This is a genomic window from Micropruina sp. (genome assembly GCF_047606365.1).
Classification (GTDB): domain Bacteria; phylum Actinomycetota; class Actinomycetes; order Propionibacteriales; family Propionibacteriaceae; genus Micropruina.
Genome location: NZ_JASGEN010000090.1, coordinates 1 through 45,977 on the forward strand (window position 1 = coordinate 1; position 45,977 = coordinate 45,977).

Here is a 45,977-nt window from a genome sequence, read left to right on the forward strand (position 1 = left end):
ACACTCCGCCATCGGCTACATCAGCCCGCTACAGTACGAGCACCACCTGGCCCGACAGGTCACCCAGACGGCCCCGAAAGCCGCCTGACCAAACAACCACCTGTCCGGATTCCGGGGTCAACCTCACGACCGACGGGGGTGAGCTTCTCTCGCGCCCGCGGTTGATCGTTCAGATGGCGGAGCGGTTGCGGGAGGCGGCACTCAGCACCGCCCAGAGACCGGTGGCGAGCAGGGCGGTGCCGATGACTTCGACGCCCATTCGGACGAACCGGTCGAGGTCGACCGCGAAGCTGACGGCGACGGCGTCCGTGGCGGCGATCAACATGGTCACGGTCAGATAGCCGACGATCAGCAGCACCCGGGCCGGACGCGGGAAGCCGGGCGAGTCACCGTTGGCCTCCTCGGCGCCGGTGAGCAGGTTCCAGACCAGGCCGAAGACCAGCAGGGCTCCCCCGGACGCCCCGAGCAGCCAGCCGATCGGGTCCGCCACCAGATCACGGCCCAGCACGGCGGCGCTGAGCAGCAGCGCCACCCCGATCGCCAGCCCGCGGGGCACCGTCAAGCGGCCGCGCACCAGCCAGAAAGCGCCGGCCGCGGTGCTGATCAGCACCATCGCCGCGCCGAGGGTGTCAAGGCCGAGCCCGGGCAGCGGCACGCCGGCCCGGTGCGCCGCCGCGAACAGGCAGAACAGGGCCGTGATGAGCGCCAGTTGCGCCGCGGCGGGCTGCGCCTGCCGGTAGGCGCGGACCATCGCGACCACGCAGATCAGTACCGCGGCCAACTCACCGGCCAGCAGCAACCAGCGTCCGGCATCCACGCCGCTACTCAGCCGGGAGGCCAGATCGCCCGGCACGTAACGCACGCCGAGGGAGCGCAGCGGCAGCCACAGGCCACGTTCCAGATTGCCCCAGATGATGTTGGCCATCTGCGGCGCCGCCAGCGCCACCCCCACCCACAACGCCAGCCGGCCGAACGCCTCGGAAAGGTCCACGACATCCGGGACGTCGGGCGGCAACCCGAATCGTTGCCGTCGACGCTGCAATGCGCCCGCCAGCAGCACCCAGCAGCCGGCGGTCAACCCGACCAGAACGGACGCCACCAGCACCTCGACGCCGGCCAGCCACCAGGGCAACGGCGAACGCACCAGCCGCCACAGTTGCGCCGTCCAGGCGACCACCAGGATGAGGCCGACCACCCCCACCTGGACCGGGCGCGGGAAGCGGCGTCCGACGTACTCGACCAGCCACACCGAGGAGGTGAAGGCGACCTCGGCGGTCGCCGCACCCGAGGTCACCACGTAACCCAGGCCGAGGACGCCCACCGACATCACCACCAGCACCACCAGGAAACTGGGGTCGTTGCGTCCGCTGGCCAGCACCGGCCGGACGAAGGTGATCAGGTTCGTCGCGGTCACTGCCCCGATCACACCGAGGTTGACCACGAACTCCCACCAGGCGAAGGCCCGACCCAGCCGCAGCAGATGGAAGCCGAGCAGCGCCAGCAAGCCCAGACCGCACCAGAACAGCTGGTCGACGCTGAGCGCCAGCTGCGCCATCGCCGACCACAGCAGCACCGGCGCGGCCAGTCCGGCCAGCTTCACGCCGGCCGGCGCATGCATCGCCGCGGTCGTCAGCGCCGCGGCGAGCAGAACGGTGATCGCCAGTGCCACACCGAGCAGCTCGGACGCGATGCCGAAGGCGGCGCTGCCGGCCGGCAATGCCTGCCGCACCCACGGTCCCGAGACGGTGACCACCGCGAGTCCGACATAGCAGGCCAGGCAGCTGGTGACGATCGCGGTCAGTCCCGGCGGCCAGCCGTCGCCACGCAGCCGTCCGCTACGGACCGGGTCGACGAGCACCCGGTGGACCACCTGCACCACGACGTCGACGGCGCGATGGGCGAGACCCGGACGGCCGGACGAGCGGGCCGTCATGTGTACTCCAGCCAACGGAAGTTGTCGCCGACCAGCTGCATCGCGATCACACCACGCCCACCGCGCACCGGGGCGATCTCCGGACGCCGCGCACCGTCGGGATAGCGCCAGCGGACGTCCGGCGCACCCGGGCCGGCGAGCAGCAGCCCGGCGTCCGTCACCCCGATCAGCTGGCCGCTGGCCGCCACCGGCACCACCACGGGAGCCTCGGTGGAGCGCCACGACGCGGCACCGGAGGGGTCCAGCACGATGGCCGCGCGCGGTTCCGACAGCAGCAGCGAGGCGTCGAGCGAGTAGAGCAGCGAATCGTTCGCCACCGAACGTTGCCAACGGACGGCTCCGGTGGCCCGATCCCGCACCACCAGCCAATTGCCGGTCAGCATGGCGACCGCGTCGCCGAACGGGGCGGCCTGCGGCTGCGACGAGCCGGCCTGCACACTCCACAACTCCTCGCCGGTGCCCAGGTCGAGAACCGCCACCTCGTCGTCGCGGGCCACGGTGACCGTTGCCGGATCGCCACCGACACCGAGCAGGTCACTCACCCCGTCGCTCTCCCACCGGGTCTCGCCGCCGGTCACGCTCAGTGCGCGCAGCAGCCCGCCGGCATCCAGCGCCAGCACGATCCCGTTCCGCGCGGTCAGCTGGCTGACCGCGTCCGGCAAGGGGTGTCGCCACTGTTCCCAGCCGTCGGCGTCGTAGCCGACCACCTCACGCTCGGTGGTGCCGGCGACGATACGGCCGTCCGAGGCGGCCAGGCCGCGGATCGAGCCGCCGGGCTGGGAACGCCAGCGCTGGGTGTAGAGCGATTCGGGTTCGGCCCGCTGCGCCGGGGAGGGCAGCCAGGCGGTCAGCCGTCCGGCGGTGTCGGCGGTCACCAGCCGATCGCCGGCCCAGATCGCCCGCGAGCCGGACGGCGCCAGCTGCGGCTGGTAGACCCCGCTGCCGTTGCGGAGGAACAACATCGGACGCGGCGCCTCACCCCGCAACGTTGCCGGTGCCGGCGTTCCCGTCGGTATCGCGGCCGGTCGTGCAGCGACCGCCTCGGTGAATCCGGTTCCGGTCGACAGACTCGCCCAGGCGACCAGCCCGGCACCGGGACAGAAGCCGAACACCTCGGTGTCGGTGCCGATCGTCACGCTGCTCTGCACACACCCCGTCCGTGGCGTGTCGGACGCGGTGGACACCCGGGCGTCGGCGGCGACCGCGGCGTCCCGGTCGCGGGCGAGCCGGCCCGTCCAACCCAGCTGGTTGCCGCCTGGCTGATCCGCGGAGAGCACCGGCACGCCCGGATCGAACACCAGCGACCGTGCGGACGAGGTGAGCGCCCGCAGCAGCACCCGGCCCTGGCTCACCTCGAAATCGATGCTGGTGTTCGGCTGCGGCTGGCCGTGCTGCAGCAGATCCACCGTCCACCAGTCGGCGTCCGGTGCGGTAGCCAGCAGCCGGCGCGCCGGCGCGCTCAACTCGGCCCAGCCGTCCGCCCCGCCCAAGGGGCCCTGGGTGACCTGCCAGCTGCCGCGTCCCTGCCGATCGAGATGGAGGGAGGTCCCGGCCCTGGCGGGCAGGAAGCCGGCGACCGGACCGGTCTGGGCGGCCGGACGTCCGGCCCAGACGATCACGCCGCTGACCAGCAGAACAGCGGCCAGCACCACCGCGATCGGCCCCACCGCGCGACGTGGCGCGGGCGCCCCGGTCGGCACGAAACCGACCGGCGGGAATGGTGGCGCGGTCAGCGTGAACTCCTTCGTCGGGGCTGGCGGAGTCAGGTCATCGTAGGCGCCCGCGGTGCCTCGGGAGGCGCCGATCAATGCGGCGTTTCGTTGGTTGAGCTCGTCGAAACCCGTTGCCAGAGGGGTCTCGACAAGCTCGACCAACGGTGATCGGGCTTCTCAGCGCGAAGCTCGACCAACGATCGGGCCCCTCACCGGTGGCCGACGGACTCCTCATCGTCGTCGGAATCCAGGTCGTCCCAGCCGTGCCAGACGTGGTCCGGCAGGGTGACTTCGCCCGGGAGCCATGGCTGGGCGAGCACCGGCCAGCCCTCGTGGTTGGCCAGTGCCGCCGTGACCGCTTGGCCGAACTGGTGGGTTTCGGTGAAGTCATCGCTCCAGAACGCGAAGCCCAGCACGATGTTGTGGAAGAACTCCTCGCGGGTCGCGAAGATCGTCCGCGCCCAGGCCGACGCCCGGGACATGTCACGCCAGGCCTCCTCCTCGTCGATCAGGCCGGCGCCGTAGGCACCCCGGGCGATGATCGCGATGCGGCCCAGATCCCAGCCCCACAGCCGTGGCGGTGGGCGCAGGCCACGATCCCGCACCGAACCGTGGATGCAGTATTCGACGTAGTCGAGCGGCAGGTCGGAGACCCCGGCGAGGTGATCCAGGAAGGACCGAGCGTCGGGGTTGCCGAGGTAGGCCGCGTCCAGGTTGCGGGAGTGCAGCCCGTCGAAGAGCCGCGTCACCATCTCGCGGTAGGACGCGGTGGTGCCGATCGCCCACCACTCCATCAGCGCGGCCCGATGGTCGGCCACCGTGCCCGGGTCGATCATCGCGAACCGCTGCCGCCAGTCAGGCAGGTGCCCGACCTCGCGTTCGCACGGGAATTTGGCCAGTGAATGACCCCACGACTTGTCCCGGAAGTCCCAGGCCGTGCCCAGCTGCAGCGCCTGGAGCTGCTCCGCGGTGGGTGCTTGGCGTCCGACCGCCCGGTTGTAGTCCTGCTGGGCACGCCACAGGCCGGACCGGGCTGCGTCCCAACGCCGCCAGCTCCAGATACCGAGCAACAACCCGACCGCGGCAACCACAGCGATGAAGGTGAGCAACCCCGTGCGGCCGCGTTCGGGCGTGCCGCCGAGATTCGCCAAGCACATCGCGACCACGAGTGCACAGAGCGTGGTGCCGAACACCACCCAGGTGGTCACCGCCTTCGTTCGCGGATTGATCCGCTGCTGCGCCCAGGTCGGGTTGAAGTGCTTGTCACCGGGGAATTGCAGGTCACCGATGTGGTTCTGCAGGAAAGTCATTGCGGCTTGGTCCGTTCACTGGGGGTGCGGCCGAGGAGTTCGTCGAGGGTATCCATCCGTTCGGTCATGCCGGCCTCGTTGCCGTGATCGGTGGGCACGTAATAGCGCGCACCCTGCAGTTCATCGGGCAGGTACTGCTGGGCCGCCACGCCGTGCGGATGGTCGTGGGCGTACTTGTAACCCCTGCCGTGGCCGAGCGCCTTCGCCCCGGCGTAGTGCGCGTCGCGCAGATGCGGCGGCACCTGCCCGATCCGTCCGGCCCGGACGTCGGCCAGCGCCCCGTCGATGCCCAGGGTGACCGCATTCGACTTGGGTGCCAGCGCGCAGGCCACCACCGCATGGGCCAGGTTGAGTCGTGCCTCCGGCATGCCGATCAGCTGGACGGCCTGGGCGGCCGCAACGCAGGTCTGCAGCACCGACGGCGCGGCCATCCCGATGTCCTCGCTGGCGAGGATCACCAGCCGCCGGGCGATGAACCGGGGGTCCTCGCCTGCCTCGATCATCCGAGCCAGATAGTGCAACGCCGCCTGCACGTCCGAGCCGCGCAGCGACTTGATGAAGGCGCTGATCACGTCGTAGTGCTGATCGCCGTCCTTGTCGTAGCGGACGGCGGCGCGGTCGACGGCGCGGCTGATCGCGTCCGGAGTGATGGTGTCGAGACCGGACGACTGGGTTCCGGCCGCGGATTCCTCCAGGTAGGTGAGCGCGCGGCGGGCGTCGCCGCCGGCCAGCCGCAGCAGGTCGGCGCGGGCCTCGTCGGTGAGGGTGAACGCGCCACCCAAACCGCGTTCGTCGGCCAGCGCCCGGTCGATCAGCACGCCGAGGTCGGCGTCGGTGAGCGGTTTCAGGGTGAGCAGCAGCGAGCGGGACAGCAGCGGCGCGATCACCGAGAACGACGGATTCTCGGTGGTGGCGGCGATCAGGGTGACCAGCCGGTTCTCCACCGCCGGTAGCAGCACATCCTGCTGGGCCTTGGAGAACCGGTGCACCTCGTCGACGAACAGCACCGTCGAGCGCGCCCGGGCCAGCTCGCGGCGGGCGGTGTCCAGTTCGGCACGCACCTCGCGGACGCCGGCGGTCACCGCCGACAGCTCCACGAACCGGCGCTTGGCCGACTGCGACACCACCGACGCGATGGTGGTCTTGCCGACCCCGGGCGGACCCCAGAGGAACACGGACATAGCGGCGTCGCCTTCGGCCAACCGGCGCAGCGGCGACCCGGGGCCGAGCAGATGTTGTTGACCGACGATCTCGTCGACGGTGCGGGGTCGCATCCGGACCGCGAGCGGCGCCCCCGCGGACGGCATGCTCAGCGACCCTCCCGAGGGTGCCGTGACGGGGTCGGTGTTTCCGAAGAGGTCCTCCACTGCGCCGAGTCTACGAGTGGACGCCGACAGTCTGCGCGCCCGCCCGCGCCGACGTGCCCGCCCACGTCCGGCCGACGTCCCGCTCCACGACGTTGCACCCCTTTGCGGTGATTGCCCCTGTTCAAACCGGTGCGATGACGCCGAGAGGGGGCAACGTCCGAGCCAGGCGCCCAGCCGCCACTGATTGAGCCTGTCGAAATCAAGGGTTTCGACAGGCTCGACCGACGAGGTCGGCACCTCTTGCACATCGCGACTTGCATTGCGAACACTCTCGATATATCTTTGACACAACGAGACACACACGAAAGGAGTCCACCCATGTGGAACCAGGAATTTGAGCCGCGGGACTTCCGCGGCAGGAACGATGATCGTCGGCCCCGTCGCGGACCCCGCGGCGAAGGTCATGCCCGAGGCGGCCAGCCGTTCGGCGGCGACCCCCTCTTCGGCCCGCACGGTCCCTTCGGGCCGACCGGTCCGTTCGGTCCCCGTGGCCCGTTCGGCCCCGGAGGTCCGTTCGGCGCACGCGGCCCGATGGGCCCTCGTGGTCGCGGACGGGCACGGCGCGGCGACGTCCGGCAGGCCGTCCTCGCGCTGCTCGCCGAGGAGCCGATGAACGGCTACCAGATGATCCAGGCCATGGCCGAGCGCACCGGCGGCGGTTGGAAGCCGTCCCCGGGAGCGATCTACCCGGCACTGGCCCAACTGGAGGACGAGCAGCTGATCGAACCCTTCGACAACAACGGCGCCAAGGCCTACCGGCTGACCGAGGCCGGCCAGAACGTGGCGGCGGGCATCGACCCGAAGCCGTGGGAGGCGTTCAACGCCGAGAACGCTCCGGAGCACCCCGAGGTGCTGCGCAGCATGTGGAAGGAATTCAGCTCGCTGGCGATGGCGGCCCAGGAACTCACCCGTTCGGGCAGCCGCGCCCACCAACAGCAAGCCGCACAGATCCTCGCCGAGACCCGGCGCAATCTGTACGGACTGCTCGCCAGCGACGCCGACGACGAGGATGACCAGGACCTGGCCAACCCCGACGATCTGCGCTGATGCCACCGAAGCCCGGTAAGCGGATAAGGCCCGCACACTCACACCAGGCCGAGGGGCCGTCCGAAGTGATCGGACGGCCCCTCGTGGCATGTTCGGACGGCGACGGAACCCGTTGATCGAGCTTGTCGAGATCTTCCGATGGGTCTCGACAAGCTCGACCAGCGGCGTCCCAAGCTCGACCAGCGGTGGCTCGGTCAGGCCTGCGGCTCAGCTGCCTTGGGTGCCGGCGGCTTGGCGTCCACTCCGGCCTCCTTGCGCTGCTGCGCCGAGATCGGGGCGGGGGCACCGGTGAGCGGGTCGTAGCCGCCACCGCTCTTCGGGAAGGCGATCACGTCGCGGATCGACTCCGAGCCGGACAGCAGGGCCACGATCCGGTCCCAGCCGAAGGCGATGCCGCCGTGCGGCGGGGCGCCGAACTTGAAGGCGTCCAGCAGGAAGCCGAACTTCTCCTGCGCCTCCTCCTCGGCGAGCCCCATCACGGCGAACACCCGCTCCTGGATGTCGCGGCGGTGGATACGGATCGAGCCGCCGCCGATCTCGTTGCCGTTGCAGATCATGTCGTAGGCCCACGCCAGCGCATTGCCGGGGTCGCTGTCGAAGGTGTCCAGGTCCTTCGGTGAGGTGAAGGCGTGGTGCACGGCCGTCCAGGCGCCGGCACCCACCGCCACGTCGCCCTCGGCGACGGCGTCGCCGGTGGGCTTGAACAGCGGCGCGTCCACCACCCACAGGAACGACCAGCTGCCTTCCTCGATCAGGTCGCAGCGCTTGGCGATCTCATTGCGCGCCGCACCCAGCAGCGCCTGCGAGGACGATTTGGCGCCGGCGGCGAAGAAGATGCAGTCACCCGGGTTGGCGCCGACAGCCTCGGCGAGGCCGGCGCGTTCGGCGTCCGAGATGTTCTTGCTGACCGGACCGCCCAGGGTGCCGTCCTCGGCGATCGTCACGTAGGCCAGGCCGCGGGCGCCGCGCTGCTTGGCCCATTCCTGCCAGGCGTCGAAGGTGCGCCGCGGCTGGGACGCCCCACCGGGCATCACGACGGCACCGACGTAGGGCGCCTGGAAGACCCGGAACGGGGTGTCGGCGAAGTACGAGGTCAGCTCGGTGAGTTTCACCTCGAAGCGCAGATCGGGCTTGTCGGAGCCGTAGGAGTCCATCGCCTCGGCGTAGGTGAGCCGCGGGAACGGGGTGGCGAGCTCGACGCCGATCAGTGACCAGATCTCCGTGGCGAGCGCCTCGCCGAGGGCGATCACGTCCTCCTGGTTGACGAAGCTCATCTCGATGTCGAGCTGGGTGAACTCGGGCTGCCGGTCGGCGCGGAAGTCCTCATCCCGGTAGCAACGGGCGATCTGGTAGTAGCGCTCCATGCCGGCCACCATCAGCAGCTGCTTGAACAGCTGCGGCGACTGCGGCAGGGCGTACCACGAGCCGGGCGCGAGCCGGGCCGGCACGATGAAGTCGCGGGCACCTTCGGGCGTGGAGCGGGTCATCGTCGGGGTTTCGATCTCGACGAAGTCGCGGGCCTCGAGCACCCGGCGGGCGGCGGCGTTCACCTGGGAGCGCAGCCGGATGGCACGGGCCGGGGCCGGACGGCGCAGGTCGAGATAGCGGTACTTGAGCCGGGCCTCCTCGCCGACGCTGACCCGCTCGTCGATCTGGAACGGCAGCGGCGCGGACGGGTTGAGCACCTCGAGTTCGCGGATCGCGACCTCGATCTCACCGGTCGGCAGGTCGGGGTTGGCGTTGCCCTCGGGGCGCGCCTCGACCTCGCCGATCACCTGGATGCAGTACTCGTTGCGCAGTTCGTGGGCGCCGGACGCGGCCAGCACCTCGTCCCGGACGACGACCTGGACAACGCCCGAGGCGTCCCTGAGATCGATGAAGGCGACACCGCCATGATCGCGACGCCGGCCCACCCAGCCGGCGAGAGTGACGGTCGCTCCGATGTCGGAGGCGCGCAGGGTTCCAGCGGTATGGGTCCGCAGCATGACGATGTTCCTTTCTCTGCCCCGCATAGACGGTGCGGGTGCGTCCGTTCGATCCTATGACGGCAGCCGCGGGCGAGTCGAAACGAGCGCATCGCGGCCCTCGGGCAGCCGGGCGAGCGCGCAGGAGATCCCGGATCAAGTCCGGGATGACGGCGTGTGGGTCCGGGACGGCGGTGTCGAACTCGTCATCCCGGCGAACGCCGGGATCTCCGTCACACGAGCGTCGACTCTCGTCGGTCGAGCTTGTCCCCTGGACGCTGAGTGCCGCTGGAGGTTTCGACAAGCTCAACCATCGGTGCTGACGTGCGCCGGGAGCGCAAACTGCAATGCCTTCGCAGTGCACTATGCTGCACCGATGGACGAGTCGACGGGCGCCCTCGCTGCGGCGATCGGGACACGCATCAAGCAGGAGCGCGCTGCCCTGCACTGGACCCTCGACCGGCTAGCCGAGGCGGCCGGGGTGAGCCGGCGAATGCTGGTCAACGTTGAGCAGGGAGCGGCCAATCCCAGCGTCGGCACCCTGCTGCGGATCAGCGACGCGCTCGGGCTGGGGTTGCCCGCGTTAGTGGAGCCTCCGACCCGGTCGGCGGTGCGAGTGACCCGCGCGGGCGCCGGTTCCGCCCTGTGGCGGGGCGAGCACGGCGGCATAGGCATCCTGGTGGCCGGGACGCAACCGCCGAACGTCGTCGAACTGTGGGACTGGACGCTGTGTGCCGGCGACATCCACACCAGCGAGGCCCACGCGACCGGCACCAGGGAACTGCTGCAGGTGCGCGCAGGGACGGTCGAGATGACCATCGACGGCGACCTGCACGCCCTCGGCGAGGGCGACGCGATCACCTTCGCCGGCGACACCCCGCATGCGTACCGCAACCCCGGACCCGCTGAGGCCCGCTTCGTGCTGGCCGTGTATGAGCCGAACGTCGGATCGAGATAGGAACACATCCATGCCCCAGAGCACCGACCTCGAAGCGTTCCTCGCCGCCGCGACAGTGGCCGACGAGGTGTTCGCGCTGCGTCCCGACTATCGCGCCTTGTTGATCGCCGTGGACGGCATCGAACCCGGCGCCGGAGACACCGAGAGCGAGGCGCTGCTGACCCGCGCCGAGGAGTGGGCGGCTGAGGCGACCGCCACCACCCGGGTGGAGGATCTGCCGCACATCGCGTCCTGGCGGGACGCCTTTCGCGGCTTCGGCGCCAAGCCGCAACGCACCCGGACCAGTGTCGAGGCACTGACTCGCCGGGCAACAGCCGGCCTGCCCCGGATCAACCGACTCACCGACATCTACAACGCGATCTCGGTGCTCCGCCAGTTGCCGATCGGCGGCGAGGATCTACACCGCTACTCCGGCTCACCTCGGCTGATCCGCGCCGACGGCACCGAGCCGTTCGACACCGTCGCCGACGGCACCACCACCATCGAGCATCCGGAGGCCGGTGAGGTGGTCTGGACCGATGACGCGGGCGTCACCTGCCGCCGCTGGAACTGGCGTCAGGGCCGCCGCACCCAGCTGACCGATGCCACCTCGGCGGCACTGTTCATTCTCGACGTGCTCGACCCGATGACCAGCGACGAGCTGACCACGGCTGCCGATGAGTTGACTGCCCAGCTGGCCCGGCTGGGCCCGGACGTCACGATCGCCCGCCGACTGATCTCTCGCTCGTCCACCCAGGAGCCCCGATGACCCACTCCCCCAACAAACACGACCCGGCGTCCGTCGCCTTCGGCACCTGGGCGGTGCACGGCGGCAACAGCATCGACGCCGGCACCGGCGCGATCCGCACCCCGCTGGTGATGGCGAACTCGTACCGGCTACCCGAGGATCCGGCGTCGATGGACTGGTCGGCCACCGATCAGCTCACCTACACCCGCAACGGCGGGGTGAACCAGCAGGCGCTGGAACGCAAGCTGGCCGCGATGGACGGCGGCGAGGCCTCGGTGTGCTTCGCGTCCGGGGTCGCGGCGCTGCACGGGGTGTTCTTCACCCTGTTGAAGTCCGGCGATCACGTGGTCGTCTCGGACGTCACCTACGAGGCGGTGTGGCGGTTGTTCGCCGAGTTGCTGCCGCAGCGCTACGGCATCGAGACCACCTTCGTCGACGTCGCCGACCTGGACGTCGTCCGCGCGGCAATCCGCCCCAACACGAAACTCGTGCACGTCGAAACCATCGCCAACCCGACCACGAAGGTGGCCGACATCCGCGCCGTCGCCGACGTCGCCCATCGGGCCGGCGCGATCCTGACGGTCGACGGCACCTTCACGCCCCCGCCGCTGTACCGTCCGATCGCCGACGGCGCGGATCTGGTGATCCACTCGCTGACCAAGTACATCAACGGCCACGGCGACGCCATGGGTGGCGTGGTGACCGGACGCGCCGACCTGGTCGACCGGATCCGGCACGACGCCCTGGTGGACGTCGGCGGCGCGATCTCTCCGTTCAACGCCTGGATGATCACCCGCGGGTCTGTCACGCTCGGTCTGCGGTTGCGGCAGCAACTCGCCTCGGCCGAAAGGATCGCGGCGTTCCTGGACGCCGATCCGCGGATCGCCTACGTGGAGTACCCGGGGCTTCCCGGCCACCCGCAGCACGAGCTGGCCACCCGGCAGTTCGGCGGACGCGGCTACGGCGGCATGCTCGCCTTCGCGATCGACGGCGACCCGGACACCCAGAACCGGTTCGTCGCCCAACTGCGGGTGATCACCTCGGCCTTCTCGCTGGGCCACGACGAGAGCCTGATCGTGCACGTCGGCCCCGACACCCGGGGCGGCAGCGAGGGCTACCCGCCCGGCTTCCAGGCCTACGGGCATCTGCGCTTGTCGGTCGGCCTGGAGGACACGGACGACCTGCTCGCCGACCTCGCCGGGGCACTGGACCGCACCGAGATCACCGGCTCACGAAACGCTGATCAAAGCCCCCCATCGTCGTCCCGGACTTGATCCGGGATCTCTCCCACCTTGAGATCCCGGGATGACGTGAATGATCAACCCTTCCCGCACGAAAGCCACACGATGAACCTGTTCACCGGATTGAGCGCCTTCCCGCTCACCCCACTGCGCGACGACACCGTCGACGAGACCGCGTATGCCGGACTGATCCGGCGGCTGGCCGACGCCGGCGTCGACTCGATCACCGCGCTGGGTTCGACCGGTTCGTACGCCTACCTGTCCCGCGAGGAACGCCGGACGGCGCTGCGGATCGCGACCGAGAACGCCGGCGACGTCCCGGTCTTCGCCGGAATCGGCGCGCTGCGCACCAGCCACGTCCGGGCGCTCGCCGAGGACGCCCAGAACGCCGGCGTCGCCGGAGTGCTGCTGGCGCCGATGACCTACCAGACCCATACCGCCGAGGATGTGTACGGACTGTATGCCGACGTCACCCGCGACCTGTCGGTGCCGCTGATCGTCTACGACAACCCGGGCACGACACATTTCACCTTCACCGACGACCTCTATCAGCGGATCACCGCGCTGCCGAACGTGGCGTCCATCAAGATCCCCGGACTGCCCGACGATCCGGACGCGGCCGCCGCGCGGGTGGCGCAGATCAGGTCCCACCTGCCCGCCCATGTCACGATCGGGATCTCCGGCGATCCGGCCGCAGCGACCGGCCTGATCGCGGGCTGTGAGGCCTGGTATTCGGTGATCGGCGGCACCCTGCCGCAACCGGCGCTGACCATCACCCGAGCCGTCCAGCGCGGCGACGCGGCAGCCGCGATCGCCGAATCAGAACGGTTGCGCCCGTTGTGGGAACTGTTCGGCAGGGCCGGCAGCCTGCGGGTGATGGCGGCCGTCGCCGAGCACTATGGGCTGGCCAGCCACTCCTGCCTGCCGCTGCCGATTCGTGGGTTGGGCGACGCGGCACGCGCCGAGGCGATCGCCCTCATCGAGAGGCTCGGCCTGCAGCCGACGCCATGAGCGTGCCTGGCCGGGCCGTCCGCTGGGGGCTGGCGCGGTACGTGATCGCGGCCACCCTGGCCCGCACCGCCGACGGAGGTGGCGTGGTGGCCGTCGTGCTGCTGGTCACCACCTCGGGCGGATCGGGCTGGACGGCGGGGCTGCTCGGCGCCTGCCTCACCCTGCCGCACATGGCCGGGCCGTTCGTCGCCCGCAGCCTCGATGTGGCCCGCGACGGCCGGACGGTGCTCGCCGCGGCCTGCGTGCTGCACGGCGGCCTGTTGGCCGCGGCCGTGCTGAGCTACCCGTTCACCTGGGTGGGTGTTCCGGCGCTGTTGCTGATCGCGTCCGGGGTGATCGGCCCGCTGCTGACCGGCGGGATCAGTTCCCGGCTGCCGGCGATCGCCGGACCGGACCTGGTTGCGCAGCGCCGTGCCCAGGGCTGGGACGTCGCCACCTACGGCATCGGCGGCACCATCGGCCCGAGCGTGGTCGCCCTCGTCGCGGCCTGGACGAACGCAACCGTCGCGGCGCTGGTGCTGGCCGGCGGCACCCTGCTGGCCGCGTTCGTCGTCCGGCTGTTGCCGTACGTCGCGCCGCACGGCACGGACGCCGACGTGCCGCACCCCGTCCGGACCCTGCAGATCATCGCCCGCACCGGGGCGCTGCGCCGGACGCTGTACCTCACCATGATCGTCGCCCTGTCGGTCGGCGTGCTGCCGGTGACGGCGGTAGCCAGCGCAGGGTTGTTCGGCGTCGAGCCGGCCACCGCGGGCGCGCTCGCCGCCTGCTACGGGCTCGGCGGACTGGCCGGATCGGTGCTGGTGATGATCCGCCCACTGCGCAACGATCCGGACGCCGCCATGCCACTGCTCGCGAGCCTCGTCGCCCTCGCACTGATCGGGGTGCTGCTCGCCCCAGGCATCTGGATCGCGGCCGCCGCCTACGCCACCGCCGGCGTCCTCAACTCGTTCTTCTTCGCCGCCACCCTGGCGGCGCGCAGCGAATACTCACCGCTGGCCGTCCGGGGCCAGGTGTTCGTCTGGGTCGGGGCGTTGAAGATCACCGCCGGCTCGGCCGGCACCGCCGCGGCGGGTGCCCTGGTCGCGCACGCCGTCCAGCTACCGGTAGCGCTCGGTGCCATGTTCACCGCGCTCGGGGTCGGCCTTGCTCTGCTCGACCGGCGGGTCGCCGGTACGTCGGTCCGGTGATCACACCGGGCGTCCGTCCGGGGTGCCGGCTTGGCACAATGAGGCGGTGACGAAGATCGGTGCGGCGGCCGTCGCTGTGCTGCTGGCACTCGGCGCGACCGGGTGCGGCACACCCGCGCCGTCACCGACGCCGGTGACCGCGAGCGAGCACAGTCATGACAGCGAGACGGGTGAGCACATCACCCCGCTGGTCGGCGACGGCACCCGCGCCACTGAGTTCGGCTACACGATGGAGAAGGTCTCGCTGCCCCGCAGCGCGGGCGTGGCTGGCCGGGTGAGTTTCCGGATCCGCTTCGAGGACGGCCATGTCGTCACTGACTACATCAAAGAGCAGACCAAGCTGCTGCACCTGTACGTGGTGAGCAAAGATCTCACGGTGTTCCGGCACCTGCACCCCACCCTGGGCAAGGACGGCACTTGGTCGGCGCGGCTCACCCTGCCCGAGCCGGGCAGCTACCGGGTGATCGCCGAGTTCGTCGCCCGTGCGGACGCCGACAGCGGCGACTACACGATGATCGCCGGCACCGCCACGGTCAGCGGCCGAGCCCAGCCTGCGCCCGCCGCCGACCAACCGGGCCCGAGCGATCAGGGCGTCACGGTCGCCTTCGACCGTCCGCTGGCCACCGGGCCGGACGGCGAGATGGTCCTGGTGGTGCGCGGGCCGGGCGGCGTCCCGGTCGAGTTGGGCAGCTATCTGGGCGCCTACGCGCACGTCACCGGTTTCCGCCGGGCCACCGGCGCGGTCGCCCACCTGCATCCGCTGGACGCTCCGCAGCCCTCTGCCGATGGAACCCGGCTGACCTTCCACACCCAGTTCAGCGACGCCGGCGACTACTTGTTCTATGTCCAGGTGCGGGTGGCCGGCTTCCTGTACACGGTGCCGGTGGCGGCCACCGTCAACTGAGGACTTGCCGACTTCCGCTGATCCACCGTCATCCCGGACTTGATCCGGGATCCCGCCCCGCCGGAGATCCCGGGTCGGAGCCCGGGATGACGTGAATGATTCGTGCTTCCTCAACTGACCGCGAGCACCAACTCGGTGACCGGGTTGTCGAACTCGTCCAGCCGCAGGCTGACCTGGACCCGCCACTGCCCCGGATGCGGCAGCACCACAACGCCCCGATAGGTGCCGGACGCCTGCGCCCGCACTGGCACCGCACCCAGATCGACGCTGTCCGAGCGGACCCGGACGGTGGGCGGGTAGGCCGTCTCGACCGGATCTCCGCTCGCGTCCTGGATCTGCACCAGCAGCAGGTTGCGACCCACGGCGCCGGGCGCCACTGTGGCCAGTGCGGTCAGTGAATCGCCCAGCGGTGCCGCGGCCACCACCGGTGCGCCGGTGCGGACGGCCGCTGCCGCCGGGTGTGGTGATTGGTCGACCAGGACGCCGGTGACGCCCAGGACGAGCACCAGGATCGACGCCTCCACCGCGACCAGCCGGCCGATCCGGAACAGCCCCTGCCCGGTGGCCACTTGGGCGTCGCGCCGCTGCCGCCGGCTGACGCCGTCCGCGGTGACGGCACGAAGTCGGGGCAGCAGCACGAACCGGTTCCAGCCGGCGACCGCGGCGGCCACGCCGACCAGGGCGATCTTGGCCAGCAGCAGCTGGCCGTAGCCGGTGCCGAACAGATCCTGCCAGCTGCCCAGGATCCGCCAGGCCAGCACGGTGCCGCTGGCCAGCAGCAGACCCAGCACGGCGGCCGCCAGCGCCGAGAACCGGACCAGCGCGATCGCCGCCAGAGCCGGACGGCGTCGCCGGGCCATCGCCAGCACGATCACCAGGCCGACCAGGCTGCCGAACCAGATGCTGCCGGCCAGCACGTGCAGGACGTCGGTGGCGATCACCAGCCAGGCCGGCCCGAACGCCCGCGAATGCCCGGTGACCGACGGCGCGACGACAGCGATAGCCGCACCGGCACCGACCATCGTCCGGCGAAGCAGCGCGGTGCGCAGACTCGCGCCGACACCGACCAGCACCAGCCCGGCGACCAGCAGCGCCAGCGCGATCAGCTGATCGGGGGTCGCGCCGGTCCAGGCGCGGAGGGTGAGCAGCCCGTCGGGGTCGAGGCCCTGCTGGTCCGCCACGGTCAGACCGACCAACGCCACCGAAGCCGCAATCGCGACGCCGCTGGCATACCGCCCGACCGTGCGCAGCACCGGCCGCAGCCGCTCGACCCCGCCTGCCCCGGACGGCAGCACAAAGGCAGCGAACACTCCCAGCCCGACGGCGAGGAACAGGCCGAGGTAGGCCACCACCTGCACCACGGCGAGCGGTACAGCGACCCAACTCGGGGCGTCCGAGACGACGGGTTGGACGCGGTGCGGACTGGGTGCACCGACGGCGAAGCTCAGCGAGCCGGCGACCGGGTGGCCGTCCGCCGAAATCACCCGCCAGGCGAGCAGATAGCTGCCGGACAGCTCGTCCGGAACGGTCACGGTGACCGTGGTGTCGCTGGCCGCCGCGCTCGCCGGCACCGAGGTGCCGGCCGCGTCGAAGAGCTGAATCGCCTTGTCGGGCAGGCTGATCGGCTCGTCGAAGCGGAGCGTGATCCGGCCCGGCGAGCTGGCCAGCACCGCGCCCTCGGCCGGATCGGCGCTGAGCAGCGAGGCATGCGCTTGGGCCGGTACGGCCAGCCCGAACGCCAGGATCAGGGCGGCGAACGCCGTGACGAGGATCCGCGGGATCCAGCGCCACGACGTCCGCCGGGTCAAGAGGGGCACGTCAGGACCTGCGACGTACCTGCACCAGCGCGGTCACCCCGGCCACCAGGCCGAGCAGACCGGCGCCGAGCCCCCACACCCCTAGATCCGCACCCGGACTGGCAGCCGCCGGCGGCGTCTGCCCGGTGGGCGGGGCGCCCGGTGCGGTGGGACCGTGGTCGCCGTCCTGGCCGGTCCCGGACGCCGCGGTCAGGGTGACCGTCGGGGCCGGATGCTCGAGGCTGTCGGCGTCCTGGCCGTTGGCGGCGACCTCAGTCCACCCGGTCTGCCCCTTCTGGCAGGTCTGGACGACCGGGAAGGCGAGCGTCTGGCCGGCCTTGTCGGGCAGCTTCAGGGAGAGCTCGAAAGCGTCCCGCTGGTGATCGGGCAACGGGGTACGCGCGGTATAGGTGATGGTGTCGTCGCGTTCGGTGATCGTGCTGCCGTGTTCGTCGGTAACCGGCTGGGCCAGCTTCTTCTTGGTCACCGCGACGGTCCAGAGCGGGTTGCGGGTCGGGGTGACAGTGACGATGTCGTCGGGCAGTTTGATCGCGATCTTGGTGGTGGCCGATCCGTCGCAGCCGTGCGGGACGGAGACGGTCAGCACGGCGTAGGCGTCGGCCTGGCCGGTCGACGGCGAGATGGTGACGTGGGCGCTGGCGACCGCGGCGGAGGCGGTCAGCAGCACGCCGGCGAGTGCCGGCACGGCGAGCGCACGCGCGCTCAGTTTGTGGATGTTCATGAACGGTGTCTGCTTTCGTGCAGTGATTCGGGAGAGTTGGGCAGGCTGCCGCCCCCGGTCGCCGCCGGGATTCTCCGATCAGCGACTCAGCAGGCGGGCAGCGGCACGGCCGGCGGTCCGCGGCGGGGGCCACCCTGGACCCAAAGCAGGTCGTCGACGACGGGCCTGGCCGGCATGGCGGTGACCCGGGCCACGATCGGTAGCGGCCGGATCGTCGCGGGACCGCTCCTCAGCATTCGCCAGAGCCGGCGTCGCAGTGACCAGATCAGTGCGGTCACACCGGCGCTGAGCAGGTGCGCCGTCAACATCGGCCAGGTCAGCACCGGCTGGCCGCCGTGGGCATGCAGGTGGCCGGCATGTCCGGACGCCGGTGCGGCGGAGGTCGCCAGGTGCAGCCAGAGCTGAGCGATGGTCAGCGCCGGAACCATCCAGCGCATCGAGAATCGCCGGCGGATCACCAGCCAGGACGCCGGGAACACCGCGGCGGCGGCGAGCAGCAGCCAGTGCAGATCGGGCAGTTGGCCACCCGCGGCGACATGCGCGGCGCAGAAGGCGCCGACCACTTCGATCGTGGCCAGCGACGAGCGCCGCAACGCCATGCTCTCCAGGCCGGACACGCGGGCAGTATCCCACGACCAACTAGCACTAGGAGCCTGCGGCCGTCCGTAGCGACGCCTCGCCCGGGACGGATCAAAACACGTTGTAGGGACGGAACTGGACGCTGATTCTCGGACCCACCGCACGCGCCGTCTTGAGGATGGCGTGCTCCCAGGTGCGTTGGCAGGAGCCACCCATCACGATCAGGTCGCCGTGACCGAGTGGATAGGAGCCGTGCAGCCGTCCGCCGACCGGGCGCAGCGACAGTTGGCGCGGTGAGCCGAACGACACGATCGCCACCATGGTGTCCTCGGTGCGACTGCGGCCGATCCGGTCACCGTGCCAGGCGACCGAGTCGCGGCCGTCGCGGTAGTAGCAGCAGCCGGCGGTGACGAACTCCTCGCCCAGTTCGGCGGCGTAGTAGCGGTTGAGTTCGTCGCGGGCCCGGGTCAACACCGGATCGGGCAACTGCTGCCCCACGCCGTACATGCACAACAGCCGCGGCACCTCCACGGTGCGGTCGTACATCTCGCGCCGCTCGGCATGCCACGGGATCGACTCGACCAGCCGCGGAAAGACCTCGTCAGCACCCTGGACCCAGCCGGGCACCAGGTCGACCCATGCGCCCTTGCTCAGTGCGACACGCCGGACGCGTCCGGCGAGCGGCGGAACCTCGACCGCCCCGGCACCGAACAGACCCGCCTGAAAGTCCACCGACATGCCCCGACCCTAGCACGTTATCAAACATCTGTATGAATAGTGTTCTGGCCGCGTAAGCCTATTCACCGAGGAATACCCGCACTGGCGGCCACCGCATCCCCATCGAAGCGACCGTAAGATTTCCCGTGCCGGCAGGGCGGGTCCCGGCCCCGTCGGGCGCACAGAATCCCGGCGACGACAACTGCCGCCAGGCACGCGCAGATATTCCGGAATCGCGCATGGCCACGCGAAATCCTCACGCGGCACCACACCATTAGGTCACGTGATCCGCATTTTTTCGGCGAGCACCGACACTCGAACATGCCTCTGACGGCCGACGATTCCGCGCTCGCCCCGCTCGCCGGGCAGGGTCGGATCGGTGCCGGTCGACACGCGCTTCACCCCTCAAGGTTGTGACATCGAGCGCGTTGTGGCCTAGGTTGGCGACAACCTTGACGGAGGTGACGATGAATTCGAATCCTGGCGAGGTCTGTTCAACGGGGATGAATCGACGACGATTTCTGCAGTTGGGGGCCGCTTCAGTAGCCGGTGCGACTCTTGGTCTGAGCGGCTGCGCAGCGCCCTCATCCGATGCGGTCAATCTGCAATTGGTGCACGCCACCACAGGCGGCGGGCTGAAGGACACCCTCGACCCGCACTTCCCGGTGAGCTACCCCGACATCGCCCGCGTACGGCAGCTCTTCGAGCCGTTGATGCGGTTCAACTCGGCCTTCGAGATCGAGAATGGGCTCGCCGAGGAGGTGGAGCACAACGCCGACGCGACCGAGTGGACGTTCCGGCTGCGGAAGGATCTCCGCTTCCACGACGGTCGTCCGGTGCGCGCGGCAGACCTCAAGGCGAGCATGGAGCGAATGCTCAATCCGAAGAATCCGGCCACCCAGGCCTCGGACATCGCCGCGATCGCCGACCTCGCCGGCAGCAAGGTGCTCGACAACCGCACCTACCGGCTCAAGCTGACGTCGCCGTACGCGATCCTGGACGCGGTGATGGCCGGCTATGCGCTGGGCATCGTGCCGGAGGACTTCGACCTCAAGCATCCGATCGGCACCGGCCCGTTCAAGTACGACATCTTCGTGCCGGGGCAACGCAGCCGGTTCCTGAAGTTCGACGACTACTGGGACATCAAGGCGACCTTCGAAGAGCTGGTGATCCTCAACTTCAGCGACGACGCCGCCAAGGTGAACGCGCTGCTCGCCGGTCAGGTGCAGTCGCTGGACAACCTGCCCACCTATTTGGCCGGAGCGATCGAGAGCCAGGGCGCCAACACCCTGGTCTCCGAGACCGGCGGCTGGGTGCCGTTCACCATGAGGGTGGACACCAAACCGTTCAGCGACAACCGGGTCCGGCAGGCCATGCGGCTGATCGTCGACCGGCAGCAGATCATCGACCAGGCGTTCAACGGTTTCGGACGCGTCGCGAACGACCTGTACGGACCGTTCGACCCCGACTACATCGGCAACGACCTGCCGCAGCGCAAGCCCGACATCGAGAAGGCCCGGTCGCTGCTCAAGTCCGCCGGCTATGAAGACCTGCAGGTCGAACTGGTCACCTCGACCGGTGTCGGCTCGGGCGCGGTCGAGGCCGCCAGCCTGTTCGTCCAGCAGGCCAAGGCGGCCGGTGTCGACGTCCGGCTGAACAAGGTCGACGGCGGAATCTTCTTCGGCGACCAGTACCTCTCCTGGGTCTTCGCCCAGGACTTCTGGAGTACCCGGCTCTATCTGCCGCAGGCAGCCAGCTGTGCGCTGAAGTCGTCGCCCTACAACGAGACCCACTTCGACAACGAGAAGTTCACCGGCCTGATCAAGGCCGCACAGCGCGAGGTCGACCCCGCCCGCCGGCGCCAGCTCGTCCAGGACGCCCAGCGGATCGAGTACGAAGAGGGTGGTTACATCGTGTGGGGCTTCCAGAATCAGGTGGACGCCTACAGCAGCTTCGTCACCGGACTCGAGCCCGCCCGTGAGCAACCCGTCTCCGCGTTCCGGTTCAACCGGGTCAGGCCGGTGATGCCATGAGCGCCGTCGAACAGGAGGCCCTGGTCGAAGAGCTGCCCGCGTTGCCGAGCCGCCGGGTGGGTAGCCCGGCGCGCGCCTGGACGCAGTGGTTGCTGCGCCGCGTCGGCCTGGCGATCCTCACCCTGCTCGCGGTGTCGATCATCGTGTTCTTCGCCACCAACGCGCTCGGCGACCCCGTCCGGGCCATCCTCGGCAAGGACTACGACGTCAGTCCCGACCGGGTGGCGGCGCTGGAGCAGCTGCTGCACCTCGACCTGCCGGCCTGGCAGCGCTACCTGATGTGGCTGGGCGACCTGCTGCGCGGCGACCTCGGCGTCTCGGCGGCCAACGGCCTGCCGGTCTCGGAACTGATCGGCGACCGGGTGATCAACAGCGCCTTCCTGGTGCTGGTCACCGCCGTGATCATGATCCCGGCCTCGATCGGCCTGGCCATGCTGGCCGCACGCTGGCGGGGCGGGGCACTGGACAACAGCCTGCAGTTCGTCACCCTGGCGCTGGCCGGACTACCCGAGTTCGTCACCGGCATCCTGCTCGTCGCCCTGTTCTCGACCAGTGTCTTCCACTGGCTGCCCGCGGTCACGGTGATGCCGGTGGGTGGCGCGCCCTGGGATCGTCCGGCATCGATGATCCTGCCGGTGGCCACCCTGCTCATCGCGGTGGTGCCCTATCTGGCCCGGATCCTGCGCTCGACGATGATCGAGGCGATGGATTCGGACTACGTCGAACTCGCCCGGCTCAAGGGCGTTCCCGAGGGCCTGGTGCTGCGCCGGCACGTGTTGCCGAACACCGTGGTGCCGACGATCCAGGTGACCGCGCTGCAGCTGGCCTGGCTGGTCGGCGGCGTGGTGCTGGTCGAGTACCTGTTCAACTATCCGGGCATCGGTGCCACCCTGGTCGACTCGGTGCGCAACTCCGACTTCCCGATGGTGCAGGCCCTGGCGATGATCATCGCCGCCGTCTACATCGTGGTGAACCTGATCGCCGACGTGTTGTCGATCCTGTTCACTCCGCGGGCCCGAACGGGGATGGTCAAGTGAAAGGCATGCTGCGCGACCCGCGCATTCTGACCGGGTCGGTCATCGCCCTGGTGGTCGTGGTGCTGGCCGTCCTCGGGCCGCTGTTCGCGCCCTACGGCGAGAACGAGATCGTGGGCAAGCCGTTCACCATGGAGGGCGGTCCGCTGGGCACCGATTACCTGGGCCAGGACGTGCTCAGCCGGGTGCTGTACGGCGGCCAGTCGGTGCTGATGATCGCGGTGCTGGCCACCGTGCTCGGGGTGGCGCTCGGCCTGGTCGTCGGCGTCACCGCCGCCTACGTGGGCGGCTGGCTGGACGAACTGCTGATGCGCGGCAACGACGTGTTGTTGGCCTTTCCGCAGATCCTGATCGCCCTGGTGGTGCTCAGCGCCGTCGAGCAGCCCACCTGGTGGATGATCGTGCTGCTGGTCGGTATTGCGCACGCCCCGCGGGTGGCCCGGGTCGCCCGCGGCGTCGCGCTCTCGTACGTGAACAACGACTTCGTCACCGCCGCCGAAGCGATCGGCGAGCCGCGCTGGCGGATCGCCACGTTCGAGTTGGGACCGAACCTGGTGGTGCCGCTGCTGGCCGAGACCGGCCTGCGGCTCACCTACTCGATCGGCACCGTCGCCGCGATCGGCTTCCTGGGTTTCGCCAGCAACCCGAACGCGGCCGACTGGGGCCAGATGACCAACGAGAACCGGCTGGCGCTGCTGGTGCAACCGTGGGGCGTCCTGGCGCCGGTCATCCTGATCGGCCTGTTCACCATCGGGACCAACCTGATCGCCGACGGCATCGGCCAGCGGGCCGCGAAGGGGGCATGATGAGCCAGACCGTCACCGAAGAGCTGCGCTGCCGGGTCGAGGACCTGCGGATCAGCCTGCCGGCCCGCGGCGTGGACGTCGTCGACCACGTCGACCTCTCCCTGAAGGCGGGCGAGATCCTCGGTCTGGTGGGCGAGTCCGGCTCGGGCAAGACCACCACGGGCACGGCCCTGCTCGGCTATGCCCGCACTGGAGCCGCCATCTCCGGCGGCGACATCGAAGTGGCCGGACACAAGGTGCGCGAACTCGGACCCGCCCAGGTGCGCGCCATCCGCGGGGTGACGATCGGTTACGTGCCGCAGGATCCCAGCTCGGCGCTGAACCCGTCGATCAGGATCGGCGCCCAGCTGCGCGAACTGCTCGACCTGCACGACATCGGCACCCCCGAGGAACGTGGCGAACGGGTCCGGCAGATCCTGCCCGAGGTCGGGCTACCCAACGACGAGGCGTTCCTGCGCCGCTACCCGCACCAGCTCTCCGGCGGGCAGGTGCAGCGGGTCGCGCTGGCCATGGTCTTCCTGCCCCGTCCGCAGGTGCTGGTGCTGGACGAGCCCACCACCGGTCTGGACGTCACCACCCAAGGCATGGTGCTGCGCACCCTGGAAGAGCTGTGCCGCCGCTTCGACGTCGCCGCCCTCTACGTCACCCACGACCTGTCGGTGGTGGCCACCATCTCGAACCGGGTGGCGGTGATGTACGCCGGACGGCTGGCCGAGATCGGTCCGGTCAAGGAGATCTTCACCAACCCGAGCCATCCGTACACCCGTGCCTTGTTGAACGCGATTCCGCACCTGCATCGTCCGTTCGCGCTGACCGGGATTCCCGGCCGCACGCCGGCGCCGGGCAATCGTCCGCCCGGGTGCCGGTTCAACGACCGGTGCAGTTTCGCCGTCCCGGAGTGCTCCGCGGAGGAGCCGCCCGACGTGGAGGTCTCCCCCGGTCACTTCGCCGCGTGCATCCGCACCGACGCCCTGCCGCCGTGGGATCCGACCGATCGGGTGGTCGCCGACACCGACCCGCAGCGTGACCGGAAGATCATCCTGACGGTTTCCGACCTGGACATCTACTACGGCACCAGCCACGTGGTGCACGGGGTCAACTTCGACCTCGCGGTCCAGGAGGTCGTCGCGCTGGTCGGCGAATCCGGCTCGGGCAAGACCACCATCTCGCGTTGTGTCGGCGGGATCCATGACAACTGGGACGGCACCATCGCGGTGGACGGCGAACCCCTGGCCACCGCGGCGCGCAAACGCACCGCCGAGCAGCGCCGCCGCGTGCAGTACATCTTCCAGAATCCGTACCTGTCGCTGAACCCGCGCCGCACCGTCGAGCAGATCCTGGTCCGGCCACTGGAACTGTTCGGTGTGGCCACCGGCAAGGCCGCCCGGGAGCGGGCCGCCCAGTTGCTGGAGGACGTCCAGTTGGGCGAGTCGGCGATGTCGCTGCGGACCAACCGGCTTTCCGGCGGCGAGCGTCAGCGGGTGGCGATCGCCCGGGCGATCGCGGTGGAACCCGACATCCTGGTCTGCGACGAGATCACCTCGGCGCTGGACGTCTCGATCCAGGGTTCGATCACCGAACTGCTCAACTCGATCAAGGCCGAGCGGCACATCTCGATGCTCTTCGTCACCCACGACCTGGCGCTGGTCCGTTCGATCGCCGACCGGATCCTGGTGCTGCAGAACGGACGCCTGGTCGAGTCCGGGCTGGCCGCCGACGTCCTGGATCGTCCGCAGGAGGAGTACACCCAGAACCTGCTGGCCAACACCCCGACCCTGGATCGCTGGATGGACACCTCACACTAGGCACCCACTCACCGCCGGTTGAGCTTGTCGAAACCACTTCTGCCAGCGCACCGTCTCAGGTCTCGACAAGCTCGACCAACGGACCCGGCCTAAGAAGCGCGGGTGATCAACTCGCCCATTGCCCGGGTGCCGTCGGCCAGGGCACGTGCGAAGACGTCGATGTCGTCGTGTTCGGACTCCGCGTAGCTCAGGCAGAACTCGAGCACGCCGGCGTCGGCGCTGTAGCTGATCCCGATGCCGCCGGCGCTGGTCGGGGCGAACGCGAACCGCAGCAGTTGGTGCGGGCCGCCCAGTGACGTGGTGGACAGGAAGTCGGTGGTCAGCCGGGTGTAGGCGGGGTCGGCGAACAGTTCGGGCGTCCGGCCGTCGCGGGCGGCCATCATCCGCAACCCGAACAGGTGGCGGTCGATCCCGTTGCCGGTCTTGCACGCGATCACCCACGATTTGTGCGCGGCGAGGGCGGCGAACAGCTGCTCGGGGGTGGCGTCCCCCGCCTGGAGTGATCGGGCCAGCGCCACCGCCTCGGCGGTCACCGGTCGCAGGCATTCGGTCCGGCCCGCCCGGTACTCGCGCATGTCGACAGCCTCGTAGGTGCTGCGCGGCGGGCCACCGTGATAGGCCAGCTGGGCGAACAGCATCACCCACTGCTGGACGCCGTCCAGGCTCAACTTGAACGAGGGCTGGGCGGGTGCCGGCAGCGGGTCGAAGACAGTGCGCACCCGGTAGTCGCGCGCCCGTTCGGCGTAGCGCCGGGCAGCCGCGTCGATGTCGTCGGCCAGGCCCCGGTCGAGTCGCCACTGCAGCGGCTCGTACTCCGGCGCCGCACCCGGGGTGGTGTCGGGGACGGCGTGCTGGGCCATGGCGACCACCCGCTTGAGGGTGGCCCCGTCCACCACCGTGTGCTCCAGGTGCACCGAGGCCAGGTTGCCGGTCAGGTCGATGTCGTAGGTGGCGGGCTTGTAGGCCCAGCCGCGGCCCAACTCGAAGATGGCCCGGCCCAGGTGATCGTCGGGGTCCGCACCGTCGTCGGCCAGGTTCACGGCGAACAGGGCGCCGCTGAGCCGGCGATAGGTGGCGGCGTTCGCCTCATCGGCCAGTAGCCGGTCCAGCAGTGCTGCGGCCGGCTCACTGCCGACGTACGACAAGTGGCTGAAGCCGGCCCGGTCCTGCGGTTCGCGTCCGGCCACCTCGGCCAGGGCGGCGGCGAGCGCCGGCACGCTCAGCGGACGTCCGGCACGGTCGCTGATCCGCAGGGCGTACGGCGCGCCGTGCCGGAACACCACGATCTCGCGATCGGCGGCCCCGTCCGGGCCCTCGATGAACTCGTCCGCGTCGGGGCGGGGATGCCGGAGCCCACCGGTCAGGTAACGCAGCTGCTGCGGGTCGAGGACCTCACCGCGCGGGGTGCTCTCGTCCGGAAGCTCACCGCGCAACCACGCCAGGTGGACGGACGCCATCCGATGCACCAGGTCGGCGGCGCGGTCGATCCCGGTGGCCGAGCCCGGCCAGTTGATCAGGAAGCCCACGTTGCTGGTCAGCGTGATCGGCCCGCGGGTGGTCAGGTAGCCGGCCAGCCAGGCCTCGGAGAGCCAGCTGCGCCCGGACGCGTCCTCGGCGGCGGCGAAGGCTTCCAGTGCCGCCTGCAGTTCGGGGCCCTCATTCCGGGTGAACGCTTCGATCCGGGCCGCGGTGGCGGCTCGTTCGGCCTCGGTCAGCAGCGGGTCGACCGCGGCCCGGTAACGCTCCAGCGTGCCGTTCAACGGCGGGACGGGCAGGGTCCTCATCAGGCGCTCACCTTCGGTATGAGATCTTCGGCGGGCGGTCGCCACTGGTCCGGGTCGGCCGGGATCTGGTCGCCGGAACGAATGTCCTTCACCTCGCCGGAGGAGAACCAGACGAACGGGATGCCGCGCCGGTCGGCGTAGCGGATCTGCTTGCCGAACCGGTCCGCCTTGGGCGCCACCTCGGTGGGGATGCCGCGGGCCCGCAGCCGGGCGGCGACGGCGTCCGCCTCGCCCCGGGTCTCTTCGGAGTCGACCGCGACCAGCACGCAGGTCGGCACCGACCGGGACGCCGTCAGCAGCCCCTTGCTGAGCAGCGGCACCAGGATGCGGGTGACACCGATCGACAACCCGACACCCGGGTAGCTGGTGCGGCCGTCCGAGGCGAGCGAGTCGTAGCGGCCGCCGGAGCAGATCGAGCCGAGGTGTTCCAGGCCCGCCAGTTCGGTCTCGTAGACGGTGCCGGTGTAGTAGTCGAGCCCGCGGGCGATCTTCAGGTCAGCGACGATCCGGCCCGGTGCCGCCGCCGCGCCCGCCCGGACCACGGCGGCCAACTGCTCCAGGCCCTCGTCCAGCAACTCGTTGCTGACGCCGAGCGCGCGCACCCGGTCGACGAACGACTCATCCGGGGCCGAGATGGTGGCCAGTTCCAGGCAGCGGTCGGCCACCTCGACGCTCAGCCCGAGTTCCCCGGTGAGCAGCTCGCGGACGGCGTCCGGGCCGATCTTGTCCAGCTTGTCGACGCGCTGCAGCACGGCCAGGTGGTCGTCGATGCCGAGCCCGCGGTAGAAGCCCTCGGCGAGTCGGCGGTTGTTCACCCGCATCAGCACCGGCGGCAGACCGAACTCGGTGTGCAGCCGCTCCAGCGCCTCGAGGATCACCAGCGCCACCTCGACATCGTGGTGGTCGGCCAGTACGGCCTGACCGACGACGTCGATGTCGGCCTGCAGGAACTCCCGGTAACGGCCCTCCTGCGGGCGTTCGCCGCGCCACACCTTCTGGATCTGGTAGCGCCGGAAGGGGAAGTTCAGGTGCCCGGAGTTCTCCAGCACGTACCGCGCGAACGGCACGGTCAGGTCGAAGTGCAGGCCCAGCTCGTCGGCGTCCGAGCCCCCGCCGTGACGCTCGGCGTGCAGCCGACGCACCACGTAGACCTCTTTGTCGATCTCGCCCTTGCGGGCCAGTTGCGCCATCGGCTCCAGCGCCCGGGTCTCGATCGAGCCGAAGCCGTGCAGCTCGAAGGTGTCGGCGAGGGCGTCGAGCACGCGCTGCTCGACGATCCGCTGGGCGGGCAGGAATTCGGGAAAGCCACTCAGCGGCTTCGGACGGCTCATCGGGGGCGGACACCACCTAAATAGTCGGCTTGCAGGTACGGGTTGGTGGCCCGCTCACGGGCCATCACAGTCTGTTGCCCATGTCCGGGCAGGATCGCGGCGCTGTCGGGCAGGTCCAGCACCTGGCCGCGCAGGGTGTCCAGCATGACGGCGTGGTCGCCGCCGGGCAGATCGGTCCGGCCGATGGAGCCGGCGAACAGCACGTCGCCGGAGAACACCACGGCGTCCAACTGGTCGTGCCCGGTCAGCGCGGTCGACAGCATCACGCAGCCGGGCCGGTGTCCGGGCGCGTGGATCACGTCGAAGGTCAGGCCCGCGACGTCCAGACCGGTCTCGAAGAAACGCAGGTCGTCGGGTTCGGTCAGCTCGACGTCGCCGAGCACCTGGGCCAGCAGGTCGGCGCTGGCCGGCCCGAGCCCGGCCACCGGGTCGGTGAGCAGCTCACGGTCAGTAGCATGGATCCACGCCGGGACGCCCCATTCCTGGGCGACCCGGGTGGCGGAGGCGACGTGGTCGATGTGGCCATGGGTGAGCAGCACACCGACCGGGGTCAGTCCGTGTTCGGTCACCGCGGCCCGGACGCCGTCGTAGGCGTCCACGCCGGGGTCGATCACGACGCACTCACCACCCGCGGACGACGCGGCCAGATAGCAGTTGGCCTGCCAGGGGCCCGCGGGAAAGGAGGCCAGAAACACCCCGTCAGCCTAGACGAACCCGCCGTCGGCCGTACCACCGACCGGCGGCACCCCGCGCGGGCGCGCTCACAAACCGGGCAGGCATACGGCAAGATGTCCCCATGACTTCTACCAGCCCGGCTGACTTCGGTCGTGTCGACTCCGACGGGACGGTCTACGTCCGTACCGCCGAGGGCGAGCGCAGCGTCGGACAGATCCCGGACGTGCCCGCGGCAGAGGCCCTCGCCTTCTACACCCGTCGGTTCGAGGCGCTCGAGCTCGAGGTGAGCCTGTTGGAGCGCCGCATCGCCTCGGGGGCACTGTCACCGGACGAGGCCCGCGGCAGCATCTCCACCGTCCGCAACAACGTGACCGGAGCCAACGCGGTCGGCGATCTGGAGGCGCTGCTGGCCCGCCTGGAGGCGCTGGCCCCCGTCCTGGCCCAGGCGAACGAGGCCCGCAAGGCCGAACGGGCCCGGCAGGCCGAAGAGACCAAGGCCACCAAAGAGGCGATGGTCGCCGAGGCCGAGAAGCTGGCGCAGGGCAACGACTGGCGCGGCGGCGTGAACCGGTTCCGCAGCCTGTTGGACGAGTGGAAGGCACTCCCCCGGATCGACCGGGCCACCGACGACGCCCTGTGGCACCGCTTCTCCGCCGCCCGCACCACCTACACCCGCCGCCGCAAGGCCCAGTTCGCCGAGCAGGCCGAACGCCGCGACGAGGCCCGGCGGATCAAGGAACAGATCATCGCCGAGGCCCGCACCCTGGCCGATTCGACCGAGTGGGGCCCCACCTCGGGCGCCTTCCGCGACCTGATGGCGCGCTGGAAGGCGGCCGGTGCGGCGCCGCGCGAGGTGGACGATGCACTGTGGGCCGAGTTCCGCGGGCTGCAGGACCAGTTCTTCAACGCCCGGCAGGCCACCCTGTCCGAGCAGGACGCCGAGTTCCGCGCCAACCTGGAGGCCAAGGAGGCGCTGCTGGCGCAGGCCGAGGCCGAGGTCGTCCCGGTTCAGGATCTGGCCGCCTCCCGGGCGGCCTTCCGCAGCTTCCTGGACGCCTACAACACGCACGGCAAGGTGCCGCGGGAGTCGATCCGCGGGCTGGACAACCGCGTCCGGGCCCTGGAGACCGCGATTCGCAACGCCGAGGACGCCGAGTGGAAGCGCACCGATCCCGAGGCCCGTTCGCGCGCCGAAGAGACGGTGGCGATGCTCAGCAATGAGATCGACAAGCTGACCGAGAAGATCGTCAAGGCCGAGGCCCGCGGCGACAACAGGGCCGCTGACAAGGCCCGTGACTCGATCGCCACCTATCAGACCTGGCTCGATCAGGCCCGCGAGACGCTGGCCGACTTCTCCCGCTGACCCCGTGCCGCATCGCGTCTTCTCCTACGGCACGCTGCGCCAGGAGAACGTTCAGCGGGCCCTGTTCGGGCGTCCGGTCGTCACGGTGGCGGACGCCCTGCCCGGCTACCGGCTCGACTGGCTGACCATCACCGACCCCGAGGTGATCGCCACCAGCGGCTCGGACCGGCACCCGATCCTGCGTCCCGGTTCGGCCACGGACGTCGTCCCCGGCGCCTACCTGGAACTCGACGACCACGAACTCGCCCAAGCCGACGCCTACGAGGTCGACGACTACGTCCGCACCGCCGTCACCCTCGCGTCCGGCACCCCGGCCTGGGTTTACCTGGCCGCCGACTAACTAACCCCGTCGGTCGAGCTTGTCGAGACCACCGTCATCCGGCGAACGCCGGGATCTCCGAGGCGGGCTCACACATCCGGGGACGGTTCTTCTCGTTCGAGTTTCGAACGAGAAGAACCGTCCCCGGATGTTCGAGTTCAGGGCCGGAAGCCCATGGCCTTCAACACCGCATCGTGCACGTCGGTGTTCTTGATGAAGCCGCCCAGTCGTTGCGCCCCCGGGCCGGACGCCGTCACCGGCGTCGCCGCACCGGTGTGACCACCGGTCGTCCAGTCGGCGACCATCTTGAGGTCGGAGTGAGCGATCGGGATGGTGTCCTCGGACTGCTCCCCCGAACCGTTCTCATCGTTGGGATCGACGTTCTCGATGGCCAGACCACCGGTCTCATGGTCGCCCACCACCAGCACCAGCGTTCCCGGGGTACGGGCCGCGAAATCCAAAGCGATCTTGACCGTGCGATCGAGTTCTGCGCCCGCCTTGATCATCAGCTTCGCATTGCTGTGATGCGCCATCTCATCAATTCCCTCTTCCTCGACGAAAAGGAAGAATCCGTCGCGATCGCGGGAAAGTATGTTGATGGCCTTCTTGGTCATCACCGGCAGCCGGACCGACGGATCGTAGAGATCGCCTTCGCCCTCGTTGTGGTATTCGAACATCTCCTCATTGGCGAACAATCCCAGCACTTTGCCGCGCTTCACCTTCTTCAGTTCCGCAGCGTTGCGCACGTACTTGTAGCCGAGCTGCTGAGCCCGGTCGACCAGGTTCCCCTTGGTGCCCTTGCTCTGCTCGGTCGGATCCTTCGGTGGATTGTCGGGCCATGCACCCGGGTTGCCGGCGGGGTACCACCAGTCCTCGCCGCCGCCGAGGACGACGTCCACCCGGGTCTGTTCGATGATCTGCCGGGCGATCTCACTCTGGTCGGAACGGTTCGCCACGTGGGCCGAGAATGCGCCCGGTGAGGCGTCCGTCACCTGGGAGGTGGTGACGACGCCGGTCGATTTGCCGGCTGCCCGAGCCCGCTCCAGCAGGTTGGTGACCGGCTTGCCGTCGCTGTCGACGCCGATCGCGCCGTTGTAGGAACGCACACCGGTGGCGTAGGCAGTAGCAGCGGCGGCCGAGTCCGTGACCGCTTCCTTCTTGTCGGCCGACTCGGTGTGCACCAAGCCCGTGTACTGCATCTTGTTCATAGTCAGCTGACCGCCCTGACCCTTGAGAGCGAGACGGATCAGCTCACGATGAGCGATGCCCATGCCGTCGCCCTGGATGAAGATGACGTTGCGGGCGCGCTTGCCCGCCGAAACCTTGGCGGGTACCACGTCCGGCGCACTGATCCGATCGGGTACGGCATTGAGTCCCTGCGGTTGAGTCCCTGGACTCGCCTGGGTCGCCGACGGTCCGGACAGCGACGAGGCGAGAAGTGCGGCGACGGCCACCGCCGCGACGCCTCCGCCGCGGCCGGCGAGGACCGTCCATGGCGCGCTCGATTTGTTGGGCATAGTGCCTCCTGGGGGTAACAGCGACGTCGATGTCGCTTGCGCCGGATATTAGGAGACCTAAGTACTCACTGTCAGCGAAATCGGAAAATTCGTCCGAATCTCGAATCCGTATATGCCATGGGCTTCGACCACAACGGATTCCGCCACCTGATGAAATCAGGACGCCGCGGGCGACCTCACGACTTCACCCGGTGGGCGTCGTACACCCCCGGAATGCGCTTCAGTGCGTTGGTCAGGGACGCCAGATGAGTCGGGTCGGGAGTTTCGAACTGCAGCCGCATGATGAAGACCCGGTCCTTGTTGGTGGTCGCCGACATGGACAGGATGTTCGAGTGGTGCTCGGTCATCACCCGGCTGACGTCGGAGAGCATGCCGGCGCGGTCGAGGCCCTCGACGTGCACCGCCACCAGGAAGCTCGAATCGGCGGACGGCGTCGCCCAACTCACCTGGACCAGCCGGTCCGGCTTCTGTCGCAGGTTGTCGGCGTTGGTGCAGTCGGCGCGATGGACGGAGACGCCCTCTTCGCGGGTGATGAAGCCGATGATGTCGTCGCCGGGCACCGGCATGCAGCATTTCGCCAGCTTCACCCACATGTCCGAGTGGCCTTCGACCGCGACACCGATGTCGTTGCTGCGCCGCGACGGACGCCGCCGCTTCGACGTGTTGATCGCCGGATGGTCCTCGACGCTGGCCTCAGCGGCCTCCTCAGCACCGCCCTCGGCTGCGATCAGCCGCTCCACGACGTTCTGCGCGCTGACCGTGCCCTCACCGATCGAGGCGTAGAGGGCATTGGTGTCGGCCACCCGGAAATGCCGGGCCAGCGACGCCAGATGTTCGGCGCTGAGAAGCCGGTGCACCGGTAGACCGGTGCGGCGCAACTGCTTGGCCAGCGCCTCCTTGCCCTGCTCGATGGACTCCTCGCGGCGTTCCCGCATGAAGTACTGCCGGATCTTCGTCCGGGCTCGCGGGCTGGCGACGAAGTTCAGCCAGTCGCGGCTCGGGCCGGCGTTCGGCGACTTCGAGGTGAGCACCTCGACCTGATCGCCGTTGTTCAGCTGGTATTCCAACGGCACCAACCGCTGGTTGACCCGGGCACCGATACAGCGGTGCCCGACCTCGGTGTGCACCGCGTAGGCGAAGTCGACCGGCGTCGCCCCGGCCGGCAGCGACATCACGTCGCCCTTGGGGGTGAAGACGAACACCTCGTTGGTGTTGATCTCGAACCGCAACGTGTCGAGGAACTCCCCCGGGTCCTCGGTCTCGCGCTGCCATTCGGTGATCTGCCGCACCCAGGCCAGGTCGTTGGCGGCGTCCGCCTTGCCCTCCTTGTACTTCCAGTGCGCGGCGACGCCATATTCGGCCTGCCGGTGCATCTCGTGGGTGCGGATCTGGAACTCGACCGGCTTGCTGTCGGGGCCCATCACGGTAGTGTGCAGCGACTGATACAGGTTGAACTTCGGCATTGCGATGTAGTCCTTGAACCGGCCGGGCAGCGGGTTCCAGCGGGCGTGCAGCACACCGAGGGCGCCGTAACAGTCGCGCTGCGCCTCGACTAGGATGCGCAGCCCGACCAGGTCGTAGATCTCGAAGAAGTCCCGGCCGCGGACCACCATCTTCTGGTAGATCGAGTAGTAGTGCTTGGGCCGTCCGTACACGGTGGCTTTGATCTTCGCCTCGGCCAGGTCGTCGCGCACCTGCTCGATCACCTGACGCAGGTAGTTCTCCCGCAGCGGCGCGCGGGCCGCCACCATCCGGACGATCTCGTCGTAGATCTTCGGGTGCAGGGTGGCGAAGGAGAGGTCCTCCAGTTCCCACTTGATGGCGTTCATACCGAGCCGGTGAGCCAGCGGGGCGAAGATCTCCAGCGTTTCGTTGGCGATGACCACCTGCTTGTCCTGGCGCAGGAAGCCGAGGGTGCGCATGTTGTGCAGTCGGTCGGCCAGCTTGATCACCAGCACCCGGATGTCGCGGCTCATCGCCAGCACCATCTTGCGCAGCGTCTCGGCCTTCGCCGACTCGCCGTAGGTGACCTTGTCGAGCTTGGTCACGCCGTCCACCATGGTGGCGATCTCGGGGCCGAAGTCGGCGGTGAGCTGCGCCATCGTGTACGAGGTGTCCTCGACCGTGTCGTGCAGCAGCGCCGCGCACAGGGTGGTCTCGGTCATTCCCAGCTCAGCCAGGATGGTGGCCACCGCCAGCGGATGGGTGATGTACGGATCGCCGCTCTTGCGGGCCTGACCCGAGTGGTAGTGCTCGGCCGTCCGGTAGGCCCGTTCGATCAGCGCCAGGTCGGCGCGCGGATGATTGGCCCGCAGCGTCTTCACCAGCGGATCGAGCACCGCAGCCTGGCTGTTGCGCGGCGCACCGAGCCTGGCCAAGGCGTGCCGCATCCGCATCCGCGGCTGGTCGGGCGTGGTGACCGGACGGGCCAGCGCGCGGGGCTCCCCGGGCAGGCCGTTGCCCGCCCCGTATGGACCATGGATGCTCTCGCTCACCCGGCTCCCCTCGGCAGAACTGCATCATACTGCCCGCTTCCCACCGTTGCGCACACCGATGTTTCACGTTGCCAGGAGGCTATGAAACACCCACGTCGCCCGCGGCGAGCAGCCACGTCATCCCGGTGCCATGTCATCCCGGCGAACGCCGGGATCTCCGATTGGCCCGAGCGGCTGGGGCAAGCCCGGGATGACGGCAAGGAGTGTCCCCCGGCGTGCGATTTTCGAACGCGAAAGAACCGTCCCCCGATGTGCGAAGAACCAGCGGGGCAGGTGGCTAGATGGTGACGACGGCGGAGTAGCCGATGCCGAGCTCGTCCAGCTTCTCGCCGCCGGGGAGGAAGCCGAGTTCCATCAGGACGGCGACGTGCACCAGCTCGGCGCCCAGGCGGTGCACCAGGGCGGCGGTGGCGCCGACGGTGCCACCGGTGGCCAGTACGTCGTCGATCACCAGGACGCGGGCGCCGGGCAGGACGGCGTCGGTCTTGATGGTGAGGGTTTCGTGCCCGTATTCGAGCGCGAACTGCTCCACGTACAGGTCACCCGGCAGCTTGCCGGGCTTGCGGACGGGGACGAATCCAGCCCCCAGCTCGAGTGCGACCGGCGCGGCCAGGATGAATCCGCGTGCCTCCATGCCGACAACGACATCGATGCCTTCCGGTGCCAGCGCCACGAGTTCGGCGACCGCGGCACGCAGCCCGGCGGGCGAGGCCAGCAACGGGCTCATGTCGTAGAAGGTGACCCCCGGCTTGGGGAAGTCGGGAATGTCCGCGATCAACTCACGGATCAGTTCCTTGTTCTCAACGCCGGTCACGTCATTCGCAGCTCGGGTCACGTCACTTCTTCCGCTTGGCGCGCGTGCTGCGCTGAGGTTGCTGCCGATTCTGCCGGGCCAGTTCGTTGGCGCTGACCAGGCCGAGCCGCTCGGGCTCGATCTCGTCCACCTCGGCCAGCGGACCGTCACCGTCGTGCACGACCACCGCCTTGTTCTTCACCGGCTCGACCGCCTCTTTGGCATCGTGCCGCTGAGCGCGACGCGCCAAACGCTCGCGATGCTCACGCATCTCGGGCTCGGCCTCCTTCATCTGTGCCAGCATCGGGGCGGCGATGAAGATCGACGAATAGGCACCGGCGATCATGCCGACCAGCAGGGCCAGGCCGAGGTCCTTCAGCGGCCCGGTGCCGAGCACGAAGACGCCGGTGAAGGTCAGCGCCGCCACCGGCAGCACACCGAGGATGGTGGTGTTGATCGACCGGATCAGCACCTGGTTGACGGCGGCGTTCGCTGCTTCGGAGTAGGTGAACCGACTGTTCTTCAGGTCGGCGACGTTCTCGCGCACCTTGTCGAACACCACGACTGTGTCGTACAGCGAATAGCCGAGAATCGTCAGGACGCCGATCAGGGTCGCCGGCGTGACCGAGAAGCCCACCAACGCGTAGATGCCGACGGTGACCACCAAGTCGTGCAGCAGCGCGACCACGGCGGCGATCGCCATCTTATAGTTCCGGAAGTACGCCCAGATCAGCAGCGAGACCAGTACCAGGAAGACCACCAGCGCGATGATCGCCTGCTGGGTGATCATGCTGCCCCAGGACGCCCCGATCAGGCTGTAGGCGACCTCGTCCACACTGATTCCGCCGGCGGCTTGGGCGATCGCGGCCTTGACCTGGGTCACCTCGTCGACGCTCAGCGTCCGGGTCTGGACGCGCACCTGTCCGTCGCCGATGGTGGTGACGCTGATGTCGTCGTTGTCCGGCAGATGCAGGGCCTCGACCGCGGTGCGCACCTGGTCGGTGGTGTCCGCGGTCACGGTGACCGGCGCGGTGAAATCGGCGCCGCCCTTGAACTCGATGCCGAGGTTCAGCCCGAGGATCGCGATCGCCAGCAGCGAGATCGTCAGCAGCACGCCGGAGAGGATGTACCAGCGTTTGCGCTTGCCGACGAAGTCGTACTCGACCTCACCGGTGTACAGCCGGTGCGCGAAGCTCGCCTTCTTCTTCGGCGGCGTCGGCTTGTCGACCGGGGCCTCCGGGGTGCTCGTCGTGCTCATCACGCCTCCTTGGTGGCTGCCGCGACCGGGCGGGCCGGACGACGCCGACGATGCAGCGGCGGCTGATGCTTGGCGCCGAGGTGTTCGGGTTCGAAGCCGGAGAATTTGCGGCCCTCACCGAAGTACTTCGTTCGGCCCAGCACCGACACCAGCGGCTTGGTGAACCAGAACACCACGGCGAGGTCGATCAGGGTGGTCAGACCCAGGGTGAAGGCGAAGCCCTTGACCGCGCCGATGGCCAGGATGAACAGCACCACCGCCGACAGCAGCGAGACGCCGTCCGCCACCAGGATGGTCTGCCGGGACCGCACCCAGCCGACCTCGATCGCGGTGCGCAGCGTGCGGCCGTCGCGCACCTCGTCACGTATTCGTTCGAAGTAGATGATGAACGAGTCGGCGGTGACACCGATGGCCACGATCAGGCCGGCCACACCGGGCAGGTTGAGCGCGAAGCCCATCGCTTGTCCCAGCAGCACGATGAACGCGTAGGTGATGCCGAAGGCGACGAGCAGGCTGCTGACCACGACGAGGGCCAGTGCGCGGTAGTAGATCACGCTGTAGGCGACCACCAGGGCCAGGCCGATGATGCCGGCGATGATGCCGGCTTCCAACTGTTCGCCGCCCAGCTTGGCCGACACCGTGTCGACGCTGGACACCTCGAACGCCAATGGCAATGCACCGTACTTCAGCACATTCGCCAGCTCGGTGGCGCTCTGCTGGTTGAAGGAGCCGGAGATCTCAGCCTTGCCACCCGGAATCGCCTTGCTGACATACGGGTAGCTGATTACCTTGCCGTCGAGCACGATCGCGAACTCGTTCTGCGGAGTGGTCCGCGTCGCGAGCTCCTTGGTGACGGTCTCGAAGGTCGCCCCGGCAGTGGCATTGAACTCCAGGTTGACCACCCAGCTCACCTGCCCCTGCGGAATGCCAGCGGCGGCCGTCACCAGGTCGCTGCCGGAGATCACCGTCGGCGAAAGCAGGAACTTCATGGTGCCGGCCTTGTCACAGGTGATCAGGGGCTGATCGGAGACGTCGGGGAAGGGATCCCCGCACTGGAAGTTGGCGAAGTCGCTCTGGTCGCGCTCGGACGGCTTCCAGTCGAGCACCTGCTGGGTGGTCAGCGGTGTGGCACCGGGTGCGGTGGGCCGGGGACTCGGCACCGGCGTCGGCAGGTTCGGCAGCGGACGCGGGTTGGTGCTCGGCGAAGCCGACGGTTCGGGGGACGCCGCAACGGACGGCGCGGTCGACGGTTCGGCACCCTGCGTGGGCTCCGTGCTCGGCTCGGCGCCGGGCTGGGCGGCGACCTGTTCCTGGGCGTTGACCAGGCGGAAATAGAGCTGGGCGGTCTGGCCCACCATGCGCACCAGTTCGTCCTGCTGCACGTTGGGAACACTGACCACGATCTGCCGATCGCCCGAGGTGGTCACCTCGGTCTCACCCACACCGATGGAGTCCACCCGCTGCTGAATGATCGTGCGCGCCAACTCAAGACTTTCCGGGTCGACCGAGCCCTGACCGGTGGTGTTGCTGGCGGTCAGCGTGATGGTCGTGCCGCCGCGCAGGTCGAGGCCCAGCTTGGGCGTCCAGGCGCCGCCCAGGGCCATCAGCCCCACCAGGCCGATGGAGAACGCCAGGAAGACGATCAGCGTGCGCAGCGGATGACTGTGATGCCTACTTGTGGTTGCCACGGCTCGTTCTGCCCCCGCGGGTTACTTCTGGGTGCTGGACTGATCGGTGGGGTCGTCGTCGGTGGCGCGCGAGTCGGACGGCTTCGGATCGATGAAGTCCGACGGCTGGATGTTGTCGAAAGGAGACTCGGTCGGTTCGTCGTCGACGACGGCGGGCTCGTCGGAGTACTCGAACTCGTCATCCTCAGCGGTGAGCGTCTTGACGACGGCCTGCTTGACCACGGTCATCTCGATGCCGGGCGCGATCTCGATGATCGCCTGGCGCTCACCGAGATGGCGAATGGTGCCGAACACGCCGGACGACAGCATCACGCGGGTACCGGGCTGGAGGGAGTTGGTCATCTCCTGCTGCTTCTTGGCCCGCTTCTGCTGCGGACGAATCAGCAGGAAGTAGAAGGCGGCGCCCATCAGCACAAGCATCAGGACGGTGCTACCCATGTCACCCATGTGGATTTCTTTCGTTAGACGATTGATCGGCGGCACGGCCACCGACGCCCAACTCTAGCCGAGGCGTCCGGATTGCCCGATTCCGGCGCGAGGGCTGGGCGCGCCGATCGGCCACTGGTGGTCAGCCTCACCGCTGGTCGAGCTTGTCGCCCTGCCGTTGGTCGAGCTTGTCGACCGTCGCACATCGGCGCCTTGATTTCGACAAGCTCAATCAGCGGCACCGAACAGGTCGGGTGCCGCCGAGTTCGGCATGGTCAGACCCAGGTGCGCCCAGCCGCGGGCCGTCGCGACCCTGCCGCGCGGCGTCCGCATCAGGAAACCCTGGCGGACCAGGAAGGGTTCGGCGACCTCTTCGACCGTCTCGCGCTCCTCGCCCACCGCCATGGCCAAAGTCGACACGCCGACCGGGCCTCCGCCGAAGCGTTCGCACAGCGCGGACAACACCGCGCGGTCCAGCCGGTCGAGACCGAGCTCATCGACCTCGTACAGTTCCAGCGCCGCTTTGGCGACCGCGACGCTGAGCCGTCCGTCGGCCCGCACCTGCGCATAGTCACGGACGCGGCGCAGCAGCCGGTTCGCGATCCGCGGTGTGCCCCGGGAACGGGACGCGATCACCTCGTCGGTGCCCGGCTCCAGGGTGATGCCGAGCAGCCCGGACGAGCGCCGGACGATCGATCGCAGCGCGGCGGTGTCGTAGAAGTCGAGTTGCGCGGTGAAGCCGAACCGGTCCCGCAGCGGCCCGGGCAGCAACCCGGCCCGGGTGGTCGCCCCGACCATGGTGAAGCGCGGGATCTCCAGCGGAATCGCCGTCGCGCCAGGGCCCTTGCCGACCACCACGTCGACCCGGAAGTCCTCCATGGCGAGGTAGAGCATCTCTTCGGCCGGACGCGACATGCGGTGGATCTCGTCGAGGAAGAACACCTCGCCCTCGGTGAGGCCGGACAGGATGGCGGCCAGGTCGCCGGCGTGCTGGATCGCCGGGCCCGATGAGATCCGGATCGGCGAGCTCAACTCGGCGGCGATGATCATCGCAAGCGTCGTCTTGCCCAGCCCGGGCGGCCCGGACAGCAGCACATGGTCGGGCACCGAACCGCGGTGCCGGGCGGCGTCCAGGACCAGACCGAGCTGGTCGCTGACCCGGGCCTGGCCGGCGAACTCGGACAGGCTGCCGGGTCGCAGCGCCGATTCGGCCATCGCCTCGCCGTCGTGGACGTGCGGGTCCATCACCTCGTCGGATTCGTGGCTCACGTCTCCAGGCTCTCAGTCATTTGGCCAGGCTGCGCAGCGCGGCACGCATCAGCACCGCGACCGGCGTGGCCGGGTCGTCGTCCACCAGCGGGGCCACCGTGTCGCACGCCTTGTCGGCATCGCGGGAGGACCAGCCCAGCCCTTCCAGGCCGCCCTTGACCTGGTCGCGCCACTGCGCGGGCAGCGAGGCCGAGGTGACCGGGCCGGTGATCGCGGCGAGGGTGTTGATCTTGTCCTTAAGTTCGATCACCAGCCGTTGGGCCCCTTTGACGCCGATGCCCGGCACCTTGGTGAGCGCCGGAATGTTCTCGGACGCGATCGCGGCGCGCAGGTCGTCCGGGCTGAGCACGGACACCACCGCCTGGGCGATCTTTGGCCCGATGCCGCTGGCCGACTGGACGAGTTCGAAGCAGTCCCGTTCGTCGGCGTCGGCGAAGCCGTAGAGGGTGAGGGAATCTTCGCGCACCACCAGCGAGGTGGCCAGCGTGGTGGGCTGCCCGATGCGCACCGCGGACGCCGTCGCCGGCGTGCATTGGGCGCGCAGTCCGAAACCGTTCAGATCCACCACCACCCAGGTGGCACCGGCGGCGATCACGGTGCCGCTGAGTTGCGCGATCATGCGCCTCTCCTTCCCGCCGTGCGGCGCTGGGCCTCGATCGCGGCGTCCAGCCGGGCCTGGCCGGCACCACGCCACAACTGACAGACGGCGAGGGCGACGGCGTCGGCGGCGTCCGCCGGTTTGGGGGCGGAGGCGAGCCGCAGCACCCGGGTGACCATGGTTCCGACCTGGGCCTTGTCGGCCCTGCCCGACCCGGTGATCGCCGCCTTGACCTCACTCGGCGTGTGCTGCCGCACCGGAATGCGGCGCCGGGCCGCGATCAGCAGCGCGACGCCCGCGGCCTGCGCGGTGCCGATCACCGTCGGGGTGTTGTTCTGGCTGAACACCCGCTCGACCGCGATCATGTCGGGCCGGTGGCGTCCGATCCATTCCTCGAGGCCGGTCTCGATCGCGAGCAGCCGCAACGGCAGATCAGCGTCCGAAGGGGTGCGGATCACGCCCGCCTCGACCAGAGTCGGCGTCCGGCCCACCTCGCCGTCGACGACGCCGACACCGCACCGGGTCAGGCCCGGGTCGACCCCCAACACACGCATTCCGATGAACTCCCACCAGCCGAACAGATGTTCGGATACTAGTGGACGTCGACGCCCCAACCGGGTAACCGTCCGGGCGCGCCGCCCGTCCTCACTCCTGGCGGACGGGGCTCCACCTGCATGTCTGCCCTGCCCCCGCGGCGCCGCTTGCCATGACCGCCGCGCTAGGCGATCTCAACATCGCCGTCCGATGGAGGGAAACCTCGCCGATTTCGTGTTGTGACGCGAAATCGGACAGGTATCCCTCCGTCCGCGAGCGATGTCGAGATCGCCGCCTCCAGATTGTGGAGCCGTGGTCTCGCCAAGCTCGACCAATCACGGGTCCCGGGGCCGCAGGGCCTCGGCAAGCTTGGCAGCGGGGTCGGCAGGGTCTCGACAAGCTCGACCAACGGTTGGCCGGCAGAAGCTCGACCAACGACGGTGGTCCGGCAGAGACGCAACCATGAAGCGGAGTGGGCTGCACCCCGTCCGGGTAGGTCGGGCGTAAAGCGCGCGAGCCCCCGCCCAGAGTCTGAAAAACAAAAGCAGAAGCAGGCGAGCTGCGCACGGGCGGGACGGGGTGCAGCCCACTCCGCGGAACAAAAACCGACCACCAGAACCCGACCACCAGCACAAAGGTCTCGACAAGCTCGACCAACGGTGGGACGAAAGGAACCGTCCCCGGCGTGCCACCGACGGTGCGGGTGACAGCAGTCGACTACTCGAGCTCCGCCAGGACCGCCTCGGGGACGTCCTCGTTGGAGTAGACCGTCTGGACGTCGTCGACGTCCTCGATGGCGTCGAGCAGCCGGAACAGCTTCTCGGCGGCCTCTTTGGCGTCGATCGCCTGGGTGTACTGCGGCACGAACTGGACCTCGGCCGACTCGTAGTCGAACCCGGCCTCTTGGACGGCCTTGCGCACGTCGACCACGGCGCTCGGGTCGGAGATCACCTTGAGGGTCTCGCCCTCGTCGGAGACGTCTTCGGGATCGGCGTCCAGGGTGGCCTCGAGCAGATCGTCCTCGTCGATCTCGCGTCCGCCCTGCACCTTGGTGACCTCGACGATGCCCTTGCGGTCGAAGATCCGGGACACCGAACCGACGTCGGCCATCGTGCCGCCGTTGCGGGTGACCGCCACCTTCACATCGGACGCCGAACGGTTGCGGTTGTCGGTCAGGCATTCGATCAGGATCGCCACGCCACCCGGCCCGTAGGCCTCGTACATGATCTCGGTGTAGTCGACCGTTTCGCCGCCGACACCCGAGCCGCGCTTCACCGCGCGGTCGATGTTGTCGTTGGGAACCGAGTTCTTCTTCGCCTTCTGGATGGCGTCGTACAGGGTCGGGTTCCCGCCGGGGTCACCGCCACCGACGCGGGCTGCCACCTCGATCTTCTTGATCAGGTTGGCGAAGAGCTTGCCGCGCTTGGCGTCGATCGCCGCCTTCTTGTGCTTGGTGGTGGCCCACTTGGAATGCCCGCTCATATACGTCCCATCTGCTGCTCGTCCGTCTGCGCGGGGCCGATTGTATCGAGCCCGGGATGGCTCACGTACCAGACCATCGAGTCGACGCCGGCGTAACCGAGTTCCTGATAGGGCCGTTCGCCCTGACCGGATTCGGTGTCGATGCCGATGCCGGCGCTGGTCAGGCCCGCATCCAGGAACGATTGCCGACTGCGGCCCAGTAGCAGATGATAGATCCCGCGGTTGCGCCAGACCGGGCAGGCGCCGAGGTATTCGGTCCAGCCGATCCGTTCGCCGCCCAGGCTGGTGTCGGTGTTCAGCACCCAGCCCACCGCCCGGTCGTTCGCCACCGCCACCCATGACCAGTCGTCCCGGATGCCGGCACCGCTCAGGCCCCAGGACCAGGCCTCTTCGTCGAGTTTGTCGGCCGGGTCGCTGGCGTTGGCGTTGTACAGCAGCCGCACCGGCTCGTTCCATTCGGGGCCGAACCGTTCCAGGTGGACGCCGGGCAGCGTTTCCGGACCGCCGGGGAGCGGCTCCAGCAGGCTGCGGCGCATCGCGTGGTACCACTTCTGCGGGCGGAACCCGCAGTCGGAGAGGGTTTCGGCGAGGAAGATGTTGCTGCTGGAGATCACCATGGACAGCTCCGGTGTCCCGGTGCCGTCGCCGTGGTCGAGGTGCCATTCCAGTGCGCGTTCGAGTTGCCAGCGCAGCAGCGTCTCCTGGATGCCCTCATCGCGCCAGGCCGGATGGCAACCTCCGTGCAGCCGGAACCGGTGCGGCAACTCGCCCGGGCCGGGAAGCCGGATCCAGGCGTAGGCGATCAGGGTGCCGCTCGGCTTGCGCAGCACGACGCCGGTCTCGGTTTCCTTGACCATGTCGTCGGCGACCGCCGCTTCGAGCGCCACCAGGTCGTGATGGTGGGTGGCGTCCCCGAAGTGCTCCTCGGCCACGATCAACCCGTCGATCTCGGGGAGATCCTGCCGTGACAACCAGTGCCAGGTGCAGCCGTGGCTCTTTGCCGGTATGGGCATCGTCGCCTCCGTCTCCTCGTTCTCAATCTAGTGCCCTCGGCCAGGGGCGGGTCCGAGAACCCGCGTCACGTCCGCCGAGAGCTGATCCGCTCCCCCGCTGCCGCCGTCTGTTCGGATCGGACGGCGTCCGGCAGGTCACCGCGGCAGCACCATGGGATCACTGCCCGGCAACGGCCAATGCATCCTCAAGGGTGAAGTTGCCGACGTAGAGCGCGGTGCCGATGATCGCGCCGGTCACCCCGAGCGGCACCAGCTCGCGCAGCGCCGCCAGGTCGTCCAACTGGGCGATGCCGCCGGAGGCGATCACCTCGGCGTCGGTGCGTTCGCAGACCTGCCGCAGCAGGTCGAGGTTGGGGCCGGTGAGCATGCCGTCGGAGTTCACGTCGGTCACCACGAAGGCCGCGCAGCCGGCGGCCGACAGCCGGTCTACCGCTTCGGCCCAGTCGCCGCCCTCGCGCACCCAGCCACGCGCCGCGAGCCGGGAGCCCTTGACGTCGATGGCGATGCCGATCCGGTCACCGTGCCGGGCGATGGCACGCTCGCACCATTCCGGGTTCTCCAGTGCGGCGGTGCCGATGTTGATCCGCCGGCAGCCGGTGGCCAACGCCCGCTCCAGGCTGGCGTCGTCGCGCAGTCCGCCGGACAACTCGACGTTGAGGCTCAGCCGGTCGATGATCGCGGCGATCAGCTCGGCGTTCGAACCGCGTCCGAAAGCGGCGTCGAGGTCGACCAGGTGCAGCCATTCGGCGCCGGCGTCCTGCCAGCGCAGCGCCGCCGTCAGCGGATCGCCGAAGACCTTCTCAGAGCCGGCCACCCCCTGGGTGAGCTGGACGGCCTGGCCGTTCTGGATATCGACGGCGGGGAACAGAGTCAGTGCGGTCACGCTGCCCGACCCTAGTGCCCCGGCCACCAACCTTCGCCCGCTGCGCGACCCCCGGACGGCGCCTCGCTGCGTTCTCCTCAGTCGCCATACAACCCGGTATGACTCCCTCGTCGGCCTTGCGAGGCATCCGACCGGACGCCGCTCGCCAGGGCGAACGTTAGTGGCCGAGGCACTAGCGGGGGCCACTCTCAGCCGAGGAAGGCGTCCAGACCCTCCAGCAGCCGGTCGATCTCGGCGTCGGTGTTGTAGGGAGCCAGCCCGACCCGCAGGCCGGCCTCGACACCCAGCACCTTGGCCGGCTCGTAGGCGTAGAAGGTGCCTGCCGGCGCGGCGATGTCCCGCCCGGCCAGGTACCGGTAGGCGTCCGTGCTGTCCCGGTCGGCGAAGGTCAGGAACAGGGTCGGGGTGCGGTTCGCGGCCCGGGAGTGCAGCGTCACCCGGTCGCCGAAGCCGGCCAGGCCGTCCTCAATGCGGCCACGGAGCCGGAGCTCGTGCTCCTCGATCGCGTGATGGGCGGCGAGCAGACGTTCCCGGCGAGTACCAGACGCCGGCGCGAGGCTCGCGATGAAGTCGACCGCAGCGGTGGCACCGGCCAGGATCTCGTAGGGCAGCGTGCCGAGTTCGAAGCGCTCCGGCACCTGGTTGGTGGAGGGTGCCAGCTTGTCGGGGTGGATGGTTTTGAGCAGCTCCGGATCGGCGGCCAGCACACCGCAGTGCGGTCCGAGGAATTTGTACGGCGAGCAGACGAGGAAGTCCGCGCCGAGAGCCGTCCGGTCGATCGTCGCATGGGCGGCGTAGTGGACGCCGTCGACATAGACCAGCGCCCCCACCTGGTGGGCCCGCTCGGCGATTCGCGCCACCGGGGGCTTGCTGCCCAGCAGGTTGGACGCGGCGGTGACGGCGACCACACGGGTGCGCTCGTTGACCACCTCGTCCAGGTCGTCGAGGTCGAGTTCGGCGGTGGACGGATCGAGCCGCAGCCAGCGCAGGGTCACGCCCGCTTGCGCCGCTGCTTGCACCCAGGGCCGGACGTTGCAGTCGTGGTCGAGCTGGGACACCACGATCTCGTCGCCGGGCTTCCAGGTCTTGGCCAGTGCGCGGGAGAAGTCGTAGGTGAGCTGGGTGGCGGAGCGGCCGTGCACGATGCCGCCGGGCTGGGAGCCGGTCAGGTCGGCGAACGCCTGGCGGAAGTCCTGCACGGCGCTGTCGGCATTGCGCTCGGCCTCGGTGATGGTCTCCCGGTTCGACAACGGTCCGGTGAGCGTGCGGGCGATCGCCTCACCCACCTCGCTCGGTGTCTGCGTGCCGCCCGGGCCGTCGAAGTGGGCGACCCCCGAAGTCAGGGAGGGAAAGTGGGCACGCAGGGCGTTCACATCGAGGGGCATCGGGCGGCTCGCAATCATTGCTGGTCAGCGGTGAGGTGCCAGGGATTCTAGGGGCGGTCGCCCGGCGACAAACGACGGCGTCCACGACATCTGTCTGAAATCGACCCCAGAGTGGATGCCGCGCACTGCTCACCCCGGCGGCGCCCAGCGGCCGAAGCCGGTCGCCGCCGACGACTCTGGGGACGATTTCAGACTTTAGAGGTTCCGCAGGTAGGGCTGTCGAGTTGGGCGTCGTTCCAGTGCGTGCATGAGTGCCGCCGACGAGGGAGTCGTGGCGGAGCCACGACG

The 45,977-nt window shown here is 69.3% G+C and carries 39 protein-coding genes; 13 read left to right on the plus strand and 26 right to left on the minus strand.

Translation table 11 applies throughout. The annotated features are described in order from the left end of the window. Positions 1 to 169: 169 nt before the first annotated feature. The 4 genes from QM624_RS10125 to QM624_RS10140 form a co-directional block, all read right to left on the minus strand. Positions 170 to 1,933, minus strand: a complete 1,764-nt coding sequence (locus tag QM624_RS10125; protein WP_415091381.1) for a hypothetical protein — start codon at positions 1,931 to 1,933, stop codon at positions 170 to 172. After that, positions 1,930 to 3,741, minus strand: a complete 1,812-nt coding sequence (locus QM624_RS10130) for a PQQ-binding-like beta-propeller repeat protein (RefSeq protein ID WP_415091383.1) — start codon at positions 3,739 to 3,741, stop codon at positions 1,930 to 1,932. The genes QM624_RS10125 and QM624_RS10130 overlap by 4 nt, the downstream gene beginning before the upstream one ends. 113 nt (positions 3,742 to 3,854) lie before the next feature. Then, positions 3,855 to 4,955: a DUF1266 domain-containing protein gene (locus tag QM624_RS10135; protein WP_415091385.1), complete on the minus strand. Its 1,101-nt coding sequence runs from the start codon at positions 4,953 to 4,955 to the stop codon at positions 3,855 to 3,857. Continuing rightward, positions 4,952 to 6,322 carry a replication-associated recombination protein A gene (locus QM624_RS10140; RefSeq protein WP_415091387.1) on the minus strand — a complete coding sequence of 457 codons (1,371 nt, stop codon included), beginning with the start codon at positions 6,320 to 6,322 and terminating at the stop codon, positions 4,952 to 4,954. Before QM624_RS10140 ends, QM624_RS10135 begins: the two co-directional genes overlap by 4 nt. 531 nt (positions 6,323 to 6,853) lie before the next feature. Between QM624_RS10140 and QM624_RS10145 the strand changes: the two genes are divergently transcribed. Continuing rightward, complete coding sequence (locus QM624_RS10145) at positions 6,854 to 7,369, plus strand: PadR family transcriptional regulator (protein ID WP_415091389.1); 516 nt, start codon at positions 6,854 to 6,856, stop codon at positions 7,367 to 7,369. Between the two features lie 194 nt (positions 7,370 to 7,563). Here QM624_RS10145 and aspS read toward each other — a convergent pair whose 3' ends face one another. Next, positions 7,564 to 9,354, minus strand: a complete 1,791-nt coding sequence (gene aspS / locus QM624_RS10150) for an aspartate--tRNA ligase (protein WP_415091391.1) — start codon at positions 9,352 to 9,354, stop codon at positions 7,564 to 7,566. A gap of 355 nt (positions 9,355 to 9,709) precedes the next feature. Between aspS and QM624_RS10155 the strand changes: the two genes are divergently transcribed. From QM624_RS10155 to QM624_RS10180, 6 genes are read left to right on the plus strand one after another with little or no spacing between them, the layout of a single operon-like run. Next, positions 9,710 to 10,291: a helix-turn-helix domain-containing protein gene (locus QM624_RS10155; protein WP_415091393.1), complete on the plus strand. Its 582-nt coding sequence runs from the start codon at positions 9,710 to 9,712 to the stop codon at positions 10,289 to 10,291. Between the two features lie 10 nt (positions 10,292 to 10,301). Further along, on the plus strand, positions 10,302 to 11,039 hold the full coding sequence (locus tag QM624_RS10160) for a B3/4 domain-containing protein (RefSeq protein ID WP_415091395.1): 738 nt from the start codon (positions 10,302 to 10,304) through the stop codon (positions 11,037 to 11,039). Next, positions 11,036 to 12,292 carry a trans-sulfuration enzyme family protein gene (locus QM624_RS10165; RefSeq protein WP_415091397.1) on the plus strand — a complete coding sequence of 419 codons (1,257 nt, stop codon included), beginning with the start codon at positions 11,036 to 11,038 and terminating at the stop codon, positions 12,290 to 12,292. Before QM624_RS10160 ends, QM624_RS10165 begins: the two co-directional genes overlap by 4 nt. Positions 12,293 to 12,328: 36 nt before the next feature. Then, on the plus strand, positions 12,329 to 13,270 hold the full coding sequence (locus tag QM624_RS10170; RefSeq protein ID WP_415091399.1) for a dihydrodipicolinate synthase family protein: 942 nt from the start codon (positions 12,329 to 12,331) through the stop codon (positions 13,268 to 13,270). Beyond that, positions 13,267 to 14,460, plus strand: a complete 1,194-nt coding sequence (locus QM624_RS10175; RefSeq protein WP_415091401.1) for a hypothetical protein — start codon at positions 13,267 to 13,269, stop codon at positions 14,458 to 14,460. Before QM624_RS10170 ends, QM624_RS10175 begins: the two co-directional genes overlap by 4 nt. Positions 14,461 to 14,506: 46 nt before the next feature. Beyond that, a complete protein-coding gene (locus QM624_RS10180) occupies positions 14,507 to 15,364 on the plus strand; it encodes a hypothetical protein (RefSeq protein ID WP_415091403.1) in 858 nt (285 codons plus the stop codon). Between the two features lie 110 nt (positions 15,365 to 15,474). Here QM624_RS10180 and QM624_RS10185 read toward each other — a convergent pair whose 3' ends face one another. The 5 genes from QM624_RS10185 to QM624_RS10205 form a co-directional block, all read right to left on the minus strand. Continuing rightward, positions 15,475 to 17,181, minus strand: coding sequence for a copper resistance protein CopC (locus QM624_RS10185; protein WP_415091405.1), 1,707 nt, complete (start codon positions 17,179 to 17,181; stop codon positions 15,475 to 15,477). Between the two features lies 1 nt (position 17,182). After that, the gene (locus tag QM624_RS10190; RefSeq protein ID WP_415091407.1) at positions 17,183 to 17,902 is read right to left on the minus strand and encodes a YcnI family protein; all 720 of its coding nucleotides are present in this window, start codon (positions 17,900 to 17,902) and stop codon (positions 17,183 to 17,185) included. A gap of 86 nt (positions 17,903 to 17,988) precedes the next feature. Further along, positions 17,989 to 18,519 (minus strand): hypothetical protein, encoded by a 531-nt coding sequence (locus QM624_RS10195; RefSeq protein WP_415091409.1) that lies wholly within the window; start codon positions 18,517 to 18,519, stop codon positions 17,989 to 17,991. Between the two features lie 73 nt (positions 18,520 to 18,592). After that, positions 18,593 to 19,219 carry an alpha-ketoglutarate-dependent dioxygenase AlkB gene (locus QM624_RS10200; protein ID WP_415091411.1) on the minus strand — a complete coding sequence of 209 codons (627 nt, stop codon included), beginning with the start codon at positions 19,217 to 19,219 and terminating at the stop codon, positions 18,593 to 18,595. 258 nt (positions 19,220 to 19,477) lie between these two features. Further along, entirely contained in the window at positions 19,478 to 19,600 is a 123-nt protein-coding gene (locus QM624_RS10205; protein ID WP_415091413.1) for a hypothetical protein, read from the minus strand. A gap of 209 nt (positions 19,601 to 19,809) precedes the next feature. On the opposite strand from QM624_RS10205, the gene QM624_RS10210 reads away from it, so the two are divergent. From QM624_RS10210 to QM624_RS10225, 4 genes are read left to right on the plus strand one after another with little or no spacing between them, the layout of a single operon-like run. Beyond that, complete coding sequence (locus tag QM624_RS10210) at positions 19,810 to 21,231, plus strand: ABC transporter substrate-binding protein (RefSeq protein WP_415091415.1); 1,422 nt, start codon at positions 19,810 to 19,812, stop codon at positions 21,229 to 21,231. Further along, the gene (locus QM624_RS10215) at positions 21,228 to 22,268 is read left to right on the plus strand and encodes an ABC transporter permease (RefSeq protein ID WP_415091417.1); all 1,041 of its coding nucleotides are present in this window, start codon (positions 21,228 to 21,230) and stop codon (positions 22,266 to 22,268) included. The genes QM624_RS10210 and QM624_RS10215 overlap by 4 nt, the downstream gene beginning before the upstream one ends. 5 nt (positions 22,269 to 22,273) lie before the next feature. Further along, positions 22,274 to 23,071, plus strand: coding sequence for an ABC transporter permease (locus tag QM624_RS10220; RefSeq protein ID WP_415091453.1), 798 nt, complete (start codon positions 22,274 to 22,276; stop codon positions 23,069 to 23,071). Then, positions 23,071 to 24,876 (plus strand): ABC transporter ATP-binding protein, encoded by a 1,806-nt coding sequence (locus QM624_RS10225; protein WP_415091419.1) that lies wholly within the window; start codon positions 23,071 to 23,073, stop codon positions 24,874 to 24,876. The genes QM624_RS10220 and QM624_RS10225 overlap by 1 nt, the downstream gene beginning before the upstream one ends. An 89-nt stretch (positions 24,877 to 24,965) precedes the next feature. Here QM624_RS10225 and QM624_RS10230 read toward each other — a convergent pair whose 3' ends face one another. From QM624_RS10230 to QM624_RS10240, 3 genes are read right to left on the minus strand one after another with little or no spacing between them, the layout of a single operon-like run. After that, positions 24,966 to 26,660 (minus strand): choline/carnitine O-acyltransferase, encoded by a 1,695-nt coding sequence (locus tag QM624_RS10230; RefSeq protein ID WP_415091421.1) that lies wholly within the window; start codon positions 26,658 to 26,660, stop codon positions 24,966 to 24,968. Then, positions 26,660 to 27,991 (minus strand): histidine--tRNA ligase, encoded by a 1,332-nt coding sequence (gene hisS / locus QM624_RS10235; protein ID WP_415091423.1) that lies wholly within the window; start codon positions 27,989 to 27,991, stop codon positions 26,660 to 26,662. Before hisS ends, QM624_RS10230 begins: the two co-directional genes overlap by 1 nt. Next, positions 27,988 to 28,686 (minus strand): MBL fold metallo-hydrolase, encoded by a 699-nt coding sequence (locus tag QM624_RS10240; protein ID WP_415091425.1) that lies wholly within the window; start codon positions 28,684 to 28,686, stop codon positions 27,988 to 27,990. Before QM624_RS10240 ends, hisS begins: the two co-directional genes overlap by 4 nt. 101 nt (positions 28,687 to 28,787) lie before the next feature. Between QM624_RS10240 and QM624_RS10245 the strand changes: the two genes are divergently transcribed. Beyond that, positions 28,788 to 30,029, plus strand: coding sequence for a DUF349 domain-containing protein (locus tag QM624_RS10245; RefSeq protein ID WP_415091427.1), 1,242 nt, complete (start codon positions 28,788 to 28,790; stop codon positions 30,027 to 30,029). 4 nt (positions 30,030 to 30,033) lie between these two features. Further along, positions 30,034 to 30,369 (plus strand): gamma-glutamylcyclotransferase family protein, encoded by a 336-nt coding sequence (locus tag QM624_RS10250; RefSeq protein WP_415091429.1) that lies wholly within the window; start codon positions 30,034 to 30,036, stop codon positions 30,367 to 30,369. Between the two features lie 137 nt (positions 30,370 to 30,506). Here the strand turns inward: QM624_RS10250 and QM624_RS10255 are convergent, their stop codons facing one another. The 13 genes from QM624_RS10255 to QM624_RS10315 form a co-directional block, all read right to left on the minus strand. Further along, complete coding sequence (locus QM624_RS10255) at positions 30,507 to 31,865, minus strand: alkaline phosphatase (RefSeq protein ID WP_415091431.1); 1,359 nt, start codon at positions 31,863 to 31,865, stop codon at positions 30,507 to 30,509. A 176-nt stretch (positions 31,866 to 32,041) separates the two neighbouring features. Beyond that, positions 32,042 to 34,360 carry a RelA/SpoT family protein gene (locus QM624_RS10260; RefSeq protein ID WP_415091433.1) on the minus strand — a complete coding sequence of 773 codons (2,319 nt, stop codon included), beginning with the start codon at positions 34,358 to 34,360 and terminating at the stop codon, positions 32,042 to 32,044. 277 nt (positions 34,361 to 34,637) lie between these two features. Next, entirely contained in the window at positions 34,638 to 35,195 is a 558-nt protein-coding gene (locus QM624_RS10265; RefSeq protein ID WP_415091435.1) for an adenine phosphoribosyltransferase, read from the minus strand. Between the two features lies 1 nt (position 35,196). Continuing rightward, on the minus strand, positions 35,197 to 36,411 hold the full coding sequence (gene secF / locus QM624_RS10270; RefSeq protein WP_415091437.1) for a protein translocase subunit SecF: 1,215 nt from the start codon (positions 36,409 to 36,411) through the stop codon (positions 35,197 to 35,199). Further along, on the minus strand, positions 36,411 to 38,099 hold the full coding sequence (gene secD / locus QM624_RS10275; RefSeq protein ID WP_415091439.1) for a protein translocase subunit SecD: 1,689 nt from the start codon (positions 38,097 to 38,099) through the stop codon (positions 36,411 to 36,413). The genes secF and secD overlap by 1 nt, the downstream gene beginning before the upstream one ends. Positions 38,100 to 38,120: 21 nt before the next feature. Then, entirely contained in the window at positions 38,121 to 38,546 is a 426-nt protein-coding gene (gene yajC / locus QM624_RS10280) for a preprotein translocase subunit YajC (protein WP_415091441.1), read from the minus strand. A gap of 207 nt (positions 38,547 to 38,753) precedes the next feature. Further along, the gene (gene ruvB / locus QM624_RS10285) at positions 38,754 to 39,770 is read right to left on the minus strand and encodes a Holliday junction branch migration DNA helicase RuvB (protein ID WP_415091455.1); all 1,017 of its coding nucleotides are present in this window, start codon (positions 39,768 to 39,770) and stop codon (positions 38,754 to 38,756) included. Between the two features lie 40 nt (positions 39,771 to 39,810). Beyond that, on the minus strand, positions 39,811 to 40,413 hold the full coding sequence (ruvA, locus tag QM624_RS10290; protein WP_415091443.1) for a Holliday junction branch migration protein RuvA: 603 nt from the start codon (positions 40,411 to 40,413) through the stop codon (positions 39,811 to 39,813). Next, on the minus strand, positions 40,410 to 40,937 hold the full coding sequence (gene ruvC, locus QM624_RS10295; protein WP_415091457.1) for a crossover junction endodeoxyribonuclease RuvC: 528 nt from the start codon (positions 40,935 to 40,937) through the stop codon (positions 40,410 to 40,412). Before ruvC ends, ruvA begins: the two co-directional genes overlap by 4 nt. Positions 40,938 to 41,643: 706 nt before the next feature. Continuing rightward, entirely contained in the window at positions 41,644 to 42,408 is a 765-nt protein-coding gene (locus QM624_RS10300; RefSeq protein ID WP_415091445.1) for a YebC/PmpR family DNA-binding transcriptional regulator, read from the minus strand. Beyond that, a complete protein-coding gene (locus tag QM624_RS10305) occupies positions 42,405 to 43,421 on the minus strand; it encodes a hypothetical protein (protein WP_415091447.1) in 1,017 nt (338 codons plus the stop codon). The genes QM624_RS10300 and QM624_RS10305 overlap by 4 nt, the downstream gene beginning before the upstream one ends. A gap of 157 nt (positions 43,422 to 43,578) precedes the next feature. Then, positions 43,579 to 44,304 (minus strand): bifunctional 1-(5-phosphoribosyl)-5-((5-phosphoribosylamino)methylideneamino)imidazole-4-carboxamide isomerase/phosphoribosylanthranilate isomerase PriA, encoded by a 726-nt coding sequence (gene priA / locus QM624_RS10310; protein ID WP_415091449.1) that lies wholly within the window; start codon positions 44,302 to 44,304, stop codon positions 43,579 to 43,581. 188 nt (positions 44,305 to 44,492) lie between these two features. Further along, positions 44,493 to 45,689 carry a cysteine desulfurase-like protein gene (locus QM624_RS10315; RefSeq protein WP_415091451.1) on the minus strand — a complete coding sequence of 399 codons (1,197 nt, stop codon included), beginning with the start codon at positions 45,687 to 45,689 and terminating at the stop codon, positions 44,493 to 44,495. Between the last annotated feature and the right edge of the window lie 288 nt (positions 45,690 to 45,977).

Excerpts from the sequence above, each read along its gene's own strand:
- QM624_RS10230 (WP_415091421.1), bottom strand. The coding sequence starts at position 26,660 with ATGAGGACCCTGCCCGTCCCGCCGTTGAACGGCACGCTGGAGCGTTAC.
- QM624_RS10190 (WP_415091407.1), bottom strand. The coding sequence starts at position 17,902 with ATGAACATCCACAAACTGAGCGCGCGTGCGCTCGCCGTGCCGGCACTC.
- QM624_RS10255 (WP_415091431.1), bottom strand. The coding sequence starts at position 31,865 with ATGCCCAACAAATCGAGCGCGCCATGGACGGTCCTCGCCGGCCGCGGC.
- QM624_RS10305 (WP_415091447.1), bottom strand. The coding sequence starts at position 43,421 with ATGCCCATACCGGCAAAGAGCCACGGCTGCACCTGGCACTGGTTGTCA.
- QM624_RS10220 (WP_415091453.1), top strand. The coding sequence starts at position 22,274 with ATGCTGCGCGACCCGCGCATTCTGACCGGGTCGGTCATCGCCCTGGTG.
- QM624_RS10245 (WP_415091427.1), top strand. The coding sequence starts at position 28,788 with ATGACTTCTACCAGCCCGGCTGACTTCGGTCGTGTCGACTCCGACGGG.
- ruvB (WP_415091455.1), bottom strand. The coding sequence starts at position 39,770 with ATGGACCCGCACGTCCACGACGGCGAGGCGATGGCCGAATCGGCGCTG.
- QM624_RS10145 (WP_415091389.1), top strand. The coding sequence starts at position 6,854 with ATGGGCCCTCGTGGTCGCGGACGGGCACGGCGCGGCGACGTCCGGCAG.
- QM624_RS10315 (WP_415091451.1), bottom strand. The coding sequence starts at position 45,689 with ATGCCCCTCGATGTGAACGCCCTGCGTGCCCACTTTCCCTCCCTGACT.
- QM624_RS10160 (WP_415091395.1), top strand. The coding sequence starts at position 10,302 with ATGCCCCAGAGCACCGACCTCGAAGCGTTCCTCGCCGCCGCGACAGTG.
- secF (WP_415091437.1), bottom strand. The coding sequence starts at position 36,411 with ATGAGCACGACGAGCACCCCGGAGGCCCCGGTCGACAAGCCGACGCCG.
- QM624_RS10155 (WP_415091393.1), top strand. The coding sequence starts at position 9,710 with ATGGACGAGTCGACGGGCGCCCTCGCTGCGGCGATCGGGACACGCATC.
- ruvA (WP_415091443.1), bottom strand. The coding sequence starts at position 40,413 with ATGATCGCGCAACTCAGCGGCACCGTGATCGCCGCCGGTGCCACCTGG.
- QM624_RS10225 (WP_415091419.1), top strand. The coding sequence starts at position 23,071 with ATGAGCCAGACCGTCACCGAAGAGCTGCGCTGCCGGGTCGAGGACCTG.
- yajC (WP_415091441.1), bottom strand. The coding sequence starts at position 38,546 with ATGGGTGACATGGGTAGCACCGTCCTGATGCTTGTGCTGATGGGCGCC.
- hisS (WP_415091423.1), bottom strand. The coding sequence starts at position 27,991 with ATGAGCCGTCCGAAGCCGCTGAGTGGCTTTCCCGAATTCCTGCCCGCC.
- QM624_RS10125 (WP_415091381.1), bottom strand. The coding sequence starts at position 1,933 with ATGACGGCCCGCTCGTCCGGCCGTCCGGGTCTCGCCCATCGCGCCGTC.
- QM624_RS10300 (WP_415091445.1), bottom strand. The coding sequence starts at position 42,408 with ATGAGCGGGCATTCCAAGTGGGCCACCACCAAGCACAAGAAGGCGGCG.
- QM624_RS10175 (WP_415091401.1), top strand. The coding sequence starts at position 13,267 with ATGAGCGTGCCTGGCCGGGCCGTCCGCTGGGGGCTGGCGCGGTACGTG.
- QM624_RS10165 (WP_415091397.1), top strand. The coding sequence starts at position 11,036 with ATGACCCACTCCCCCAACAAACACGACCCGGCGTCCGTCGCCTTCGGC.
- QM624_RS10135 (WP_415091385.1), bottom strand. The coding sequence starts at position 4,955 with ATGACTTTCCTGCAGAACCACATCGGTGACCTGCAATTCCCCGGTGAC.
- QM624_RS10215 (WP_415091417.1), top strand. The coding sequence starts at position 21,228 with ATGAGCGCCGTCGAACAGGAGGCCCTGGTCGAAGAGCTGCCCGCGTTG.
- aspS (WP_415091391.1), bottom strand. The coding sequence starts at position 9,354 with ATGCTGCGGACCCATACCGCTGGAACCCTGCGCGCCTCCGACATCGGA.
- QM624_RS10200 (WP_415091411.1), bottom strand. The coding sequence starts at position 19,219 with ATGTCGGTGGACTTTCAGGCGGGTCTGTTCGGTGCCGGGGCGGTCGAG.